Raw genomic sequence first — 44,566 nt, forward strand, 5'->3', positions numbered from 1 at the left:
GGCGGGCGACGACCTGCCCAACTCCCTTGAACTGCTGACCACTTACCCGTTCCCGCGCAACGTGGTCGACGCCGTCAAGGGCGACTACGTCAACCTCGCGGTCACCGCCGACCTCGACCTGGCGGGCATCTACGGCAACGTCACGGACAAGCCCGGCGGGTCCGGCGGCTCCGGTGAGGGGGAAGACGGCTCCGACACCCCGGACCTGCCGGACGTGCCGGACCTCCCGGACGTGCCCGACCTCCCGGCCCCCGCCCCGCTGCCCGAGACCCCCGAGGTTCCGGTCGAACCCTCGGCGCCCACGGACGGCGACGACCTGCTGTGCCCGCCCGTGTGCACCGCGGCCTACGGCCCCCGAGGGGACTCCGGGCGCCTCCCCGCGGGGATCGACCTCGGGCTCGCCGAGCTCATGCTGAAGGGAATACAGCCGTGATCACCCGTACGGTCAAGGCCCAGCTGCTCGCCTTCGCCACCCTCACCGCCGTCGGGGTGTCCTACGTCGGCGCCGAGTACACGGGCCTGGTGGACCAAGTCCTCGGCCGCGGCTACACCGTGCGGGCCGACTTCGCCGCGTCCGGGGGCATCTTCTCCGGCGCCGAGGTCACCTACCGAGGGGTGCCGGTGGGCCGGGTGGGCGAGCTGCGGCTGTCCGGCCGAGGGGTGTCGGTGGCCCTGGAGATCGAGGACGACGCGCCCCGTATCCCGGCCGACACCCTGGCGGTGGTCGCCAACCGTTCGGCGGTGGGCGAGCAGTACGTCGATCTGCAACCGCGGCGGACCGGCGGCCCGTACCTGCTCGACGGCAGCCCGATACCGCGCGAGCGCACCCGGGTGCCGCTGCCCACCACCGACCTTGTCGTCAGCCTCGACCGGCTGGTCAACTCGGTCGGCAAGGACGATCTGCGCACCACCGTCGACGAACTGGGCAAGGCCTTCTCCGGCACCGGACCGCGGCTGAGTCAGCTGGTGGACTCGGGGAACGAGCTCGTCGAGGCGGCGTCCGACACGCTCCCGGAGACGATCTCGCTGATCGAGGACTCGCGGACGGTCCTCAAGACCCAGGCCGACCAGGGCTCGGCCATCAAGTCGTTCTCCCGCGATCTGGCGGCGCTCACGGAGGAGTTGAAGTCGAGCGACGGGGACCTGCGCCGGCTGATCGGCAACGCGACGCCCGCCGCGCAGGAGATCGACTCCCTGCTGAAGTCGACCCGGGCGGATCTGCCGGTCCTGCTGGCCAACCTCATCAGCGGCGGCCAGGTCACCGTGGCGCGGCTGCCCGGAGTCGAACAGGCCCTGGTCACCTTCCCGGTCGTCGTCTCCGGCAGCCACACGGTCGTCCCGGGCGACGGCACCACCCACTTCGGCCTCGTCCTCGGCGCCGACGACCCACCGCCGTGCACCCAGGGGTACGGCGGGACACAGCGGCGGGACCCCGCCGACACCAGCACGCGCCCGGCGAACACCGACGCGCGCTGCACGGCGCCGCGCGGCAGCGACACCTCGGTGCGCGGCGCGCAGAACGCCCCCGGCGCGTCGACGGGTTCGTACGGCGCCGAACGGGCCGCGTACGTCACCCCGTACGACCCGGACACGGGCACCGCCACCGGCCCGGACGGGAGGCCCGTCGAGATCGGCTCGACGGGCGGCGAACAGACCGTCTTCGGAAAGGAGTCGTGGCAATGGCTACTCGTCGGACCGATGGCATGAGCACCGAGGTGACCGAGCGCATGAACGCCGAGGTGACCGAGCGCATGAACGCCGACGGTGGGAAGCGGGTGCGCCACAGGGCGCTGTCCGCCGGACTCGTCGTCGCGACCGTCCTGACGACCGCGCTGTCGATCTGGCTGGCCGTGGGGCTGGCCGGACAGCGCGGGGCCGAGCAACGGCGGCAGGACGTCCTGGCGGCGGCCCGCCAGTCGGCGCTGAACTTCACCTCGCTCGACTACCGCCACTACGACAGGGACAGCGGGAACGTGCTCAAGAGCGCCACCGGCGACTTCAAGGAGCAGTTCACCGCGCAGACCGAGCAGCTGACCGCGCTGGTCGCCGAGAACAAGTCCGTGTCCGAGGGACAGGTCCTCGAAGCGGGCATCGTGAGGTCCGACGCCCGGTCCGCCCGCGTCCTGGTCGTCGCCGACAGCAAGGTGACCAACACCGCCGTGCCCAAGGGAGAGGCGCGCACGTACCGGCTCCAGCTCGACCTCGTACTCAAGGACGGTCGCTGGCTGACGTCCGACGTCGAGTTCGTGGGCTGACAACCGGCCTCCCGTACGAACAGCACGCACGAGGACGAGAGTTGAGGAGAAAGACCGTGGCGAACACGACCTCGCGAACCCGTGGCGCCGGCTCCCCCGCCCGCCGCACCATGACCGCGGCCGCCCGCGCGGCGGCCAAGCGCGCTCGACGCGTGGAGCACCTCGCGGCCGAGGCACCGCCACTGACCGAGGAGCGGTACTCCGGGCGCACGGTGGTGCTCGACGCTCCGGGCGGTGACGGGTGGGACGACCCGCCGGAGCCGGAGCCGGAGCTGGCGTCGGAGTCCGGGTCCGAGTCCGAGGATGCGCTGAAGGAGAGTGCGTCCGTACGACGGCCCCGGCGACGGCTGCTCACCATGGTGTCCTGCGTGGTGCTCGTGGCAGGTCTGGTCGCCATCGCCCTGCTCGGGTGGCAGTACGGGGAGGGGCGGCGCGCGGAACAGGCGCGGGGAGAGGCGCTCGCGGCCGCTCGGAAGGCGGCGCCCGTCGTCCTGTCGTACGACTACCGGCATCTCGACCGGGACTTCGCCCGCGCCCGCACCCATCTGACCGGGTCCTTCCGCGCCGAGTACGGAAGGACCACGACGAAGGTGGTCGGACCGACCGCCAGGAAGTACCACGGCGTGGTGAAGGCGACGGTGGCGGCACCCGCGGGCGGTGGCCTGCCCGCGGCGTCCGTCGTGTCGGCCGGACCGGACAAGGCCGTGGTCCTGCTGTTCGTCAACCAGGTCACCACGAGCACCCAGGTCACGGGAACCCGCATGGATCTGAACCGGGTGCGGATGACGCTCACCCGCACTTCCGAGGGTTGGAAGGTGAGCGCCGTGGACGCGCTGTAGACGCCCCGGATCTCCACGGTCGGCCCGGGGGGAGCATCCGTTCGAGCCGCAGGCCACCACCTGGGCGTCGCCCATGCCGGCGCGTAACCGAAACCGTTGATCGCCCAGTGCAGGGGCGCCGGCCGGAGCCAGCAGGCTTCTCCTTGCGGAATGCGCCGGCGAGAGGCGATGAGGGCTGATCCGCAACAGGTCGAGCGCCCGTCGGCGTCCACCGGTTCCCGCGCACTGCTGTGCTGAGCCGCCCACCAGGACTTCCTGGCTGAGAAGGATCGTCCTGGGGGCGGCCGTGGCTTCTGCCTACCTCGCCCGCGTCGGCGCCAGGACCGTGGCGGTCGCAGGTCAGGAGCCCGGTCTCAGTCGGCGCGCTCGACGCCGCGATCGGGTGCGCTCATGTCCCCTGTGGCGGGGGTGCCGTCGGCGAGTCCGTAGCGCAGGTACACGGCCCCCTTGGGGCCGGCCGCCGGTGGTTCGAGGAGCGTGAGGTTCGTGGGCACCTCGCCGCCGTCGAACACCTTCTTCCCGACGCCGAGCACGATCGGATGCACCCAGAGGTCGAGACGGTCGAAGAGCTTCTCGCGCAGAAGGCTCTGCACCAGGTCCAGGCTCCCGACGACCTTCACATGCTCGTGCCGGTCACGGATCTCGCGTACCGCGGCGGCCAGATCCGGGCCGAGCTGCGTGGACCCGGCCCACGAGAGGTCGGGCTTTCCGCGGGAGGCCACGTACTTCGGGACACGGTTGAAGAGGTCGGCGATCGCGCCGTCCTCGCCGCCCTTCTGGTGCGGCCAGTAGGCGGCGAAGATGTCGTACGTCCGCCGGCCGAGCAGGAGGGCGTCCGTGCCCTCGTACGCGGCACCGATCTGTGCCCCCGTCACCTCGTCCAGCAGGGGTGCCTGCCAGCCGCCGAACGGGAACCCGGCCGGGTCCTCGTCGGGGCCGCCGGGCGCCTGGCCGACGAGGTCGAGGGTTGCGAACAGTTCGATGTGGATGAGACCCATGGCCTACTCCCGATGAGATGGTCGTCCGGTCAAAAGGTAGACCTGCGGGAACCGGCTGACTCATCGCCGCGCGGACACCTGCCGACCGGGAAGGTCGCGCGAAGCCGGGAGGAGGCGGTGCTCAGGGACATGAGGTTCCCTGGGCAAGGCGAGGGTTCTCGTCGTCAGCACCACCGCGACCGCCTGGTGGCGGACGCACCGCGGGTGCCGGGGCCGAACGGTGTGCGGGCCGGCAGACTTTCCGGGCGCCTGCCGAACAGGCCCAGCTCCGGGGTCCGGTTCGGGCCCGTCCGCGCGACGAACGCGCGGTGGAAGACGTCGTAGGAGCCGGTGAACCCGTTGTCGGCCCAGGTGCGGTGAGTCGGTCAGCTCCGCGTCGGCCGGGTGGAGCAGCGCGACGCGCTTGCCGAGCTCGGCCGCCACGTCGGTCCAGTTGTCGCGCGAAGCCGCTTGTGCGGTGGTCACATCGGGCTCCTTGAGTCAGCGGCGGATGCCGTCGGACGATGTGCGGCCAGAGTGCGGGGCCCGGCTACCGCCCGTAGGGGACACGGGTCCTGATCGCCCTGGGCGCTGGTCCCGTCGGGGCCGGTCCGATCCGCGCTCGGAGCGCGCCAACAGCGGCGGCTCGCGCTTCACGTCGGCGAGCGGTCGACCTGTCAGTGGGCCGTGCCAGGATGCCCGTATGACGGAGACAATCGATCACACGGACCTCAGCCCGCTGAGGCTGTTCGGCACATCGCCCGGCAACTACAGCCTGATCCTCAGCGACAACCACTTCGGCGAAGCGACCGACCTCTTCGAAGCCGTCGGGCAGGAGGGCGGCGGCTACAGCTGGGACGCCGTCGCGCACACGGCGGTGCGCATTCATGCGCCGGAACTGGCCGACCGGATCGGCGGCTTCGACCCCGAGGCCGGGATGATGTGTGTCTACGGCAAGGACGAGGCGGCCCTGCGGGAGCTTGGGCTGCTTCTCAGCAGCGCCTTCCATGACCGCGCCGAGCTGGCCGCGCTCATCGAGGCCACCGACCCCGGAGATTGGGACTGAACCCCCTCGCCGCGCGCTGCTCGAAGTCGCGGCGGGTGGGTCCCGGTGATCAGGAGTGCCTTTTTTCTTCGGATCGCTCCTTGATCTGCATGGTCACCTTTGGGTTCCCCAGTCACTGAAAAGTGCGTTCTTCCATGTCAACGGCCACTCTCCTACGGTTCCCGAGTAACCACGAGAGACCGAAGCGCCCTGTCGGGTGGACACGAGCCGGACGGGCGCTCAGGACGAGGAGGAAGACAGCATGGCCATCAACCTGGTGAACCCGAGTGGATTGCCCGAGGTCGATGTCTACCGGCAGGTGTCGATCTCGACCGGGTCGAAGCTGGTGTTCATCGCCGGGCAGGTCGCCTGGGACGCCGAGGGGCACACGGTCGGCGAAGGCGACCTCGCCGCGCAGGTCGAGCAGTGCTACCTCAACATCGGCACCGCCCTGGCCGCGGTCGGCGGTTCCTTCGACGACGTGGCGAAGCTGACCGTCCATGTGGTCGACTGGACCCCCGACAAGATGCCCCAGCTCCTGGAGGGGATCTCCCGGGCGGCCGCAGAGCTGGGCACCACCCCGGTCCCGCCGGCCACGCTGCTGGGTGTCGCAGCACTGGACGTCCCCGAGCATCTGGTCGAGATCGAAGCCACCGCGATCCTCGACTGAGCAGCTGTCGTCCGGCCGAGCGGGCGATGGCTGGCACGTGGCTCGTGCCACGAGCTACCAGGCATCGCTCGGTGTCAGGAAGGTGGGGTTCCGGCCCTACGATGCCCCCATGTCGACGCGGGTACGTGAGAGACGGACGGGACGGCGGGCGTTACGGACCTCCGTGGCCCTGGGCACGGGCATGGTGCTGGCGGCGGCGCTGACCGCGTGTCAGCAGCAGGACGAGGTCACCGAGAAAGTCACGAAGGCCACGGGTGCGTATCCGGCCCGGGTCGAGCAGCCCTCCCCGGGTTTCGAGGTCGCGCTGACCGCGATCCCGCTCGTGGCCGACAAACGGCTTCGGGTGCTCGACGCCGAGAACCGGGTGTGGGCGGAGCCGTTGGAGGCTCCGCGGAAGACGTCCGCCTACTGGGCGTACGAGCGCGACGAGACCTTGTTGAAGGTGGTGCTGGCCGAACGCGCCGAACGCCCCCCGCTCGCTGTCTCCTTGTGGGCCGACGGGGCGCTGGTCGCGGTGGACACCCGGACCGGCACGGTGCGCTGGCGCGCGCGAAGCGGTGATGCCGTCGGCGGCCGGTGGTCGGCGCTCGGCCGGTACCTGTACGACGAGGGTGGCAGCAACACGGACACGAGACTGCGGGTCGTCCCCGGGGACGGTCGGCCGGTGGTCCTGGTCGACACCGGAAGCGGCTTGCTCGCCTTCGACGCCGCCGACGGAGGCGAACTCTGGCAGGAGAGCTGGAAGTGTGACGAGACCGCGGCCACGACCAGCTCCTGGGTGGCCACCCATGCCGTCGTCGTGCGGGAGAGCTGCGAGAAGGGCGTCCGCCTCCTCGACGCGCGGACCGGCAGGCGGACAGCGGACCTGGCCCCGGAGATCCCCGCCGCGTGGCCGCGGATCGGCGAGGACGGTGTCCAGGAACCCACCCTCGGCGAGTACGCGTGCCTGCGGAACGTCTGCGACCTGCTGACGTTCCGGCTGGGTGGGAGCACGGGAGGGGCGAAGGCGCTGTACTGGTGGATCGACGGCGACGGCAGGCCGGTTCCGCTGGAGGAGGGACAGGCCACCCCGAACGCCGAGGACCAGCCCTTCGGGGTGGACATCGCGGACGAGGGCTTCACCCTGGTCGCGACCGACGCGGCCGCCCGCACGACCGCCTGGCGGGTGAAGACACCACTCGACGTGGGGGGCTCTCGCTCCTTCAATGACGTGGCCGTCACCTCCGACGCGGTCTGGGCGGGTTCCACGGACTGGAAGGGCGAGGGGCCCGCGCTCCTGGGGTACGACCTGAAGAACGGCAAGCAGGTCGCCTGCGGGAGACCTGCGGGAACGGCGATCACCCACATGGCCACGGCCGGGGACTACATCGTGGTGAACGACATCGCCCTCGACCCGGCCATGACCGCGGAGCCCGAGATCGACGGAGACGACCCGCCCTTCCTCATGATGAATCCGCGACGGAAGAGCGCGTGCTGAACGTGCGTCACGGCCGGGGCGTCGGCATGGGTCTGCGGCAGTGCCGCAGACGCGGCCGTCGGACCGCCGGCCGTATCGCTCAGCCGCTGTCGACGCGTGGTGAACCCGCCTACTGGACCAGCTCCCAGTCCTGCGAACCGTCCGTCGTCGCCGTCTGCAGCGTCAGCGGGGCCCCGGCGGACGCGCCGGTCAGGTACAGGCTCGTGTTCTTGACGGACTGCAGCTTGTAGAAGCCGTCACCGGTCTTGACGAGGTTCCAGCTGCCGGTGCTGCTGTTGTCCACCCACTGGCCGATCCTCTGCCCGGCTGTCGCGTTGCCGGTCCAGATGGCCGCAGCGCGTCCGCCCGCCTTGTTCAGCAGGGTCACACCGCCGTTGGGTTCCGTCACCACGTGCCAGAACTGGGTGTCCGCGTTCGACGCCGAGCCGGGGGCCTCCAGGCGTACGTCGGGGACGTCGCCGTTGCCGATGTTGGCGTCGTTGGTCTTGTTGCCGGTGCCGATCACCTGGTCGGTCCTGCGGTTCACCAACTGGTAGTAGGCGCCGTCACTGTGCCCGAGGTCGATCTCGGCGAACTTGAGCGTGGAGGTGCCCTGGTTGTTGAGGATCGAGATGCGGCCCGTGCCCTCGACGTACTGGAGGCTGCGGCTGTAGCCGGCCTGGGAGGTGGTCTGGTACTCCTTCCACGTCCCGTCGCTGCGCCCGCTCTCGTTGACCCAGACGTTGCCGCTGCCCGCGGCGTTGTAGACCAGCCGCCCACCCGGGAGCCGGATGATCACGGGGCTGCCGTTCATCGACAGCGCGCGCGAACCGGTGTCCGTCGGCAGCGAGTTGACCCCCGTACCGGTGGGCGAACCGGTGTGGAACTTCAGCGGGTCGTCGGCGATCCGGTACCGGGTGTTGGCTCCGCCGCCCCAGTACTCATAGGTGAGGAGCCACTTGCCGTCCGTCGTGCGGACGACGTTGGTCATGCCGGGCCGGCCGCCGCCGATCTCCGTCTTGCCGCCGCCCATGTCCTGGGTCAGGCCGGCGAGGTCGACGACGGGTGCGCTCCAGTTCGCGCTGCGCCCGTCCCAGGTCTTGTGCACCAGGATCTGGCCCAGGGAGTCCTTGGCGGTGTCGTTGGCGGGGTCGAGGGTCGGGACGCCCGTGGTCGCGTTGAAGCCCGTGTAGTCGTTCTCGTCGGAGTAGTAGCAGACGAGGCTGCCCTTGTGGACCATCAGGTACGGCTCCCAGAGGGGATCCACCTGCCTGTTGGTGTTGGCGTCGGCGATGTTCTGCCCCGTGGCGCCCGCGCTGCCGCCCTGCCAGCCGCCGGTGGCGACGATGTTGAGGATCTTCCAGGTGGCGCCGTCGTCGGTGCTGGAGTACAGGGCGATCGCCAGGTCCTTGCGGTCACCGTCGTTGGAGGGCGTCCAGTTCGGATCGGCCGCCTTGTGCTCCTTGTAGTAGTAGTCGTCGCCCGACACGACACTCGCGAGGAGCAGGGTGCCCTGCTTCAGATCACCGACGTCCTGGGGAAGGACGTAGAAGTACGGGTTGGTCCAGTTGCTCGTGTACTTCGCGTACTTGGGGTCGGCGGAGAGGTACGCCGGTGCCTTGACCTCCGACAGCGGCTGCCAGGACGTGCCGTCGTCGTCGCTCTTGTGGACCGGGAGGGTCTGCTTGTCGGCGCTGCCCGTCTCCGACACCACCGTGGACTTCTCGAACGCGGCCACCAGACGACCGCTCGGCAGCTGCGCCGACTTGGGGTAGACCGCGCAGTTGCCGCGCCCCTTCAGACACGGCTCGCTGCCGAGCTGGTACAGGGTGCCGCCCGTCGGGTTGTACGCCTGCGCGCCGGAGGCGGGTACGGCCAGCAGCGCGGACGCCGCGGCGAAGGTGCCCAGCGCCTTTTTCAACGTGCGTCTTTGCACGGTTCCTCCTTCTAGGGGTGCACACGGTGGTGCCGGGGCCCGTCGGCCATGAGGTGAGGTGAGGTGAGGGTGCGAGTGAGGTGAGGGTGGGCGCCGGTGTCGGCGCGGACGCGGACGGGGCGAGGACACGTACGTCTCACGGGGAGGACACGTACGCCCCGGGTCCGAGTCGGCGCGACGCCGACCGGACCGGATCGTCGTGGCCCCGTCGGTCGGTCCACCGGAGTCGGGCACGTGTTGCGTTCCCGGCCCCGGTCGTGCGGGACATGGACTCCGGAACGTTGTCAGCCGTTCCTGGCCCTGACTGCGCTGTCATGTCTACGCAGTCAGAAGGGGGGCGTCAAGGGTTGCGGACGATATTGGGGAGGGCGCGCGAACCGCCGTTTGACCTGCCGAACACGCGCCGTGCCCGGCGGGTGTCGAGCGACTGTCGTGACGATCATCAAGAGATCCGTCAAGAGATCCGTCAAGAGATCCGTCAGGGGATCCGTCAGGGGATCCGTCAGAGGGCCCTAGGGTGGAGACCCATGGCCACCACAACGCCCGAACAGCCGCCCCTCGTCGACCCCGTCGAACTCGTCGCGGATCCCTACGCGGTGTACGCGCGGCTTCGGGAGGCCGGGCCCGTGCACCGGATCGCCGGGACGGACGGGCTTCCGGCGTGGCTGGTCACGCGGTACGACGACGTACGCCAGGCCCTCGCCGATCCCCGGCTCTCCCTCGACAAGCGCAACGCGACGCCGGGTGGTTACCACGGGCTCGCGCTGCCGCCGGCGCTGGACGCGAACCTGCTGAACATGGACCCGCCGGACCACACCCGCATCCGGCGCCTGGTGTCCCGGGCGTTCACCCCGCGCCGCGTCGCCCGCCTGCGCGAACCCATCAGGCGGACCGCCGACGCGTTGCTCGACGCCATCGAACCGCACGGGCGTGCCGACCTGATCGCCTCGTACGCCGCACCCCTGCCGATCGCCGTGATCTGTGACCTGCTCGGCGTGGCCCCGCACGACCGGCACGACTTCCGCTCCTGGACCGACACCCTGATCGCCCCGGACCCGACGCGACCGGAGCGCGCCAAGGAAGCCGTCCGCGACATGCTGGGCTTCTTCACCCTGCTCATCGCCGGCAAGCGTGCCGAGCCGTCGGACGACCTGCTCTCCGCCCTGATCGCGGTACGCGACGACGAGGACCGGCTGAGCGAGGACGAGCTCATGTCGCTCGCCTTCCTGATCCTGTTCGCGGGGTACGAGAACACCGTCCACCTCATCGGCAACTCCACCCTGGCCCTGCTCGGCCACCCCGGCCAACTGCGCGCGCTGCGTGCCGATCCCGGTCGACTGGGCGGCGCGATCGAGGAGTTGGCCCGCTACGACGGCCCCGTGCCCCTGGCCATCCGGCGCTTCCCCGTGGAGGACGTCACCATCGGAGGGGTGGTCGTTCCGGCCGGTGAGACGGTCCTGTTGTCCCTGGCCGCCGCGCACCGTGACCCGCACCGCTTCACCGACCCCGACCGGCTCGACATCGGCCGGGACGCGAGCGGGCATCTCGCCCTCGGCCATGGCATCCACTACTGTCTCGGCGCGCCGCTGGCACGGATGGAGACCGAGATCGCTCTCGCCGCCCTCCTCGACAGGTTCCCCGATCTGGCCCTCGACATCGCGCCGGACGAGGTCCGTTGGCGGCCGTCCATGCGGGCCCGTGGCCTGCTCGATCTGCCGGTGCGCTTCTGACGGGGTGCCGGCCGTCCGGCGTCGCGCGGACGTGGGTGTCCGGCTCCGTAGTGCTGTCGTGGCGTGAACACCTACCGGCATGTCGTACTGCCGCCGCTCGGCGCCTGACCGGGCGCCGACGCGCTCCAAGGAGGTCCTGCGGATCGACGGCCGGGCGCGGATCCTCACCGACGCCCCGTTCTTCGACGCGATGACGCTCGACGACCGGCGGCCCGCGCTGGCGCTGGTCCTGGAGATCGACGAGATCCATCTGCACTGCCCGCAGTCGTTGCGCCGCTCGGGTGTGTGGGATCCGGGGTCCTGGCCGACCGGCTGATTCCGGCCGACGGGGGACCCCTGTCGGCCAATAATTAGGTTAGGCTAACCTTCGCTTTGTGAGATCTGGTGAGGAAGCAGCCGACGCCCCGAGGCTCCGCGGGCACGCACTGTCGGCCACGGGCGTGACCGTGTCGTACGACGGCGTCGATGTCGTGCACGACGTCGCGATCGCGCTCCGGCCCGGCGAGGTGACCGCCCTGGTCGGCCCCAACGGCAGCGGCAAGTCGACGCTCCTGCGGACCGTCGCCCGGCTGCAGCGGCCGCGCCGTGCCGCGCTCAGGATCGACGCCGACACCGACGGACTCGCCCTGACCTCCCGTGAGTTCGCGCGCCACGTGGCCCTGCTGACCCAGGGGCGGCCCACACCCAGCGGCCTGACCGTGCGGGACGTCGTCGAGTTCGGCCGCTACCCGTACCGGGGCCGTTTCGGCCGCAGGGACCTCGACGCGACGGCCGCCGTCGACCGGGCACTCGCGCTGACCGGCGTCCTCGACCTCGCCGAGCGCGGCGCCGACCATCTGTCCGGCGGGCAGTTGCAGCGCGTGTGGCTCGCCAGTTGCCTCGCCCAGGAGACCGGCGTGCTCCTGCTGGACGAGCCGACCACCTATCTCGACCTGCGCTACCAGGTCGAACTCCTCGACCTGGTCCGCGACCTGGCGGACGACCACGGCATCGCCGTCGGCGTCGTCCTGCACGACCTCGACCAGGCGGCGGCCGTCGCCGACCGCATCACCCTGCTCGAAGCGGGGCGGATCGTCGCCGAGGGCCACCCCGAGGACGTCCTGACCCCGGAACGCCTGACCGCCGTCTACGGCATCCGCATCGATGTCGACACCGACCCCCTCACCGGCCGGCTGCGCACTCGCCCGATCGGTCGTCACCACACCCGCACCACCCGAAGCGAAAGGCTCCGCTCCACCTCATGAGACGTCTCCTGCTCCCCGCTGCCACCGTCGTCGCGGCACTCGCGCTCGCCGCCTGCGGTACCACCGAGCCCGCCGCCGACAGCACCGAGAAGGCCTCCGAGGCCATCACCCTCACCGACTCCACCGGCAAGAAGGTCGAACTCGACGGCCCGGCCACCAAGGTCGTCGCCACCGAGTGGAACGAGGTCGAGTTCCTCCTCACCCTCGGCGTCGACCCCGTCGGCGTCGCGGACGTCAAGGGCTACAAGACCTGGGACCAGGCGGTCCCGCTGAAGAGCGAGCCGAAGGACATCGGCACGCGCGGCGAGCCGAGCATGGACACCATCGCCTCCCTCAAGCCCGACCTCATCGTGGCCTCCTCCGACCTGGCACCCGCCGCGGTCAAGCAACTGCGCGAGATCGCCCCGGTGCTGGGGATCCGGTCCGCTGACGCCTCCGACCAGATCGGGCAGATGCTGGACAACCTCGACCTCATCGCCAAGGCGACCGGCACCACCGACCGGGCCGAGACCGCTCGGGAGAGCTTCGAGGCCAAGGTCGCCGAAGGCAAGAAGGCCCTCGCCGACGCCGGTCTCGACGGCGCGGACATCGCCTTCGCCGACGGCTACGTCGCCTCCAACCAGGTCTCCCTGCGCCCGTACACCAGCGGTTCGCTGATCGGCGCCGTCAACGAGCGGCTCGGTCTGAAGAACGCCTGGAAGGTGAAGGGCGACGCCGCCTACGGCCTCGGCACCACCGACGTCGAGGGCCTGACCGACCTGCCGAAGGACGTCCAGTTCGCCTACATAGGCAACGACGAGGACGAGACCAGCAATCCCTTCGGCGACGAGCTGGCGAAGAACGCCGTCTGGAAGTCCCTCGCCTTCGTGAAGTCCGGCGACGTTCACCGACTGCCCGACGGGATCTGGATGTTCGGCGGTCCCGGGTCGATGGAGGCGTACATCGACGCCCTCGTCGCCGCGCTGACGAAGTAGAAGCGCCGCAGTACGGGCGCCGCAGTACAGGACCGCAGTACGGGCGCCGAAGTACCGGCACCGAAGCCCAGGCGCCGAACCACGAGCGCCTGACGAAGCAGCGACGAAGCAGAAGCACGGAGCCATGGCCGTCACCGCGACTACCCCCGCCACCCGTCCGTCGACAGCGGCGACCCGGACGGGCGCGGCCGCGGTGACGGCCGCGCTCGTCCTCCTGGTCGCCGCCCTCGCCGTCGTCGACCTCACCCAGGGCACCGCCGCCGTCGGGCCCGCCGAAGTGCTCAAGGCCCTGACCGGGCGGGCCGATCCGGGCGACGCGTCCGTCGTGATCGCCTCCCGGCTGCCCCGGATGACCGCCGGGATCCTGGTCGGCGTCCTGCTCGGTGTGGCGGGCGCCGTCCTCCAGGCAGTCAGCCGCAACGTGCTCGCCTCGCCCGACACCCTCGCCGTGAACGCCGGTGCCTACCTGGCACTCGGCATCGTCGGCGTCACCGGTGTCTCGCTGCCCCTGCTCGCCTCCTCCGGCGTCGCCTTCGTGGGCGGGTTGCTGGCGGCGTCCGTCGTGCTCTCCCTCTCCGGCCTCGGCACGGGCACCGTACGGCTCGTACTCGCCGGCACGGCCCTGATGCTGGGCCTGAACTCCCTCACCGAGGGCCTGCTGCTGCTGTTCCCGCAGCAGACCGAGGGGCTCTACCAGTGGAACCAGGGCAGCATCGGCCAGAACGGCTTCGACGGTGTCCTGCAGATGCTCCCGGTCGCCGCGATCGGGCTCGTCGGCCTGCTGCTGACCACCCGTCGGGTCGACGCGCTCGCCCTCGGCGACGACGCCGCGCGCGGCCTCGGCGTCCCGGTCCGCGCCACCCGGGTGACGGTCGTCGTCCTGGCGACACTGCTGTCCGCGGCGGCCGTCACCCTCGCCGGGCCCATCGGCTTCGTCGGCCTGTGCGCACCGGCACTGGTACGCCCCCTCGCCCGCCGCTTCCGGGGCTTCGTCCGCGCCAGGGGCTCCGTGCCCGTGGCCGGTCTGGTCGGGGCCGGGCTGGTCCTCGGGTCGGACGTCCTGCTGCGCGCCCTCGTTCCCTCCGACACGGCGGTCGCCGTACCCACCGGCGTCGTCACCAGCCTGGTCGGCGCCGTGTTCCTGGTGGTGATGGCGCTCCGGCTGCGGGACACGTCCGGCGCCGAGGCGCCCGACCGACTGCGCATCCCCAGCCGCACGACGTTCCTGGTCACGGTGGCCGTCCTCGTCGCCGTGACGGTGGGCGTCACCATCGCCGGCGTCCTGCTGGGCGACAGCAAACTCCTGCTCGGCGACGTCGCGAACTGGGCCCAGGGACGCGCCGGCCGGACCGTCTCCTTCGTGCTGGAGACCCGGGTGCCCCGGGTCCTCGCGGCCCTCTGCGCGGGCGCGGCCCTCGCCCTGGCCGGGACGCTGGTGCAGGCCGTGACCCGCAACCCGCTCGCGGAACCGGCGATCCTGGGCGTCTCCGGCGGCGCCGCGCTCGGTGCCGTCCTGCTCGTCACCACCGTGCCCGTCGCCGGCGGCTGGGGCGTCGCGGGCGCCGCGTTCGCGGGCGCCGCTCTCGCCTCGGTGGTCGTCTTCGGGCTCGCCGCCCGGGACGGCTACCAGCAGAACCGGCTGGTCCTCGTCGGGATCGGCGTGGCCGCCGCCACCACGGCACTGATCAGTCTGCTCATCGTGCTCACCGATCCGTTCAACGCCACCAAGGCGCTGACCTGGCTGTCCGGTTCGACGTACGGTCGGACCATGCCGGACGTGCTGCCCGTCGCGTGCATGGTGGCGGTGGGGCTCGTCGTCGCGGTCGCCCGCCGCACCGAACTGGACCTCGTCTCCCTGGACGAGCACACCCCCCTCCTGCTGGGTCTGCGTCTGTCCCGGGCCAGACTCGGGTTCCTCGCTGTGGCCGTCCTGCTCAGCGCGACCGCCGTCGCCTCCGCCGGAACCATCGGTTTCGTGGGTCTCGTCGCACCGCACGCGGCGCGGGCCCTGGTGGGCCGACGGCACGCACGGGTGGTCCCGGTCGCCGTCCTCCTCGGGGCCACGCTCGTCTGCACGGCGGACCTCCTCGGCCGCACGGTGATCGCCCCCGCCCAGCTGGGAGCCGGCATGATGACCGCCGTGATCGGCACGCCGTACTTCCTCCACCTGCTGATACGGAGCCGACGGTAGCCCGGGGGACCGTCGCCCGGAGCTGCGGGCAGGCCCGCCCCTGCCGCGCTTAATCGATCGCGGTCACGGATCCCGCCGGGCACAATCGGCGGATGCCGACCACCGTGGAGCAACTGCTGTCCGCTCTCGAACCGTTGCCGTTCCCCGCACGCCTCACCCTGACGGCACGGACCGCCCGCGGCCTCGCGGACGAGGGGACGCTCGCCCCGTTCCTGACCGACCTCGACGGACGCGGGCCGTACGAACGGCGGCTCGCGGCACTTGCGGCCCTCGTCGGACAGGACGTGGAGTTCCTCGCGCAGCGGCTGGCCGATCCGGACCCGGTGGTCGCCGGGTACGCGCGGCGCGCCGCACGCGACCTGCCCGTGGCGGACCGAGCGGTCGAGGCGGCCTACGACGACGCACCGGCCGAGCTGCGGCAGCGGCTGGCCCGTCTGCTCGCCGCCGGAGGGCGCACCGCACTCGCCGAGCGGATGGTGGTGCGGCTGCGCGCCGAATGGGGCGACGCCGACGCCGCCCGGCTGCTGCCGGCCTGCTCCACCCCGTTCGTGGCACGGGAGTTGCCCGGTCTCGCCCACGCCGTCGACGGCTGGACCCGGCTCGCGTCCCGGCATCCCGACCCGGTGCTCGACCACGCCGAGCGGACCCTGGCCGACCGGGCGGGCGGGGAGCAGCGGGACGACTGGTGGCGGCTGCACGCCACCACGGTCACGGCGCTCGCGCCCCTGCGGCCCGAGCGGGTGCTGACCCTGTTGGAGCGGCACGGCCCCGGCAGCCTGCCGCCCGCGCTGAGCCGCGGACTCGCCCCCCTGGCCACCGCCGACGTCGAACGCGTCGTCCGCTGGATCACCTCCCCCGGCCGCGAGCGACAGCGCCGCGAGCCGGTGCCGCCCCCCGGAGTGCTGCGCGCGCTCCTGCGGGCCGAGCCCGCGTCGCTGACCGCGCTGGGCCGGCACTGGCTCAACAGCGGCCCGCACTTCACCGCCCTGGTCGCGGCCATGGCACCCGGCCGACGCCCCGCGTTCGTGGACGCGGTCGGCGGCGGCACCGGCGCGGACCCCGCCCCGAACGTTCTCGATCTGCTGCCGCGCGAGCGCCGCTGGGCGGAAGTGCGGCGCGCTGCGGCCGCGTTCGACGGCACCGACTACTGGTGGGACGACCTGGACATCCTCGCCCACGGCCCGCTCGACGAGGCCCGCTCCGCGCTGCTGGCCGCGATCGGGCGGTCCGACGCCGACGACCGGGCCGCCGCCTGGCCGCTGTACGTGGCCTGCGCCGCCCGGGACGGCGGACGTGCGGCGATCACCGAGCTGCTGACGACGGCGGGGCTGCGGCTGCGCAACGAGCGGGACCCCGTCCGCGCTGCGGCGCTCGGCGCGCTCGCCGCAGCGCACCCGCGCGTCTTCGCCGTGGACGACGCCCCGCTGCTCGACGCGATCGCCACCGGCGCCCTGGAGGCACGGGACACCTCGTCCGACACCCTGACAGCACTGCGCACGCTGGCCGTGCGCCTGCTCGTCGAACACGCCACGAACGGCGAGGCCGCCGGGGACGACGAGGCCGCCGCCGACGAGGTGGGTCTGCGGGAGTGGGCCCTGCGTGCGCTGGTGCGCATCACGGAGCGGGTCGGGGTGCCCGACCTCGGTCCGCTCCGTCGTGAGCTGCGCAAGGGGCAGGAGCACCAGGTCCTCGACGTCCTGCGCCCCTGGCTCGACGCCGAGGCCGGGCGGGCCGACTTCCGGCTGCTGCTGGGACTGGCCGCCGCACTCGGACCGCGCGCCCGGCGCCTGCCCGAACTCCAGGACCGGCTGGCCACGGCCGTGGAACGCGGCGACGACGAGACCGTCGAGGCGGCGGCCCGGCTGTGGCTGGCCGCACCGGCCACCCGCGACGAACGGGCCGCCCGCATCGTCGCCCGCGAACCGTCGGCGGTCGTCCTCCCTCCCGTACGACACGTGCTGTCCCGGCGGCGTACGGACCTGCTGGACACCCTGCTGGCCGAAACCCCGCCCCACGGACGTTTCCTGGCGGAGGGCGCCCGGCGCCCGCTGCCGGACCTCGGCGACAGCGACCGCTGGCTGCCGCGCCAGCAACGGGCGGCGGTCCGGCTGGCCGGAGAGGCGATCGCCGACCGTACGCTCCCGCTCGACGAGCGGGCCGCCCTGATCCGGGCCGCCGCCCCGGTGCCCGAGTTCGGGCGGGCCCTGGCGCTCGCGCACACGGACGACCCGGACGTGGTCGTCGCCGAGGCCGCGCTCGGCGCCCTGCCCCGGACCGACCGGCCCCACGACGCCCTGCCGACGCTGCTGGACCAGGCCGACGGCGACCGGGCCAGGGTCGCCGTGTACGCGGCGGCCCGCGCCGCCCGCTTCACCGCACCGTCCCGACTCGCCCGCGCCCTGGGCCCGTTGCTCACCGGGGAGCGGTCCGCGAAGGTCACCTCCCGCAAGGAGGCCGTACGGCTCGCCGCCCGCTTCCTGCCGCCCCGGCGCGCGGCCCCCCTGCTGGCGCGCGCCTTCCACGCCCCCGACCGCCACCCGGACGTGCGGGCCGCCGTCGTCCGCGCCCTGCCCCCGCTGCTCGGCGAGCCGGAGGCCCGGACCCTGGTCGAGGAAGCGGCACGCGACGACACCGCCCCTGTCCACGAAGCCCTGCTGGCCGTCACCCCCTGGGAGTTGGCGGAGACACACCGCCGCGCGTACGCCGCCCTCCTCCTCGCGGCGTACGACACCTCCCTCGCGCTCGCGGAGGGCTTCGCCGGCCACGCCGTGCTGCGTGCGATGGGGGTGTGGTCCCGCTACTCGCCCGACATCGCCCACCGCGTCTCCCGGACGGTCACCGACCTCGACGACCGGACGCGCTGGACCTACGCCACGTGGGCCCTGCGTGATCTGGCCGTCTCCGAACTGCCGCACCCTGTGGGCGGTGCGGCGCCCGGCAGCGCGTTGCACAGCGCGGTGGCCGAGCTGCTGGCGGCGACGCGCACGCCGGAGGGTGGCTGCGACGCGCAGGAGAGCCGGGACGTACCCGCGTTGCAGAGGCTGCGGCACCTGACGTCGTTCACCTACGCCGCGGACGTCCGCACCGAGTTGCTGGAGGCGGTCGCCGGGCAACTCGCGGGCGAACCACTGCTCGCGCCCGAACGCGTCCAGCTGTTGGGCCAGTTGGTCGAACGCGCCGTGGAACCGACCGTGCTGCTCGGACGACTGCGGGACCTCGCGGACGCGTTCGAGGGCCTAGGGGTGAGCGTCGCGGTACAGACCGCCGACCGGCTGCGGATGTCCACGGCGCATCGCGCTCCGCAGTGGGCCGAGGCCCTGCTGACCGCCGCCGACGGTTTCGCCCGCGACGGTGGCACCGCGACCGGCCTCCTGGCCGTCGGCCTGGTGAGGGGGAGAGGCCTGTCCCTCGGCTGGAGCGAGGAATGGCGCTCCCTGCTGCGTCTGCTGCGGCGCCATGCCGACCCCGATGTGCGCCACCAGGCGTACCTGACCACGACGCACAACGAATGACGCCCCCGGACGGTCGGCGCCGCGCCCACGACGACGACTCCTGGCATCTCACCGACGACGTCGACGAACGAGCTGGACAGCTTCATCGCCTCCGCACTGATCAACCGGTGCCGCAGGGACGGCCTGGAGGCCTTCATCACGACGCCGACGCCCGTGGTGACGTCGATGAACGGCGTCGAGGTGACCGGACAGCGCCCCATGGAATTCGTGAGCGAGGCCGAGGTCGTGCTCGTCGGCAGCGGGGTGCGGACGCGTGACGTGGTCGCCGACGACCGGCTGCTCGCGAGGCTGCCGCTCGACCCCGCGCGCCAGCTGATCGGCGCGCAGTGCTCCGGCGCGCTGGTACTCGCCCGGCTGGGGTTGCTGGAGTCCATGCCGGCCTGCACGGACAGGAAGAGCCGGCCCTTCGTGGAGGCCCTGGGCGTCACCGTGCTGGACACACCGTTCCACGCGGAGGGCAACATCGCCACGGCCGGCGGCTGCCTGGCCTCCCAGTACCTCGCCACCTGGGCGATCACCCGCACCCTCGGGGAGGACGCCGCCCGCGGAGTCCTCGACTACGTGGCCCCGGTCGGCGAGAACCGACAGACCGTCGAGCGCGGCCTGGCCGCTGTCCGCACGGGCGAGGCGGCGCTGCGCTGAGGTGCCGCTGCGCTGAGGTGGCGGGTGGGTCGGGAGGGGGCCGGGGGCGTCGAGGGCCACGGGCACGGGCCAGAGCATCTACAGCCCTCGGCCGGCCCCGAAGCGCCAGAGCTTCTGGCCCCCGGAGCCGCGAGATCGGGGAGCGCGGAGGCCGCGACCCCATGTCGCGTGACCTGCCGGAACGCTACGGACCGGGGAAGACGGCCTACACCCGCTTGCCCTCAATTGCACTTGAGGTCCTACGGTCTTTGCATGACCTGCCCAGCGTGCAGGTTCCGCACCGAAGCACGAGGAGGGGACCGTGACGACCCACCAGAGCTCGGACGCCGATCTGGCCCGACAGCCCGCCGCGTACTGGACCGGTGTCGCCTACGAGGCGCTCATCGCGTACACCCGGGCCCAGCAGGCCGAAAAGGGCTATACGCAGCCTCAGTTCTGGTTGCTGCGCAACCTGTCCGCGAACGACATCTCGCCCAACGGTGAGGGGATGACGCTGCCCGAGCTGAGGAAGGCCATGACGTCCTACATTCGACCCGAGGACGATCTGGCGGCGGAGGCCGAGGTGCTTCTGGAACGCGGCTGGCTGGCCCGGGACGCCGAGGACCGGTTGTGGCTCACCGAGGACGGTGAGCAGGCCCGCCTCGACCTCGCGCGCAACGCGCCGGCGATCCGCGCCGCCCTTCACGAGGGCATCGCCGACGCGGACTACGTCACCACAGTGAAGGTGCTCCAGCGGCTGACCCGCAACGCGGGCGGAACGGTCGCCTGACACACCAGACGGCGACATCTACAACCGACCGCCAGGAGGCCGTCGTTGTTCCACGTGATGCCCGGTGACCGCGACCGGCAGGCTGCGTCTGTCCCTGTGTGTCGTCGGGGGACGGCTGGCCGGTGCGGCGGGTCCAAGGTCTCTGCCAGCAACGAGACTTGACGTCACTGGTCGGCGTCATAGGACGGGCGAGACGCGTGTTCGTCGCCAGCGAAGACGGTCGTGGCTCACGGCCGCTGCTGCCAGGGTGTGCTCATGCAGACGACACCGGATGGACGGCCGATCCCACCCGCGCATGCTGACGAGCGGGCCATGCTCGAAGCATGGCTGGACTTTCACCGTGCGACTCTCGCCCTGAAGTGTTCGGGCCTGAAAGACGATCAATTACGGCTTGCCGCTGCGTCACCGTCGCCGATGACGCTGCTCGGTCTCGTTCAGCACATGGCCGAGGTGGAGCGCAACTGGTTCCAGCGTGTGTTCGCAGGTCTGACCGTGTCGCCGGTCTTCGGAGAGGGCAACCTTGACGGCTTCGCCCTCGAGCCGGAACGAGGACTCGACGAGGCGACGGCTGCCTGGCAGGCGGAGACCGCCCTAGGGCGTGAGCTGATCGCTGATGCGTCGTTGGACGACTCCGGCCGCTTGTCCGAGCGGGAGGTGAGTCACGTCGGCGATCAGGGGATCTCCCTACGCTGGATCATGGTGCACATGATCGAGGAATACGCACGTCACAACGGTCACGCCGCCCCCGCAGTGGCTGCCGGCCATGTTCGCCGAGTTCCACCGCACGCTCGCGCCCGGCGCCTACCTGCTCTGGGGGGACTACGTCGGCGATGAGCGGCTGCAGCCGACCCAGAGCTATGGCCGTCCGGTGTCCTACGAGTCGTACCTCCTGCCTCTGGACAGCATGGTCGGCCTGATGGAGCAGGCCGGACTCGTCGTCACCGCGAGGCTGGAGCAGGAGCCTGGCGGACGGGTGAAGAGACCGCACGCCTGCCTGCTGGCACGCAAGCCCGAAAGGGCCTGACGGCTTGTTCCTGCGGCGAGGCCGCTCGTGTGCCAGGTTGGAACAAGGTTGCTGGTGGAGGGTTCGTCGGCTCTTGCTCCCTGGAAAGTCGCCGGTACCGGCCTCGGTGAGGATCTGTGGACGGAAGCGGACCCGGCCTGGCACACTCACCCCCTCTGACCTGGTAGTCCATGCCGGGTCCGCATCACCCAGGGGCGGGACAGTGACACGGCTCAGACACTCCACGGCGATCGCCGCCACGATCGCGGCGGCGCTGTTGCTCACCGCCTGCGGAGGCGCCGAGGCGACAATGCCAGGAGCTTCGGCGACGGCATCCCTGCCGTCTGCGGGGAAGGCGTCGCCAGCCGTTGAGAAGACCATGGAGCAGGTACTGAGCGACCTTCGCTACGCCGCGAAGAACGTCGGAGAAGACCACCTCCGCGTCGTGGAGGACCCACGTGCCGCCGCCGCGAAAGTTCCCCCCTGCATGGCAACCGGCGCGATCCTGACACCCGAGATTCCCGGCCGCGCTGAACTCACCCTCATCACCCACCGTCTGCGGACACGGGGGTGGAAGCTCCACGGTGCCCTGGACGTGGAACTCACCATGCTCTCGTCGGGCAAGTGGGACATCATGCTCGGCGCCGGACCGGTACCGGAGGAGATCGCCGCTCAGGCGGGCGACAGCAAAGGTGGCTTCGGAATCTCGGTCACAGGAGTGTGCAAGAAACCCTCATGAACCGCCCGTCCGCGGCGTTCGAGATGGCCGTTCCGTACTCGCTCGGCGACCCGCAAACCGCGCCGAGGTCGGGAGGCGCAGCCGCAGGTCCGGCGGCTCCGAGACACTGAAACCCCCCTACCCCGCCACCCTGAGCCCCCGCTACCCCGAGCCCCGGTGTTCCGAAGCCCGGGAGTCGGTCAGATCAAGATCGTGATCGCCTGCCGTGGGCCGGTGCGGCCGTCGGCGTCGGCGTCGGTGTCGGCTTGCGGAGCAGGAGGAGGGCCGCGTCGTCGTGCAGGCGGCCGCCCACGTGCTTCAGCAGTTCGGTGTGCAGGGCCGTGAGGGTGTGGGTCGGCTCCTCCGACAGATGGTGTGCCAGCCGTTCCGTGAGCGGGTAGAACTCGCGGTCACGGTCCCGGGCCTCCGTGACCCCGTCGGTGTAGAGCAGCAGCTGGTCACCGTCGGCGAAGGGCAGCGTCTGGAGCGCGGGGGTCTCGCCCGTGAGGGCACGCAGGCCGAGGGGCGGTGCCGGTAGGGCCGGTTCCACGGGCACCACGTCATCGCCGTGCACCAGCAGCGGCGGCGCGTGCCCGCAGTTGACCAGCTCCAGCCGATCCGGCTCGGCGTGCCCGGCGACCACGGCGGTGACGAAGTCGTCGCAGCGCAGGTTGCGGGCCAGGCTCCGCTCGATCCGGTCGACGACGGCGAGCAGGTCGGGCTCCTCGTACGCCGCCTCGCGGAACACCCCGAGCACCAGAGCGGCGACCCCCACCGCCGGCAGCCCCTTGCCGCGCACGTCGCCCACGATCAGCCGCACGCCGTAGGGGGTGGGCACGAGTGCGTACAGATCCCCGCCGATACGGGCCTCGGCAGCGGCCGCGCTGTACCGGACGGCCACCTGGAACGGGCCGACGACCCCAGGCACCGGCTGGAGAAGCGCGTGCTGGGCGGCCTCGGCGACCGAGCGGACGGCCGCGAGGACCCGTTCGCGGCGCCCCCGCAACGCGGCGGCCAGGCCGCTCGCCAGGGTGACGGCCGCCAGCGCGGACAGCACGGCGGCCAACTCATGGCCCGGCGCCCCTTCCCGGACGCCGAGCATCGTGCCCAGCGCCCCGGCAAGCAGTCCGACGCAGAGGACGCCGCCCGGCCCGCTGGTGGTGGCGGCCAGCGCGGGTCCGGCTGCGAGCAGTGGCAGCCAGGTCAGCCCGGCCCCACCGAACAGGGCGACGACGACGATGACGGAGACGATCAGCAGGGGCAGTACGGGCGTCCCGGAGGCCATCTGCGTGGTGACCCGGTTCCGGGCCGCCGCCCTCGGGGCGGCCGGTCGTTTCCGGGACGGCCCGATCGTTCCGTGGTCGCCACCGAGCTCTCGGGTGTGACTCATGTTTCGCCCGCAGTCCTCACCTGTGCGTGGAGCGTGTACTCCAGAATTGTCCGTTTGATCCAGGAAAGAGGATCGGCTCGGGCGCCACAAGGAGTCGATTTTCAGATAGTGAGCGACAGACCGCGGGTCACCCGGCTCGCGGTCGGGAGCAGCCGGGCCCGGACCTCGTCGAGCCGGGAGAGCCGGTCCGCCCGCAGCGAGACCCCGAGCGAGCCGAGCGTGTCCCCGCTGTACACGGGCACCGCGACACAGACCGTTCCGAGGGCGTACTCCTCCAGGTCCGTGACGGCCGGCGCGATGGGGGAGGAGTCCAGTCGGCGGAGCAGTTCCGGCGCGTCGGTGATGGTCCTCGGGGTGAGGTCGGCCAGATGGTGCCGGGAGAGGTAGTCCTTGCGGGACTCCTCGTCCAGCTCGCGCAGCACCGACTTGCCCAGCGCGGTGGCGTGCCCGGCGTCCTCGAACCCCACCCAGAGGTCCACCCGGGGCGCCCGGGCGCTGTCCACGATCTCGGCGACCCGGATCTCACCGTCCTCGTAGAAAGTGAGGTACGCGGCGCTGGTGAGCTCGTCCCGCAGCGCGGCGAGCGTCGGCCGGACCCGGCTGAGCAGTGCCTGCCCCCGGCCGGTGGTGTGCAGGGCCGTCACCTTGTCGCCCAGCACGAACCCGCCGTCGGCCAGCTTCCGCAGGTAGCCGTCGTGGACCAGGGTCCGCAGCAGGTGGTAGGCGGTGGCCAGAGGCAGCCCGGTCTCCCGGGCCAGCTGCTTCGCCGGCGCGCCGTTCTCGTGGGCGCTCACCGCCTCCAGCAGGCGGAAGGCGCGTTGCACGGAGGTGATGAGTGTGGGGCCGGGGCCTTCGTGCGCAGCCATACGACCAGCGTGCGCCGGGCGCGCGGCCCGGGCAAGCTCCGCCCGGACGGGCCGATGGCTCCCGGCTCACGGCTCCAGGCCTACGGAGCTGGGTCGATGGCCCCCGGCTCACGGCTCCCGGCCTACGTGTCCGAGCCGGTGGCTCCCGGCCCACGGCTCCAGGCCTACGGCTCCGGGCCGATGGCTCCGGCCCACGGCTCCCGGCCCACCGCTCCGAGTCCACCTCCGAGCCCACCGCCTTGAGCCCCGCCGGTGCCGCTCGCCCGCGCCGGGCGATCACTTCCACCCGTACGCGTAGGCCGCCACCCAGGTGATGTCGAGCTGGGCGCTGCTGCCCGGGGCCGCGCCCGGCCCCTCCAGGGCGCTCTCGTTCTGCAGCACCCATGACAGCGGCCGGTCCGGCACGTTCCTCGCGTCGTGCCCCACCTGCCGCCCGTCCACGAAGAACCGCACATGGCCGGGCGTCCACTCGGTCGACACGGTGTGCCACCGCGTCCAGTCGTCGTCCCCCGGGAAGTAGCCCTGTTCACCGCCACCGCAGGGATGGTGGAAGGCGGTGAGGTCGCCGGTCCACTCACCCTCGGGATGGTCCATCTCGCAGCCCCCGCCGTAGTGCAGCCAGGCCGACTTGTAGCCCGGGGCGAGCTTCGTCACCTTGATACGGGCGCTGTACTTGCCGTACTTCATCTGCATGACCGCACGGGGTACCACCGCCGCAGCGTGCACCGGGCCCCCGTCGGCGGGCCGCCACATCCGGATGAACATGCGGCCGTCGCCGTTCTCCGCAGGGCCCACGCTCACGGTGTCCTCCGGGTGGTAGACACCCACGACGTCCCGGCCCCGGTCGTTGGCCGTGTCGCGCCAACCCGTCGGGTATGCCCACCAGTTGTCGCGGTACGCGCCGCGCAGGCCCCCGCAGTGCGCGGCGGAGGTGTCGACCCGGTGCTCGCAGTCGCTGAATCCGCCGAGCGGCACCCGGTCGCCGTCGAAGTCCTCCGCGAGGACCTGCCAGAACGGTCCGCAGTCGCCCCGGGGCAGTTCGGTGCCCGCGACACGGCAGGCGTCGGCCGACACCGGCGCTCCCTCGGCACGGGGAACGCCGACGAGCGCCACCAGCAGCATGAGACCCAGGGAGGGGCCCAGTGCGCGCCCTCGACGTTTCGGTGCCGCGTGCGAACCCATCGCGAAGCCCCCTTCGACCCGGTGCGGGATACGTGGTGCGAGGGAGCATCGTCACCGCGCGACCGTTCCGGCGCCATCCCCGGAACGGGTCGCCTACCGGACGGCCGCGTTCCGCCGCCGCCGAGGTGAATCGGTGGTTTCGGGTACTCGGACCGCGGAGCCGGACTCGACACGTCCGGGACTCGACACGTCCGGGACGTCGGACCTGAGGAGGTACGGAATGCGACTGAGGGAACACGTCGTGGTGGTGACGGGAGCGTCCAGCGGGATCGGCAGGGCCACGGCCGAGGCCTTCGCGCGCAAGGGGTGCGCCGTGGTGCTGGCCGCCCGCCGTGAGGAGGCGCTGGAGGCGACCGCTCGGGAGTGCGAGAAGCACCATGGGGCGCGGACGCTGGTCGTGCCGACCGACATGACGGACGCCAAGGCGGTCGAGGACCTGGCGGGGCGCGCCGTGGGGGAGTTCGGCCGGATCGACGTCTGGGTCAACAACGCGGCGGTCAACGCCTTCGGCCGGTTCGAGGACGTACCGCTGGAGGACTTCCGCCGGGTCCTGGACGTCAACGTGATGGGCTATGTGCACGGGGCGCGCGCCGCTCTGCCGGTGATGCGCGCGCAGGGGCGCGGCACGCTGGTCAACATCTCCTCGATCGTGGGAGCCGTCGCCCAGCCGTACAGCCACCCGTACAGCATGTCCAAACACGCCGTGCAGGGCTTCGGATCGAGCCTGCGGCAGCAGCTGCGGCTGGAAGGGGTGAAGGGCGTCCGGGTGTGCACGGTGATGCCCGCGACCATCGACACCCCGCACTTCGAGCAGTCGGCCAACTACACCGGACGCAAGGTGGTCGCCATGCCGCCCGTCTACAGCCCCGAACGGGTCGCCAAGGCCGTCGTCGACCTGGTCCGTCACCCGCACCGGGAAGTGGTGGTCGGCCCCGCGGGGCGGGCTCTGGTGCGCAGGGCGCGCAGGAACCCGGCCCTGGCGGAGCGGGTGATGGCTCGGCAGACCGACAGGACCCATCTGTCCCAAGACGAGGAGGCCCCGGCCACTCACGGGACGCTGCACGTGCCCGCTCCCGGCGAGGGAGCCGTGCACGGCGGCTGGGGCGGCAGGCGGCGCACGGCCCTGCGCAGGACGGCCGTCGTGGCCGTGGTGGGCGCGGGTGTGGCCGCTGCGGGACGCAGGATCAGCCGGGAGATGGCCGCCGCCTGAGCCACCGCCCGCCCCGGGGCGAAACCGCCGCCGGAGCGGACGAGGCGCGTCGGACGAGGCGCGTCGGCGGGGTGCGTCGGACGGGGTGTGGTGGGGGTGCGGGCCCAGCGGCCCGCACCCCCACCTGGTGGAAAGCCGCCGGAACCGCCCCGGCACCCAAGCGCGAAAGTGCCGTGCGCGCCGTGCGCGCCGTGCTGCTGGGCGCGTCCTACCGGCTACCGGGACGCGCCCACCCGCGTCGGCACCCGGACGGACTCCATGACGAATCCGCTGCGCACACGCGCCGGCACCCGGGTCAGCGGGATCCGCAGGTCCTGGGCGGGCACCTCGTAGGTGAGCCGGGCCAGCCGCGGCCCCAGGGCCCGCAGCAGCGCGACGGTGACGTCCTCGCCGGGGCAGCGATGGCCGGTGGCGCGGTCGGCGCCGCCCTGCGGCACCAGGTCGTCGCGGCCGGGCGGCCGCTCCAGGAAGCGCTGCGGCTCGAAGGTGTACGGGAGGTCCCACAGGTCGGGGTCGTGGTTCTGCCCGTACAGGTCGAGCAGGACCATGGCACCCGCCGGGATCGGCTCGCCCCGCCACTCGAGGTCGGTGACGGCCACCCCGCCGACGAAGGGCGCGAACGGGTAGAAGCGCCGCAGCTCGTGGGCGAACGCCACGGCGTACTCGGGGTCGTCCTCGGCCAGTCGTTCCCGGACGTCGGGCCGTAGCCGCAGCGCGTGACCGGCGTAGGTGACGAACCAGCACACCGCGACGGTGGGACGGACGATGTTGAGGAGGGTCACCGCGGCGGTGTGCGGGTCGAGGGGCAGGCCGTCGGAGTCCCGGTGCCGGACCACCGCGTCCAGCGGCGATCCGGCCGGCGCGGTGGCGGCCCCCTCCCGGACGTCCCGTACCAGGTCTGCCAGCCAGGCCTCGCTGCGGTCGCGGGCCCGGCGGGCCCGCCAGTGCCGGGGTCCCGGAGTGGCGAAGCCGTCGACCATGGCGACCATGTCCCGTGCCGTGTCCGCGGCGGCGGGTTCGTCCAGGGGGATCCCGGCCCACCGGCAGACACCCAGCGCGAGCACCCGGCTCGCCTCGTCGAACAGCACGACCGAGCGTCGTCCGGGCCATGACCGCACGGCCGCGTCCCAGGCGTCGGCGACGTGCTCCACCAGATCGGCGACGGCCTTCGGGCCGGTGAGCAGCGAAAGGAACATCTCCTTGCGTACGCGGTGGGCCGGACCGTCCAGGGTGTGCACGGCTCCGTGGCCGAACAGGGTGCTCAGCACCGGGCCCGGCAACGCCGTGGCCCGTTCCACGTGCCGCTCGTCGTAGAAGAACCGCACGGCCTCCGGGCCCCACAGGGCGACGGCGTGCCGTCCCGTCAGGCGGGCGCGGACCAGGGGGCCGGCGGTACGTCGGCGACGGTCGGGCAGCCAGGTGTACCCCTTGACGAGGGCCGCGAGCGAACTGTCGACCAGCGGGGTGCGAGGACTCTGAGTCATGCCGACCCGAGTGCCCGCCCGGGTCGGCCGGTAACGCGGGGAGAGCGGGCACCGCACGGATGGCCGGAGCGCGCGCCCGACCGACGCGACGAGGGGGCGATCACGGTACAGAGCCGTACAGATCGAGGTGCTGAGCCGTCCAGAGGTGTCACACCCCGCGGAACTCGGTACTCCGCACGGAGACACGAACCGGCCGACCCCTCCCGGAGGCGATCATGAGCGACGAGAACATGGCGGACGACGCCTACCAGCCCACCGGTGACAACGAGGAGCAGGAGGACGCCGCTCCCCTGGATCTCCAGGACGCCATCGACGAACGTACGTACGACGACATGCTGGACGAGGGCTACTCGCCGCCGGAGAGGCCGCTGGGCGTCACCAAGAGCGGCACCACGGCGGCGGAGCAGCACGAGGGCGAGAGCCTGGACGACAGACTGCGTCAGGAGGAGCCCGACGTGCAGGCCCCGGCCGGGGACGGCATCGGCGACCTCCCGGGAGGGGAGGGCGAACCCCTGGATCCGGAGGCCGGATCGGACCGCGCCGGCCGCCTCGTCGCACCCGACGAGGGCGCCCGGACGGACACCACCAAGGAACTCGTCGCCGAGGACGAGGGCATCGACGGCGGAGCGGCCGGCGCCGAGGAGGCGGCGATGCACGTCGTCCCCGACGACCGGCTGCCCCCGGCGGACCCGCCGCGGGACTGAACGGCCGAACGGCTCGGCCCGCGACCGCGCAGGAGCCGACCGCTCCTCCGCCGTGCCACGCACGGCCTTGCGCGATCTCGGGGCGACCGGGGCATACCTGGAGCATGAGAGTGTCGGCCCGGCTCCGCGCGGCGGATCGGTGGATCGCCCGGCGGCTGGCGGCCTGGGACCCCGTCCGTGTGGGCAAGCCGCTGTGGGCGGTGGAGGAGAGCGCCGAACGCGCCAAGCTGTGGTGCGCGGCGGCCGTGGTGATGTCCTGGTGGGGCGGCGGGCGCGGTCGGAGAGCGGCGGCTGCGGGGCTGGCGGCGTTGACGCTGGCGCAGGTCGGCTCCAACGCCGTCGGCAAGCAGCTGGTCGACCGGCGCCGGCCGCCGAAGGAGTGGTACCCGCACGCCGAGGTCGAGGACCGTCCCGCGTCCTCGTCCTTCCCGTCCGGCCACACCGCCGGCGCGGTCGCCTTCACGGCCGCGGTCTGGCCCTCCTGGCCCGCGGCCGGCGCGGCGTGCGCGGTCCCCACCGTGCTCGTGGCCGTCGAGCGGGTGCAGAGCGGAGCCCACTTCCCGAGCGATGTCGCCGTCGGCGCCGTGATCGGCCTGGCCGGCGCCTGGACCGCCCGCCACCTCCCGCGCCTGCTGCTCCTCGTCGTCCGTCGCCTGCCCTGAGCCCGCAGCCGTCTGCCCTGAGCCGCAGGCTGTCTGCCCTGAGCCCTGAGCCCTGAGCCGTCAGCCGTCTGCCCTGACCACGCCCGGGTCGGTGCCAGAGCGGTGGCCGGGGGTGTCGGCGGCCTACTCGGCGATGTGGCGCTGGAGCCAGTCGGCGGCGGTCCGGCGGAAGAGCCTTCGGCTGTCCGCGCGCAGGAAGTCGTGGCCCTCGTCGCGGAGGAGCAACAGCTCGGCCCGCAGACCCCGCTCCCGGGCCGCGCGGACGAACTGCTCGGACTCGCCGAGCGGCACATTGGTGTCGTGCTCGCCGTGGACCGTGAGGACCGGTACGCGCAGGGCGTCCACCCGGGTCATCGGGGACAGCGCGTGCAGCAGCTCGCGGTCGCGTTCCGGGTGGCCGTACTTGTGCGCGGCCGACTCCGCGATCCACGGCTCGGTACCGGCGTAGAAGGTCGCGAAGTCGGACATGCCGCAGGCCGCGACGCCGGTGCGGAAGAGGTCCGGGTGCCACACGAGGGAGGCCATCACCAGGTAGCCGCCGTAGGAGCGCCCCATGACGGCCAGCCGCCGTGGATCGGCGAGACCGGCGACGACGACATGGGCCGCGCAGGCGGCGACGTCCTCGATCGCGGCGAACCGGCCCGTACCGAGGTCGGCGTCGACGAACGACCGGCCGTGCCCCGACGAGCCGCGCACGTCCGGCGCGAAGACGTCGAGCCCCCGGCCCAGCAGCTCGTGGTAGAGCGGGTTGAACACCGGGCGTTCCTGCTCCTCGGGCCCGCCGTGCAGATGGATCACACAGGGAGCGGGTTCCCCGGCGCCCCGGTCCGGAGCCCGGTAGTACCACCCGCTCAGCGGCAGCCCGTCCCGCGCGACGGGCCGCAGCGGCACGGGACGCACGGGCGGCCGGCCGGGCGGGACGGCGTCCTCGTCCCGGGACGACCACGCGGTGCGCCGCGCCGCGCCCTCGGGGAACCACCACACCCCGGGGCGGCGCTGCGAGCCGGACAGGGCCAGCACCAGTCCCGCGTGGCCGTCGACCCGGGGGATACGCGTCACCACCTCGTGCGGCAGCGACACCGTCCGCGACGGCCCCACCCGGGCCTGCCCGGCGGACGTCGGCGACACGGAGGTGACCTCCAGCTCGGTGGCGCCGCGCACGTTCCAGGCGAGGGCCGCGGTGTACCCGTCGTGTCCGAGCGCCAGCAGTTCCAGCCCGCAGTCCCCGCGCTCGGCGGCGACGGTCAGACCCGGCGACTCGCCCTCGGCATCCAGGCGGACGGCGAACAGCGCGGCGAACTCGCGTGCCGCGTCGCTGCGCAGCCAGAGCGTCGTAGCGTCCGGGGAGAACCGGCCGATCCACGGGTCGCCGTCGGCGACGTGCAGGGCGAAGGTGGTCCGCAGGTCGCCGGTCCGTACGACGAGGGCCTCGCGACGGCCGCGCGGCCCCCGGCGCAGGAGCGCCAGACGCCCGTCCCTGCTGAGGTCGCACACGCGCAGGGTCGCGGCGCCGCGTTCGACCGCCAGCAGGGTGGGGGCCGCCACGCCCAGGGGGTCGACGAGATAGGCGGCCAGCCCGCCGCCCGACGTCCGCTCCCGGGCCGGCGCGCCGCCGTCCCTGTCGTGGACGCCGGGCATTCCCGCGCCGTGGGGCTGAGGGATCTCCGTGTCGCGGCCGGACCCGGGGCCGGCGTCGCCGTGGTGCGGGCCGCCCAGCAGTACGGCCCGGCCGTCGCGGGTGGCCCAGCCGGCCGGCCGGGGGGCGGTGTAGGTGTCCGGGTCGGCGAGGCCGGGTCCGGTGGGAGCGGCACCCTCCTCGCCGTCGGCCCCGCCCGGTGTGAGGACCGGCTCGGCGACGGTGACGGCGACGGCCCTCCCGTCGTGCTGCCAGCAGCCCAGGTGGGCGGAGCTGCCCGGTTCGGCACCGGCGAGGATCCGCCGCCCGGTCCCGTCGGGGCGTACGCACAGCACCCTGGTGTGCTCGCCTCCGCCCGGGGCGGTGGTGTAGGCGATCCAGCGGCCGTCGGGCGACCAGGCCACCTCCTTGACCGGGTGGGGATCGGAGTCCAGCAGATGGACCTCGTCCCCGCCGACCGGTCCGGTCCACAGCTGGGGCACCCCGCCCCGGTCGCAGATGAACGCGACGTACCCGCCGCTCGGGTCCACCGACGGGTACCAGCAGCCGTGCGACCGCAACGGCTGTGGTGTGTCCAGCGGCGCGGCGGTGTCGGGCAGCGGGACCTGCACCGGAGCCGTGGCGGCCGGCGGCGGGACGACGACCGTGCGGTCATGGCCGCCGGCCCCCGGCACCCCGGGGGCGGGCCCGTGCTCCTCGGGGCGCCACGGCATCCCGTCGACGAGGTTCTCGCCGACGGGGGAGGGGCGGAGGGAGCCCGTGCGGGGGTGGTCCCCTGTCACCTGATTCCGTGCGTTTGCAGCCATATCTCCAGCAAAGCTATCTGCCACAGCTCGTTCGCCCCACGCCTGGCGCGGTGCTCGTCCGGGGCCGCCAGCAGCTTTTCCACGTAGGCCTCCCGGAACACGCCGCGCGACCTGGCCTCCGGCGCGGACAGCGCCTCACGGACCCGCCCCAGCACGGGGCCCGCCATGTGCTTGACGGCGGGGACCGGGAAGTATCCCTTCGGCCGGTCGACGACTTCGGCGGGCAGGACCCGGCGGCCCGCGGCCTTCAGGACCCCCTTGCCGCCGTCGGCGAGCTTCAGCTCCGGCGGGCAGACGGCGGCCAGCTCCACGAGCTCGTGGTCGAGGAACGGGACCCGGGCCTCCAGGCCCCAGTCCATGGTCATGTTGTCGACGCGTTTGACCGGGTCGTCGACGAGCATCACCTCGGCGTCGAGCCGGAGCGTCGCGTCGAGCGCGGTCTCGGCGCCCGGGCGTGCCATGTGCTCCCGCACGAAGCGGCCGGACACGTCGTGCTCGGGCAGCACGTGCGGTCGCAGCATTCCGGTGAGGTCGGTGTGCGACCGGTCGAAGTAGGTCTCGGCGTACGCCTCGGCCGCCCGCTCCCTCGGGGCGGCGGCGATGTCCGGGTACCAGTGGTAGCCGGCGAAGACCTCGTCCGCGCCCTGGCCGCTCTGCACGACCTTCACCTCCTTCGCGACCTGTTCCGCGAGCAGGTGGAAGGCCACCACGTCGTGGCTGACCATCGGCTCGCTCATCGCCGCGATCGCCCCGTCCAGGGCCGTCGACACCCGGTCCGAGGGCACCATCAGCTGGTGGTGGTCGGTGCCGAAACGTCGCGCGACCAGGTCCGAGTAGGGGAACTCGTCGCCCTCCTCGCCGCCCTCGGACTCGAAGCCCACGCTGAACGTCGCGAGATCGCGCTGCCCCTCCTCGGCCAGCAGCGCCACGATCAGGCTGGAGTCCAGGCCGCCCGACAGCAGGACGCCCACGGGCACGTCGGCGACCATGCGCCGGCGTACGGCGGTGCGCAGCGCGTCGAGCACCGCGTCCCGCCAGTCGTCCGCGTCCATCCCGGCGTCCTCGGGCCGGCGGGTGTACGACGGCTGCCAGTAGCGGATGTCGCGATGGCTGCCGTCGGGCTCCACCACCCGCACGGTGGCCGCCGGGAGCTTGCGCACGCCCGCGAGCACGGTGTGCGGTGCGGCCACCGTGGCGTGCCAGCTCAGGTACTGGTGCAGCGCGACCGGGTCGAGCGAGGTGTCGACGCCACCGCCCGCCAGGAGCGCGGGCAGCGAGGAGGCGAACCGCAGCCGTCCCGGGGCGTGGGCCAGGTACAGCGGCTTGATGCCCAGCCGGTCACGGGCCAGTACCACGCGTCCGGTGGCCTGTTCGACGATGGCGAAGGCGAACATGCCGTAGAAGCGGTCGACGCAGGCGGTGCCCCACTGCTGGTAGGCCTTGAGCACCACCTCGGTGTCGGAGCCGGAGAAGAAGCGGTGGCCGAGGCGGCGCAGCTCCGCACGCAACTCCTTGTAGTTGTAGACGCAGCCGTTGAAGACGCCGGCGATCCGGCCCGCGGGGTCCGTCATCGGCTGGGCCCCGCACTCGGACAGGTCGATGATCTTCAGCCTGCGGTGACCCAGGGCGACGGCGTTCTGCGACCACAGGCCTCTGCCGTCCGGGCCCCGGGGAGCGAGTCGGTCGGTCATGCGCTCGACGGCGGCCAGGTCCGGCCGCCCGCCGTCGAAGCGGATCTCTCCGCAGAGACCGCACATCAGACAGCACCTCCTCGCAGGGGGTGTCCGTCGGACGGGCCCGGAGGCGAAGCCTCGGTCGAGCACGAGCCGGTGCGTTCGCGGTGCGTCTCCGTCTTGCTGCTGGGCATGCGAGCCACTCCTTGATCACGGTGGCACCGGCACCACGGGGCGGACGACGGATTCTGCGTCGGGGGTCTCCGCGCCGTGACCTGTGGCGGTGGGCGAGAGCCGGTGCCTGCCTCCCGCACCACCGCGTGGGTGTTCAGCCGCCCACGGACTCCACCGAGTAGGCAGCGGTGGTCCCCGTGGGCCCGGCCCCGCCGCCGGCGGCGGCCACGGGTCGGCGGACGGCTCCGGGGCCGATGCCCCGTCCGTACTCGCCGCGGGTCTCGGCGACGGCGGCCCTGACGCAGGCGAGCATGCCCTCCTGCTCGGCGACCCCGCGCAGCCGGTGTGCCGCGCTGCCCCGGGCCAGCGCCTCCTCGGTGAGCGCGCGGACGGTGTCCCAGTCGCCGAGGGCCTCCAGGACGGGGCGCAGCCTTCGGAGCATGGTCTGCAGAACCTCGCGGGCGGGCGCGGCGACACGGGTGGCAGGGTCGACGAGGGAGCCCTCCAGGCCCGCCTGCGCGGCCCGCCAGACCGCGGCCTTCAGCCATTCGTGCCTGCCGTCGCAGCCCGCGCCGGGCTGCTCCAGGCCGGCCTTGGCGTCCTCGACGAGGGCGCGGAACAGGCCGGCTATGAGGACGACCGTCTCGGCGCGCGGGCAGGCGTCGCAGATGCGCAGCTCCAGGGTCGGCTGGTGTTCGCTCGGCCGCAGGTCGTAGTAGACCATCCCCGGGTCCTTGATCACGCCGGAGCGGATCAGGTCCTCGACCGCCGCGTCGTAGTCGGCGGCCCCGGTGAAGCAGCCGACCGGTCCCGCGGTGGGCCAGCGCTGCCACAGCATCGTGCGCCAGCTCGCGTAGCCCGTGTCCGAGCCGAGCCAGAACGGCGAGCTGGCGGACAGCGCCAGCAGAGGGGGCAGCCAGGGCGAGACACCGCACATGATCCGCACGGCCGTGTCCCGGTCGGGCACGTCGACGTGGACCTGCGCGCTGCACACGAGCTGTTCGTCGGCGACCTTGCGGTACTCGTCGACCAGGGCCCGGTAACGGAAATCGGGCGTGGCGTCACCCGGTGTCACCCGTGCGAACGGTACGGTCCCGGTCGCGACCACGGCCAGACCGAGTCCGGTGGCCGCCTCGTCCAGCCGCCGCCGTGCCCCGCGCAGATCGGCGTGCAGGGAGTCGAGCGTGGAGTGGACGGGGCTGTTCCACTCCACCGCCGAGCGCTGGAGCTCGGCCTTGAACTCGGGTCCGGGCAGTCGACCGAGGACCGCGCCGGCCCCGGGGACCAGCCGCCCGTTCTCCGCGTCCAGAACATGAAACTCTTCCTCTACGCCTACACGAACGGTCACGGCTTCTCCCTCATCCGTACCCGAGATCGCCCGCCGGGCCTGAGCCCTTCGACGACCGCTGCGTGGTGCGAGTTCCCGACAAACGCACAAATAGTCCCATCTCTGCACTTCTGCCGCCAATGAGCCTCGTGTGAGCGGCCGAGCCGGTCGCGGCGAAGGATGTGGCGGGCGATGTCGAGGGCGGCGCTCCCCGATCGACGTGAGAGTGAAGGCAGAACGAACCAGGACTTCAGGAGTACCCCACCATGACCGTGACCGTGACTGCGGATTTGGCCATCTCCCTCGACGGGTACGTCGCCGGCACCGGCGTCTCCCTCGACAACCCGGGGGGCGACGGCGCCGAGCCGCTCTTCGAGTGGATCCACAACCTGGCGAGCTGGCGCGAGCGCCAGGGCATGACCGGCGGCGAGGAGAACCGGGACTCCGAACTGATGCGCGAGTGGTTCGACGCCACCGGGGCGGTGATCATGGGCCGGACGATGTACGACACCGGCGAGGAGTTCTGGGGCGACAACCCGCCCTTCCGCGCCCCCGTCTTCGTGCTGACCCACCGCCCGAGGCCCACCCTGGTCAAGGAGGGCGGCACCACCTTCACCTTCGTCACCGACGGGGTCCACAGCGCCCTCGACCGGGCGAGGGCCGCCGCCGGGGGCCGCGACGTCGACATCGCGGGCGGGGCCGACACGGTGCGCCAGTACCTGCGGGAGGGGCTCGTCGACGAGCTGCAACTGCATGTCGTGCCCGTGCTCCTCGGGGCGGGGCTGCGGCTCTTCGACGACCCGGACGCGGGGCGGCACGACCTCGAGACGGTCAGGGTGGTCCACACCCCGCTCGCCACGCACCTGAAGTACCGCTTCGTGCGGTGACGGCCACGTACTCCCGCTGCGAGGGCCGCCCCGAGGCGGCCCTCAGGAGCGTGTGACGGGGATCACCCGGGAAGGAAAACCCGGCGCGCGGGCCCCGCGTCTAGGGGGTGTGAGATCAGTCAGGAAGGCACCGGGCGAACTGGACGAGGAGCGTCTCGTCCGGCTCGTGGCGAGGGGTGACCGGGCGGCGTTCGAGGAGCTGTATCGGCGTACGTCGCCGTGGCTGGCGGTGCGGTTGCGGCGCCGCTGCGCCGACGAGCAGATCGTCGCCGAGGTCATGCAGGAGACATATCTGGCGGTGTGGCGCGCGGCGGGCGCGTTCGCCGGGGCCGCCGTCGGGGGGAGCGCCGTCGGCTGGCTGTGGACGATCGCCGCCCGCCGTCTCGTCGACGCCTTCCGGCGCAGGGCCCACCACGCGGAACCCCCGCCCGCGGCCGCCGCGCGGCCCGTGGCGCCCGCCGCCGAGGACGAGGCCCTCGCGGCGACCGTCGGCGGTGACGTCGGGGACGCGCTGCGGCGCCTCGCGCCCGAACTCAGAGCGGTACTGCAGGCCATGGTGCTCGACGGGCTGTCCGTCCGGGAGACCGCGGTCCTGCTCGGCGTGCCCGAGGGCACGGTCAAGACCCGTGCCCGCCGGGCCCGGACCGAGATGCGGAGGGCGCTGGCATGAGCATGAGCGTGGAACACGCGTCGACGCGGCTCATCGACGGGTACGCGCGCGGCGACACGGAAATCGCCGCCGACGAGGTGTGGGCCCTGGAGGCCCACCTGGAGGCCTGCCGGAGCTGCCGGGACCGGCTGTCGGCCGCCGTCACGGTGACCGCGCCCGCCGTGACCGCCCTGGTCGGCACCGTCTGGGCCGACCTCGAACCCCGGCTCGCCGCCACCCCCACCATGCCCCGTCGCCGGCGGCTGCGGTCCCGGCTGTCGACGTGGCTGACGCCCACGACGGCGCCGTGGCTGGCCATGATCATGAGCGTGACGCTGCTCGCGCTGCTGTTCGACATCGCCGACCCCGGCACCGGACAGGGCTCCGGCCCCGGCGAGGTGTCGCTGGTGCTGCTGCTCGCCCCCGTCCTGCCCGTCCTCGGCGTCGCGGCCTCGTGGTCACGCGGCCTGGACCCGGCGTACGAGCTGACGGCCTCCGTGCCCAGGGCCGGGCTCCAGCTGGTGCTGCGGCGCACCGTGGCCGTGCTCGTCCTCGTCGTGCCCACGCTGTTCGTCGGCGGATGGGTGACAGGGGTGACGGCCGCCCAGTGGCTGCTGCCCTGCCTGGCGTTCACCTCGACGACCCTGGCGCTCGGCGGCGTCGTCGGCGTGACCCGCGCCGCCCTCGCGCTGGTCGCGGTGTGGGCCGCCGTGGTCGCGGCACCGACCCTGGCCACCGGCCGAACACCACTCGCCCTCCGGGCGAATGGCCTCCCCGTATGGGTGCTGATCCTCACGCTCGGCATCGGTGTCGTGATCGCCCGCAGGGGCGCGTACGCCGTGCTGGGAGCCCATCGATGACCAACGGGAAGGAACCACACGTGATGTCCGCGGTGACCGCGGCCGACCTCGCGCCGACGCCCTACGCCTGGGAGATCCGGGCCACGGGGCTGAAGGTGACCCGGTTCCTGCTGGCCCTCCTGTGGCCGCTCGCCCTGGCGCTCGGCGCGCTCCAGGGGCTGCGCGACCACCGGTCGCGCATGTCCGAGCTGCTGGCGAGCACACCACGACCAGCCCGGCACCGCGCCGCCACGACCGCGGGCGGCACGGCGATCACGCTGAGCACGACCTTCACGCTCCTCGTCCTCCTCGGCGCCGCCCAGGTGATCGGCGCCACCGAGTACACGCACCTCGGCTGGCTGCCGATCTCGCTGGTCGGCCTGCTGGCCCTCGTCGCGGGGGCCCTGCTCGGCATGGGGATCGGACGGAGCCTGCCCTCCCCGCTGACCCCGCCCGCGCTGGCCGTGGCCGCCTTCGTGTTTGTCAACCTGCTGCGGATGTCGACGGAGTCGGGGGTGCCGACGGCGACCTCGGCGCCCAACCGGGTGACGCTGCTGTCACCGGCCGTCGACGAGGTGCGCGACGTGTTCCTGACCCTCTCCGCCCCCGTGCACCTGGGCCAGACGGTCTGGCTGCTCGGTATGGCCGTGACCGGCTTCGCGCTGCTGACCGCCGTGACGCCGCGCGCCCGGCTGCTCGCTCTGTCACCCGTCCTGGCGGGCGCGATGATCGCCCTGCTCGTCCTGCCCGCCGACCCGCGCCGGGTCTACGTCGTCGACGCGGCCGCCGCGGCCCAGGTGTGCGACGGACCGGTGTGCGTGGCGGCCTTGCACCAGGACCGGCTGGACGGTCTCGCGGACCCCGGGAAGAAGGCGCTGCGCCTCCTGCGGGGCGCCCTCGGCGAGGACGCACCGACGTCCGTCAAGGAGAGCACCGCCCGACGGGGGATCTTCGACGCGCCGGAGCGGTCGCGCACGGCCGTGCTCGTCGACTTCGCCGACGGCGTGATCGCCGACGCGCAGGGCGAGCAGCTGACGCGGGCCCTCCTCGGGCAGGGCGTGGCGCCGGTCTGCTTCGCCCGCAGCGCCAACGAGAGCGGCACCATGGGCGAACTCGCCGCGCAGGGCGTCGTCGCGGGCTGGGTCCTCGGGGATCTGCGGCCGTTCCACGGGTCCGTGTACACGCCGGGCGACCAACTCGCCACGGCGTGACCGGTGTTCACCGAACTCAAGGCCCTGCCGTGGTCCGAACAGATCGCACGGGTCAAGGACGCCCACACCGCCGCGCTCTCCTGCTCGGGCGACCCGCTGGACATCCTGGACGGCGGTACTGCCCGATGAGATGGCTGACCCTGTACACGCGCTCCCGGCAGGTGCCCGCGTCGCTCGCCGCCGTGCTGATCGGCGCGGCGGCGGTGTGGGCGTCGGTCGCCCGGGACGGCGGCGGGGGGCCGGCCGATCCGAGGACGCCCGTGTTCGTCCTCGTCGCCGGGGTGACGGCCGCCTCGATCGGGCTCGGCGGACAGGACCTCGCGCTGGACCGCACGGCCGCGATCCGCTGGCGGCCCCGCAGGGCGGCCCATGTGCTGCTCATCGGCGCGGTCGTCGGCGCCGTGCTTCTCGCGGTGGGGGCGACGACGGACATCGACCCGGTCGCCCCGGAGTTCGTCCTCCGTGACAGCGCGGGGCTGACGGGGCTCGTCGCCCTCGGAGCGGTGGTGTGCGGGGCGCCGTACGCGTGGACCCCGGCGGTCGTCTGGCTGTCGTTCTCGGTGTTCGCCCCGCCCCCGACGAACGCGCCGATGGAGGTCGCGACCTGGATGCTGCTGCCGCCCGGTACGCCGGCGGCCACCTGGACGGCCCTGGCCCTCGCCGTCACCGGCGTCACGGTGTACGCCCTGGCGGGCCCGCGACGGTAGCCGCCGCGGGCGGCGGCCGGAACGCCAGGGCGGGGCTCATATCCAGGTGTCGAGCCACATCCGGGTCTGCCATTCGGGATACGGGATCGTCCGGCCCGTGTAGATGGGGAAGAAGTAGATGAAGTTCCAGACGATGAGCAGGACGAGGGTGCCGACCGCCACCGCTCCCCGGTTGCGGCGGTCGGCGCCCGCGCCCGGCGGCCCCAGCAGCGCGCCCAGCGCCATCGCCACGGCCAGACAGAGGTACGGCACGAACACGACGGCGTAGAAGGCGAAGATCGTGCGGTCCTGGTAGAGGAACCACGGCAGGTAGCCGGCGGCCACCGCACACAGCACGGCGCCCGCGCGCCAGTCCCGGCGCAGTGCCCAGCGGAACAGCAGGTACCCGAGGGCGCAGCACGCCGTCCACCACAGCATCGGCGTCCCCAGGGCGAGGATCGCCCGGGAGCAGCCGGTCAGCGCGTGACAACCCGCCTCACCGGGCTCGGGCGAGTGGTACGAGAACAGCACGGGACGTCCGAGGACCAGCCAACTCCACGGGTTCGACTCGTACTTGTGGGAGGTCTCCAGGCCCACGTTGAACCGGTAGACGGCCCACTCGTAGTGCCACAGACTGCGCAGCGGGGCGGGGATCCACGACCAGAGGCCGCCGCGGTCGTCCGCCCAGTGCCGCCCGTAGCCGCCGTCGGACAGGAACCAGCCGGTCCACGTCACCAGATACGTCACCACGGCGACCGGGGCGAGAGAGAGCACCGACCGGCCGACGTCCTTGCGCAGCACCGCCCGGTACGGGTGCCGTGCCCCCGCGACGCGTCGGGCGCCGACGTCCCACAGCACGGTCAGGACCATGAAGAAGGCCAGGAAGTACAGGCCGTTCCACTTGGTCGAGGCGGCGAGGCCCAGACAGACTCCGGCCGCGATCCGCCACGGACGCCCTCCCGTACCGGCGTGGTCGCCGGTGTCCCCGTCCGGGCGGACGTGCCCGTCCGGGGACACCGGCAACGCCGCCGCGAGCCGGGCCCGGGCGTGGTCCCGGTCGAGCAACAGGCAGCCGAACGCCGCCAGTACGAAGAACATGACGATCAGGTCGAGCAGGGCGGTCCGGCTCATCACGTAGTGCAGACCGTCCACCGCCAGCAGCGTGCCGGCCAGACAACCGAGGAACGTGGAACGGAACAGTCTGCGTCCGACGCGGCAGAGCATCAGTACCGACAGTGTCCCGAGGAGCGCCGTCATGAAGCGCCAGCCGAACGGCTCCAGACCGAACATCCACTCCCCGACGGCGATCACCCACTTGCCCGTCGGCGGATGCGCCACGAAGGACCCGGTGTCGGAGAGCGGGACCACCTGCGGGTCGGCCAGGACCTGCGGGTCGGCGACCTTGCGGTCCGGCCAGGTTCCCTCATAGCCCAACCGCAGCAGCGACCACGCGTCCTTGGCGTAGTACGTCTCGTCGAAGGCGAGTTCGTGCGGCTGGCCGAGGCGCCAGAAGCGGATCGTTCCCGCCAGCAGGGCGACGAGCAGCGGCCCCAGCCACCCCATCGCGCTCGCCACCCGGTACGCGGGCTCCGGCCCGAGCCCCACGCGCTCCCAGATCCGGGTCCCCGGCTCCGGGAAGGGCGGTACCAGCCGTTCGCGCACGTCGCTCGGGGGCCGCCCCGCATGCCCGAACGGGCGCGGACGGTCGATCCGTTCGAGGGACGCCGTCGTCGGACGGGAGCCGTGGAGCATCGCGGTGACAGCGTCCTTCGAGAGTGTGTACGAACATGGTCCTGCCGCTCACGCGGAACGGTGCGCCCACTCCCGCACCCCCCCCGCCCGTTCGTCTCCGGAGATCGTAATGGGCGCGCGTTCGATCGGCGCGGGGCGGTGCGTCGCGCACGAGAGGCCGCCCAGTGCCAACTGCCCGCCTCCTGCCGCGAATCCCGGATGCGCGGCGGCGTCGTGCCGTGATGGGATGCGGCACGTGAGCGAGACGTTGCAGGCCCGAATCGAGCGGTACTACACCGCCGTGCCGTCGCTGTTCGCGGACGTCGAGGAGTTCGGTCCGCTGCGGCTGTTCGTGCGCACGGAGCCGGGAGCCCCGTACTACGGCGGGCCCGGACACGCCCAGCCCGCCGCCGGAAGGGCCGCGGCGATCGGTGCCGCCGACATCGCGCGCGTACGGGCCCGGCAGCGTGAACTCGGTGTCCCGGAAGCGTTCGAGTGGCTGGCCGAGTCGGCTCCGGCGCTGCGGGCCGGGATCGAGGGCTCCGGACTTCCGGTGCTGGAACGGCCGTTGATGGCACTGGATCCCCACCACCGCGTCGACCCGCACCCGGTGCCGGACGGTGTGACCCTCCGGGCGCTGACGGCCGACGATCCGGTGTTGCCCGCGGCCCTCGCCCTGCCGCGGCTGGCCTTCGCCGACAAGGGCACCGCGGGTGGCGCGGCGAACCGCGCGCGGTTGGCGGCGGTGGCGGAGGAACTGATCGCGGACGGCACCGTGGAGACGGTCCGCCCCGTACTCCGCGCCGGGCACAAGGTTCTGGTCGCCGCCGTCGCCCCGGACGGCACGCCGCTGGCCGTCGGCCACTACCACCCGATGGACGGCACCACCGAGATCGGCGGCATCGGCACGCTTCCCGCCGCCCGCCGCCAGGGCCTGGCGGCCGCCGTCACGGCGGCTCTGGTCGCGCATGCCCGTGACCACGGGGTGAGCACCGTCTTCCTCGCCTACGCGCGGGACGCCGTCGCCCGTATCTACTTGCGCCTCGGCTTCCGCCCCGCCGACTGCACCCTTCTGATCGCCGATCAGCCCGCCCGGTCCTAGGGGTGTTTCGAAAGTCACGCGCGCTGCCCCGATCGCTGGCGGGGGTCGCCGGTTAGGTTCGCCCGTTCCGTTCGCTCGTGTCGTTCGCTCTCCAGGGGTACCCGTGAGGCCCCGTACACGGCGGGAGATTCCTGGAGGCGGAGATGGATCACTCGCGAGTGCCCGTGCTGGAGGCGTTGCAGGAGTTCCGACGGCGCGGGGACGTCGTCTACGGCCCGCCGGGACACAAGCAGGGGCGCGGCGTGGACCCGCGGGTCGCGGAGGTGCTCGGAGCCGATGTGTTCCGCTCGGACGTCCTCTCGCTCAACGGGCTCGACGACCGTCGGCAGTCGCGGGGCGTCCTGGACGAGGCCCAGGAACTGATGGCCGACGCGGTCGGCGCGGAGCGGGCCTTCTTCTCCACCTGCGGGAGCTCCCTGTCGGTGAAGACCGCGATGCTGGCGGTGGCCGGCCCCGGCGAGAAGCTGCTGCTCTCGCGCAACGCGCACAAGTCGGTGATCGCTGCCGTGGTCGTCAACGGCGTCGACCCCGTCTGGGTGCACCCGAAATTCGACACCGAGCGCCACATCGCCCATCCGCCGGAGCCCGACGACGTACGCCGACAGCTGCGGGAACACCCGGACGCCAAGGGCATGCTGCTGATCACCCCCGTCGACTGGGGCACCTGCGCCGACGTCCGGGGCGTGGCCCGGGTGTGCCACGCATTCGACGTCCCCCTCATCCTGGACGAGGCCTGGGGCGCCCACCTCCCGTTCCACCCCGGGCTGCCCGCCTGGGGCATGGACGCCGAGGCCGACCTGGTGGTCACCAGCGTCCACAAGATGGGCGGGGCCGTCGAACAGAGCTCCGTCTTCCATCTGCAGTACGACCGGGTCTCCCCGGAGGCCCTCAAGCAGCGCGAGGACCTCCTCGGCACCACCAGCGCCTCCACCCTGGTGTACGCCTCTCTCGACGGCTGGCGCCGCCAGATGGTGGAGCAGGGGCACGACCTCCTGGAGGCCGCGCTGCACCGGGCCGAACGGATCCGTGCCTCGGTCGGTGGGCTGCCTGGTCTGCGGCCCATGGGCCGGGAGGTCGTCGAGGAGGGGCTCGCCGCCGACTTCGACCCGCTGAAGATCGTGGTCGACGTACGGGAGCTGGGCATCAGCGGTATGCAGGCCGCCGAGTGGCTGCGGACCGAACGGCACGTGGACGTCGGAGGCTCCGACACCTGCCGGATCAGCGCCTCGATCACCCACGCCGACGACGACGAGACAGAGAAGATCCTGCTGGACGCCCTGAGCGCGCTCGTCGACGGCGCCGACTCCATCGAACGGCTGCCCGAGGTCCACCTTCCCGAGCCCTCGGACCTGGAGCTGGAACAGGCCATGCTGCCGCGCGACGCCTTCTTCGCCGAGGTGGAGCATGTGCCCGTCGAGCGGGCGGCGGGCCGGATCTCCGCGGAGATGATCAGCCCCTATCCGCCGGGTGTGCCCGCCATCGCCCCGGGCGAGGTGATCACCGACGCCGTCCTCGACCACCTGCGCAGCGGCGTCGAGCACGGCGTCCTCATCCCGGACGCGGCCGACGCGTCGGTCCGGACGCTACGGGTGGTCGCGCGGCGCTGAACTCGGCGGACCCTCTCGGGGGACATCCCCGGGAGGGCCGCGTGGCTGGGCCGTTCGCGGGTACTCGGTGTCGCGCCGTGGGCCTGACGAGGCGCACGGGTACGGATGGCGAAAGCATCGCGGCATCGAGGAGAGGAGCGGAAGACATGGGACACGGTGGAGACGTCATCGACGAACTGACCACGGACCACGGGGAAGTGGAGGAGTTGTTCGGCCGGATCGAGGCACTGCCCTCCGGGGACCCCCAGCGCAAGCAGCACATGGACCAGGTCACCATCGAGCTGGTGCGTCACTCGGTCGCCGAGGAGGCGTACCTCTACCCGGCGGTCCGCGAGCACCTCCCGGACGGCGACGCGATCGCCGACCGTGAGCTGGAGGACCACGCCGAGGCCGAGCGCACCATGAAGGCGCTGGAGCGGTGCGAGGCCGACGACCCGGACTTCGACCTGTTGGCCACCCAGCTGATGACCGAGATCAGGTCGCACATCCAGGACGAGGAGAACAACCTCTTCCCCAGGCTGCGCGCGGCCTGCTCGACGGACGTTCTGAACGGCCTCGGCGAAAAGGTCCGCACGGCCAAGAAGACGGCCCCGACCCGGCCCCACCCGGCGGCCCCGGACACCCCGCCGGCCAACAAGCTGCTCGCACCCGGAATGGGCCTCGTCGACCGTATGCGCGACGCGCTGACCGGCCGGGGCAAGGACGGCTGACGCGGCGGACGGATCGGACGGCGGCGGCCGGGCCGGGCCGGACGGGACGGCGGCGGGCCGGCCGCCGCC

The 44,566-nt window shown here is 72.7% G+C and carries 38 protein-coding genes and 2 pseudogenes (1 of these 40 running past the window's edge); 30 read left to right on the forward strand and 10 right to left on the reverse strand.

Annotation, left to right across the window (positions count from 1 at the left end):
- The 4 genes in view from RM704_RS35405 to RM704_RS35420 are tightly spaced (at most 56 nt apart) and all read left to right on the forward strand, a layout consistent with a single transcriptional unit that may run on beyond the window.
- Positions 1-433, forward strand: partial view of an MCE family protein gene (locus RM704_RS35405; protein ID WP_033527894.1) — the end only. The gene continues 854 nt to the left of window position 1, outside the view; 433 of the gene's 1,287 nt are visible here — the last part of the coding sequence; its start codon lies beyond the left edge, outside the window; the stop codon is at positions 431-433.
- The gene (locus tag RM704_RS35410; RefSeq protein WP_033527893.1) at positions 430-1,707 is read left to right on the forward strand and encodes an MCE family protein; all 1,278 of its coding nucleotides are present in this window, start codon (positions 430-432) and stop codon (positions 1,705-1,707) included. The genes RM704_RS35405 and RM704_RS35410 overlap by 4 nt, the downstream gene beginning before the upstream one ends.
- On the forward strand, positions 1,680-2,255 hold the full coding sequence (locus tag RM704_RS35415) for an Rv1363c family protein (RefSeq protein WP_311592034.1): 576 nt from the start codon (positions 1,680-1,682) through the stop codon (positions 2,253-2,255). Before RM704_RS35410 ends, RM704_RS35415 begins: the two co-directional genes overlap by 28 nt.
- Positions 2,256-2,311: 56 nt before the next feature.
- Positions 2,312-3,094, forward strand: a complete 783-nt coding sequence (locus RM704_RS35420; protein ID WP_033527892.1) for an Rv1363c family protein — start codon at positions 2,312-2,314, stop codon at positions 3,092-3,094.
- A 353-nt stretch (positions 3,095-3,447) separates the two neighbouring features.
- Here RM704_RS35420 and RM704_RS35425 read toward each other — a convergent pair whose 3' ends face one another.
- Positions 3,448-4,092, reverse strand: coding sequence for a dihydrofolate reductase family protein (locus tag RM704_RS35425; protein WP_033527891.1), 645 nt, complete (start codon positions 4,090-4,092; stop codon positions 3,448-3,450).
- 682 nt (positions 4,093-4,774) lie between these two features.
- Here RM704_RS35425 and RM704_RS35430 point away from each other — a divergent pair.
- The 3 genes from RM704_RS35430 (at position 4,775) to RM704_RS35440 (ending at position 7,263) form a co-directional block, all read left to right on the forward strand.
- Entirely contained in the window at positions 4,775-5,137 is a 363-nt protein-coding gene (locus RM704_RS35430) for an Imm51 family immunity protein (protein ID WP_033527890.1), read from the forward strand.
- Positions 5,138-5,378: 241 nt separating this feature from the next.
- A complete protein-coding gene (locus RM704_RS35435; protein WP_033527889.1) occupies positions 5,379-5,786 on the forward strand; it encodes a RidA family protein in 408 nt (135 codons plus the stop codon).
- 109 nt (positions 5,787-5,895) lie between these two features.
- Entirely contained in the window at positions 5,896-7,263 is a 1,368-nt protein-coding gene (locus RM704_RS35440; protein WP_078937165.1) for an outer membrane protein assembly factor BamB family protein, read from the forward strand.
- A gap of 109 nt (positions 7,264-7,372) precedes the next feature.
- On the opposite strand, the gene RM704_RS35445 is transcribed toward RM704_RS35440, so the two are convergent.
- On the reverse strand, positions 7,373-9,178 hold the full coding sequence (locus RM704_RS35445) for an RICIN domain-containing protein (protein ID WP_033527887.1): 1,806 nt from the start codon (positions 9,176-9,178) through the stop codon (positions 7,373-7,375).
- 527 nt (positions 9,179-9,705) lie between these two features.
- On the opposite strand from RM704_RS35445, the gene RM704_RS35450 reads away from it, so the two are divergent.
- The 11 genes and pseudogenes from RM704_RS35450 (at position 9,706) to RM704_RS35500 (ending at position 21,982) form a co-directional block, all read left to right on the forward strand.
- On the forward strand, positions 9,706-10,908 hold the full coding sequence (locus RM704_RS35450; RefSeq protein ID WP_033527886.1) for a cytochrome P450 family protein: 1,203 nt from the start codon (positions 9,706-9,708) through the stop codon (positions 10,906-10,908).
- A gap of 130 nt (positions 10,909-11,038) precedes the next feature.
- Positions 11,039-11,224, forward strand: a pseudogene (locus RM704_RS35455) (pyridoxamine 5'-phosphate oxidase family protein); the annotation flags it as partial.
- Between the two features lie 58 nt (positions 11,225-11,282).
- A complete protein-coding gene (locus tag RM704_RS35460; RefSeq protein WP_033527884.1) occupies positions 11,283-12,152 on the forward strand; it encodes an ABC transporter ATP-binding protein in 870 nt (289 codons plus the stop codon).
- On the forward strand, positions 12,149-13,126 hold the full coding sequence (locus RM704_RS35465; protein WP_033527883.1) for an iron-siderophore ABC transporter substrate-binding protein: 978 nt from the start codon (positions 12,149-12,151) through the stop codon (positions 13,124-13,126). The genes RM704_RS35460 and RM704_RS35465 overlap by 4 nt, the downstream gene beginning before the upstream one ends.
- A gap of 118 nt (positions 13,127-13,244) precedes the next feature.
- Positions 13,245-15,317, forward strand: a pseudogene (locus tag RM704_RS35470) (iron ABC transporter permease); the annotation flags it as partial.
- Between the two features lie 92 nt (positions 15,318-15,409).
- Positions 15,410-18,829, forward strand: coding sequence for a hypothetical protein (locus RM704_RS35475; protein ID WP_033527881.1), 3,420 nt, complete (start codon positions 15,410-15,412; stop codon positions 18,827-18,829).
- Positions 18,830-18,874: 45 nt separating this feature from the next.
- A complete protein-coding gene (locus tag RM704_RS35480) occupies positions 18,875-19,471 on the forward strand; it encodes a type 1 glutamine amidotransferase family protein (RefSeq protein WP_033527880.1) in 597 nt (198 codons plus the stop codon).
- Positions 19,472-19,772: 301 nt separating this feature from the next.
- A complete protein-coding gene (locus RM704_RS35485; protein WP_033527879.1) occupies positions 19,773-20,240 on the forward strand; it encodes a winged helix DNA-binding protein in 468 nt (155 codons plus the stop codon).
- A 255-nt stretch (positions 20,241-20,495) separates the two neighbouring features.
- The gene (locus RM704_RS35490) at positions 20,496-21,074 is read left to right on the forward strand and encodes a DinB family protein (RefSeq protein ID WP_107072310.1); all 579 of its coding nucleotides are present in this window, start codon (positions 20,496-20,498) and stop codon (positions 21,072-21,074) included.
- Positions 21,075-21,108: 34 nt separating this feature from the next.
- Positions 21,109-21,264, forward strand: coding sequence for a hypothetical protein (locus tag RM704_RS35495; protein ID WP_311592041.1), 156 nt, complete (start codon positions 21,109-21,111; stop codon positions 21,262-21,264).
- Between the two features lie 358 nt (positions 21,265-21,622).
- Positions 21,623-21,982, forward strand: coding sequence for a hypothetical protein (locus RM704_RS35500; protein WP_033527878.1), 360 nt, complete (start codon positions 21,623-21,625; stop codon positions 21,980-21,982).
- Positions 21,983-22,166: 184 nt separating this feature from the next.
- On the opposite strand, the gene RM704_RS35505 is transcribed toward RM704_RS35500, so the two are convergent.
- The 3 genes from RM704_RS35505 to RM704_RS35515 form a co-directional block, all read right to left on the reverse strand.
- Positions 22,167-23,351 carry a PP2C family protein-serine/threonine phosphatase gene (locus tag RM704_RS35505; protein WP_192829678.1) on the reverse strand — a complete coding sequence of 395 codons (1,185 nt, stop codon included), beginning with the start codon at positions 23,349-23,351 and terminating at the stop codon, positions 22,167-22,169.
- Positions 23,352-23,452: 101 nt separating this feature from the next.
- Positions 23,453-24,217 (reverse strand): IclR family transcriptional regulator, encoded by a 765-nt coding sequence (locus RM704_RS35510; RefSeq protein ID WP_033527877.1) that lies wholly within the window; start codon positions 24,215-24,217, stop codon positions 23,453-23,455.
- A gap of 276 nt (positions 24,218-24,493) precedes the next feature.
- On the reverse strand, positions 24,494-25,399 hold the full coding sequence (locus tag RM704_RS35515; RefSeq protein WP_033527876.1) for a glycoside hydrolase family 16 protein: 906 nt from the start codon (positions 25,397-25,399) through the stop codon (positions 24,494-24,496).
- Positions 25,400-25,619: 220 nt separating this feature from the next.
- On the opposite strand from RM704_RS35515, the gene RM704_RS35520 reads away from it, so the two are divergent.
- A complete protein-coding gene (locus RM704_RS35520) occupies positions 25,620-26,609 on the forward strand; it encodes an SDR family oxidoreductase (protein WP_033527875.1) in 990 nt (329 codons plus the stop codon).
- A gap of 215 nt (positions 26,610-26,824) precedes the next feature.
- On the opposite strand, the gene RM704_RS35525 is transcribed toward RM704_RS35520, so the two are convergent.
- Positions 26,825-28,093 carry a cytochrome P450 gene (locus RM704_RS35525; protein WP_078937163.1) on the reverse strand — a complete coding sequence of 423 codons (1,269 nt, stop codon included), beginning with the start codon at positions 28,091-28,093 and terminating at the stop codon, positions 26,825-26,827.
- Positions 28,094-28,308: 215 nt separating this feature from the next.
- Between RM704_RS35525 and RM704_RS35530 the strand changes: the two genes are divergently transcribed.
- Both RM704_RS35530 and RM704_RS35535 read left to right on the forward strand, forming a co-directional pair.
- Positions 28,309-28,797 (forward strand): DUF5709 domain-containing protein, encoded by a 489-nt coding sequence (locus RM704_RS35530; protein ID WP_033527874.1) that lies wholly within the window; start codon positions 28,309-28,311, stop codon positions 28,795-28,797.
- A gap of 104 nt (positions 28,798-28,901) precedes the next feature.
- Entirely contained in the window at positions 28,902-29,459 is a 558-nt protein-coding gene (locus RM704_RS35535) for a phosphatase PAP2 family protein (RefSeq protein ID WP_033527873.1), read from the forward strand.
- Between the two features lie 123 nt (positions 29,460-29,582).
- Here the strand turns inward: RM704_RS35535 and RM704_RS35540 are convergent, their stop codons facing one another.
- The 3 genes from RM704_RS35540 to RM704_RS35550 form a co-directional block, all read right to left on the reverse strand.
- Positions 29,583-31,901, reverse strand: coding sequence for a prolyl oligopeptidase family serine peptidase (locus RM704_RS35540; RefSeq protein WP_107072309.1), 2,319 nt, complete (start codon positions 31,899-31,901; stop codon positions 29,583-29,585).
- A complete protein-coding gene (locus RM704_RS35545; protein WP_033527872.1) occupies positions 31,874-33,658 on the reverse strand; it encodes an N-acetylglutaminylglutamine amidotransferase in 1,785 nt (594 codons plus the stop codon). Before RM704_RS35545 ends, RM704_RS35540 begins: the two co-directional genes overlap by 28 nt.
- Positions 33,659-33,902: 244 nt before the next feature.
- Entirely contained in the window at positions 33,903-35,096 is a 1,194-nt protein-coding gene (locus tag RM704_RS35550; protein WP_078937162.1) for a carboxylate-amine ligase, read from the reverse strand.
- Positions 35,097-35,347: 251 nt separating this feature from the next.
- On the opposite strand from RM704_RS35550, the gene RM704_RS35555 reads away from it, so the two are divergent.
- The 6 genes from RM704_RS35555 to RM704_RS35580 all read left to right on the forward strand — a co-directional run bounded on the left by RM704_RS35555 (position 35,348) and on the right by RM704_RS35580 (position 39,368).
- Positions 35,348-35,962 (forward strand): dihydrofolate reductase family protein, encoded by a 615-nt coding sequence (locus RM704_RS35555; protein WP_033527967.1) that lies wholly within the window; start codon positions 35,348-35,350, stop codon positions 35,960-35,962.
- 109 nt (positions 35,963-36,071) lie between these two features.
- The gene (locus tag RM704_RS35560) at positions 36,072-36,632 is read left to right on the forward strand and encodes an RNA polymerase sigma factor (protein WP_033527871.1); all 561 of its coding nucleotides are present in this window, start codon (positions 36,072-36,074) and stop codon (positions 36,630-36,632) included.
- Between the two features lie 2 nt (positions 36,633-36,634).
- Positions 36,635-37,471 carry a zf-HC2 domain-containing protein gene (locus RM704_RS35565; protein WP_033527870.1) on the forward strand — a complete coding sequence of 279 codons (837 nt, stop codon included), beginning with the start codon at positions 36,635-36,637 and terminating at the stop codon, positions 37,469-37,471.
- Between the two features lie 23 nt (positions 37,472-37,494).
- Positions 37,495-38,661 carry a hypothetical protein gene (locus RM704_RS35570; protein ID WP_311592050.1) on the forward strand — a complete coding sequence of 389 codons (1,167 nt, stop codon included), beginning with the start codon at positions 37,495-37,497 and terminating at the stop codon, positions 38,659-38,661.
- 3 nt (positions 38,662-38,664) lie between these two features.
- Positions 38,665-38,790 carry a hypothetical protein gene (locus tag RM704_RS35575; protein ID WP_311592052.1) on the forward strand — a complete coding sequence of 42 codons (126 nt, stop codon included), beginning with the start codon at positions 38,665-38,667 and terminating at the stop codon, positions 38,788-38,790.
- Positions 38,787-39,368: a hypothetical protein gene (locus RM704_RS35580; protein WP_033527869.1), complete on the forward strand. Its 582-nt coding sequence runs from the start codon at positions 38,787-38,789 to the stop codon at positions 39,366-39,368. The genes RM704_RS35575 and RM704_RS35580 overlap by 4 nt, the downstream gene beginning before the upstream one ends.
- Positions 39,369-39,404: 36 nt before the next feature.
- Here the strand turns inward: RM704_RS35580 and RM704_RS35585 are convergent, their stop codons facing one another.
- Positions 39,405-41,099, reverse strand: coding sequence for a dolichyl-phosphate-mannose--protein mannosyltransferase (locus RM704_RS35585; RefSeq protein WP_192829677.1), 1,695 nt, complete (start codon positions 41,097-41,099; stop codon positions 39,405-39,407).
- 226 nt (positions 41,100-41,325) lie between these two features.
- Between RM704_RS35585 and RM704_RS35590 the strand changes: the two genes are divergently transcribed.
- The 3 genes from RM704_RS35590 to RM704_RS35600 all read left to right on the forward strand — a co-directional run bounded on the left by RM704_RS35590 (position 41,326) and on the right by RM704_RS35600 (position 44,497).
- The gene (locus RM704_RS35590) at positions 41,326-42,180 is read left to right on the forward strand and encodes a GNAT family N-acetyltransferase (RefSeq protein ID WP_033527868.1); all 855 of its coding nucleotides are present in this window, start codon (positions 41,326-41,328) and stop codon (positions 42,178-42,180) included.
- Positions 42,181-42,323: 143 nt separating this feature from the next.
- The gene (locus RM704_RS35595) at positions 42,324-43,787 is read left to right on the forward strand and encodes an aminotransferase class I/II-fold pyridoxal phosphate-dependent enzyme (RefSeq protein WP_033527867.1); all 1,464 of its coding nucleotides are present in this window, start codon (positions 42,324-42,326) and stop codon (positions 43,785-43,787) included.
- 146 nt (positions 43,788-43,933) lie between these two features.
- Entirely contained in the window at positions 43,934-44,497 is a 564-nt protein-coding gene (locus RM704_RS35600; RefSeq protein ID WP_033527866.1) for a hemerythrin domain-containing protein, read from the forward strand.
- Positions 44,498-44,566 lie beyond the last annotated feature (69 nt).

The organism is Streptomyces gottesmaniae, assembly GCF_031845845.1.
Lineage (GTDB): Bacteria > Actinomycetota > Actinomycetes > Streptomycetales > Streptomycetaceae > Streptomyces > Streptomyces akebiae.

Coding starts and splice junctions, on each gene's coding strand:
- RM704_RS35505 (WP_192829678.1), bottom strand. CDS start 23,351: ATGAGTCACACCCGAGAGCTCGGTGGCGACCACGGAACGATCGGGCCG.
- RM704_RS35415 (WP_311592034.1), top strand. CDS start 1,680: ATGGCTACTCGTCGGACCGATGGCATGAGCACCGAGGTGACCGAGCGC.
- RM704_RS35530 (WP_033527874.1), top strand. CDS start 28,309: ATGAGCGACGAGAACATGGCGGACGACGCCTACCAGCCCACCGGTGAC.
- RM704_RS35490 (WP_107072310.1), top strand. CDS start 20,496: ATGCAGACGACACCGGATGGACGGCCGATCCCACCCGCGCATGCTGAC.
- RM704_RS35520 (WP_033527875.1), top strand. CDS start 25,620: ATGCGACTGAGGGAACACGTCGTGGTGGTGACGGGAGCGTCCAGCGGG.
- RM704_RS35580 (WP_033527869.1), top strand. CDS start 38,787: ATGAGATGGCTGACCCTGTACACGCGCTCCCGGCAGGTGCCCGCGTCG.
- RM704_RS35450 (WP_033527886.1), top strand. CDS start 9,706: ATGGCCACCACAACGCCCGAACAGCCGCCCCTCGTCGACCCCGTCGAA.
- RM704_RS35540 (WP_107072309.1), bottom strand. CDS start 31,901: ATGGCTGCAAACGCACGGAATCAGGTGACAGGGGACCACCCCCGCACG.
- RM704_RS35475 (WP_033527881.1), top strand. CDS start 15,410: ATGCCGACCACCGTGGAGCAACTGCTGTCCGCTCTCGAACCGTTGCCG.
- RM704_RS35600 (WP_033527866.1), top strand. CDS start 43,934: ATGGGACACGGTGGAGACGTCATCGACGAACTGACCACGGACCACGGG.
- RM704_RS35525 (WP_078937163.1), bottom strand. CDS start 28,093: ATGACTCAGAGTCCTCGCACCCCGCTGGTCGACAGTTCGCTCGCGGCC.
- RM704_RS35565 (WP_033527870.1), top strand. CDS start 36,635: ATGAGCGTGGAACACGCGTCGACGCGGCTCATCGACGGGTACGCGCGC.
- RM704_RS35430 (WP_033527890.1), top strand. CDS start 4,775: ATGACGGAGACAATCGATCACACGGACCTCAGCCCGCTGAGGCTGTTC.
- RM704_RS35435 (WP_033527889.1), top strand. CDS start 5,379: ATGGCCATCAACCTGGTGAACCCGAGTGGATTGCCCGAGGTCGATGTC.
- RM704_RS35570 (WP_311592050.1), top strand. CDS start 37,495: ATGTCCGCGGTGACCGCGGCCGACCTCGCGCCGACGCCCTACGCCTGG.
- RM704_RS35545 (WP_033527872.1), bottom strand. CDS start 33,658: ATGTGCGGTCTCTGCGGAGAGATCCGCTTCGACGGCGGGCGGCCGGAC.
- RM704_RS35510 (WP_033527877.1), bottom strand. CDS start 24,217: ATGGCTGCGCACGAAGGCCCCGGCCCCACACTCATCACCTCCGTGCAA.
- RM704_RS35595 (WP_033527867.1), top strand. CDS start 42,324: ATGGATCACTCGCGAGTGCCCGTGCTGGAGGCGTTGCAGGAGTTCCGA.
- RM704_RS35585 (WP_192829677.1), bottom strand. CDS start 41,099: ATGCTCCACGGCTCCCGTCCGACGACGGCGTCCCTCGAACGGATCGAC.
- RM704_RS35535 (WP_033527873.1), top strand. CDS start 28,902: ATGAGAGTGTCGGCCCGGCTCCGCGCGGCGGATCGGTGGATCGCCCGG.
- RM704_RS35465 (WP_033527883.1), top strand. CDS start 12,149: ATGAGACGTCTCCTGCTCCCCGCTGCCACCGTCGTCGCGGCACTCGCG.
- RM704_RS35440 (WP_078937165.1), top strand. CDS start 5,896: ATGTCGACGCGGGTACGTGAGAGACGGACGGGACGGCGGGCGTTACGG.
- RM704_RS35515 (WP_033527876.1), bottom strand. CDS start 25,399: ATGGGTTCGCACGCGGCACCGAAACGTCGAGGGCGCGCACTGGGCCCC.
- RM704_RS35500 (WP_033527878.1), top strand. CDS start 21,623: ATGGAGCAGGTACTGAGCGACCTTCGCTACGCCGCGAAGAACGTCGGA.
- RM704_RS35425 (WP_033527891.1), bottom strand. CDS start 4,092: ATGGGTCTCATCCACATCGAACTGTTCGCAACCCTCGACCTCGTCGGC.
- RM704_RS35590 (WP_033527868.1), top strand. CDS start 41,326: ATGCGGCACGTGAGCGAGACGTTGCAGGCCCGAATCGAGCGGTACTAC.